Origin of the sequence: Bradyrhizobium sp. SZCCT0153 (assembly GCF_018129995.1) — a bacterium.
Taxonomy (GTDB): Bacteria; Pseudomonadota; Alphaproteobacteria; order Rhizobiales; family Xanthobacteraceae; genus Bradyrhizobium; species Bradyrhizobium japonicum_G.
Map to the genome: position 1 here is coordinate 339,803 of NZ_JAFCKS010000005.1, position 56,090 is coordinate 395,892.

Sequence of the window (56,090 nt, forward strand, 5' to 3'; positions counted from 1 at the left end):
GCAACTCAAAAGCTCCCTGCGCAATGTGGTCCCAACAAGAAACGGGGGCCGCAATGTTGGACTTCAGGGGACAGGGGAAGGGCTTGGCGCTGGCCGTCATGCTCTTCGGGATCGGCGCGACGGCGCAGGCCGGTGAGAACCGGCTGCTCTACGCGAGCCTCGGCGACACCACGCGCGCGCCGATCGGCTGGGTCGAGTTCTGTGCGGAGAATTCTGCCCAGTGCCAGGGCGCACCGACGCAGGCGCGCGACATCGTGATGTCGCAGGCCGCATGGCGCGACCTCGTCAAGGTCAATCGCTGGGTCAACGAGACCGTCAAGCCTTTGACCGATCAGGAGCACTGGGGCGTGATCGAGAAGTGGTCGCTGCCGACCGATGGTTACGGCGACTGTGAAGACTACGTATTGCTGAAGCGCAAGATGCTGATTGATGCCGGTTGGCCGCGCCAGGCCCTGCTCATCACCGTCGTGCGCGACAAGAAGGGCGAAGGACACGCGGTGCTGACGGTGAAGACCGACAAGGGCGAGTTCGTTCTCGACAATCAGAACGAGAACGTCGTTGCCTGGACGGAGACCGGCTACCGCTTCGTCAAGCGCCAGTCGCAGAGCGATCCCAACGTCTGGGTCTCGCTCGGCGATACCAAGCCGGCGGTCTCCACCGCCAGCGCAAGAGATCAGTAGCGACAAACGAAAGAGATACGCGACCCGGTCACATCCCCACCCCTCCCCGTCCCAGGCCGGTTCGCGCGCGGCCAGCCATCCCCCAATGGCTGGCCGCAACTTTTTTTGAGGATGCGCGATCAGGCCTGCTGCGTTTGCCGCGACCACGGCACGCGCGCCGCGGTGAAGTCGCGCCAGGTGCCTTGCAAGGAAGGCTGCACGCCGGCCGATGCACGCGCCTGCCAGCCGGTGATCGCAGCAGCAGCAATGGCGCAGTCGGGCTCGGCGCCGAGCCCGTCGAGCAACGATGCCGTGACCGCCATGTCGTTGAAGGCGCCGAGTTCCTCCTGCAAGCCGGCGAGCCGGTGCGAGAATTTTCGCGCCGATTTGCCATCCGCGAACAGCCGCAGCAGGAACTCGCCGAGATAGCGCAGCCGCTTGGTCGCGAGCCGGACCCGGTGCAGCTGTTCGGCGGGAAGCGACTTGAAGCGGCGGCCGCGCTTGAGCACCTTCGCATATTGCGCCGACAGGATGCGCTGCGCGAAGTCGATCGCGGGCTCGGCGAGCTGGCCAAGATCCTCGGTGGCGACGTCGTTGCGCCAGCCGCGCGCCTCGATCCAGTTACCGAGACCGATCAGGAAGATGGCGCAGCGCCGATCGTCGAGCGCATCATGCGCCTTGCGATAGGCATCCGACTGGCGCCCGGCCGCAAGCCGGTCCAGCGCATCGAATCCGGCGATCGAAGGGCAGGCTTTTGCGATCGTCGGCAAGGTGTCGAGCCGGAACACATCCCAGTCGCGCGCGGCGGACAGATCCTGCGCCAGCCATTTGGCTTCCGTCCGCAACGTGTCGAGATTGCTCAGCGCCCCCGCCGATCGCATCAGATCCAGCACCGACCGGAGCCGGCGCAGCGAGACGCGCAGCTGATGGATTCCTTCCGGATTGCGGCCATCCTCGGCGGCCGGCAGCGACTGGAGCAGATGGAGGAAGCAGGAGCGCAGGATGGTGGCGAAAGCCTCGTCGAGCGTGACCGACGCATCGAGGCGAAGTTTTCGCGGGCGTCGCGCCGACGGCGGCTTGCCGGCGGCAAGATCGAAGCCGCGTGCCGACTTGGTCCGGATCGACGGCTTCACCGCCCCGTGCTCGGCAAGCCGCAGCGCGATCTCGTAGATCGTGCTCGCGCTACCGCTCTTCAGCTCAAGTTCGATCTCGCTCACGGGCAGCGAATTGTCGTCGGCCGTCAGCTCGCCCAAGTCGAAGGCGATCTCGACCGTGCCGGACGGCAGGTCGATCATCCGCGCATGGCGATGGATGTCGGCGGTGAAGACCGCTGCAAGGGGCTGCGCTTCCAGATGGCCGCGAAGCTTCTCCGGAATGAAGGGCATCGCCAGAGCAAGATCAGGCGCAAGCGACGGCACGCTCGCCTCCCACTCGCCGCGACGCAGCGGGTCGTCCGCCGCATCGGTCTTTACGGTCTGCACGAAGCGGGCGCCGCTCCGACCTACGCGCAGGCTCAATCCGTTGCGCCGAAGTGTCCGCTCCGGCGTGTCATAATAGACCGACTTGAGACGCTTGCGCGTGCCCTTGCTGCGCGCGTTCATCGCGATCACGGGCGCGGCGTTGAAATGCGCCATGCGGTCGGCATCGACGAGAAGCTTGAGCTCGATCTCGCCGGCGGCACGCGCGGCAGCGCTCGACTGGCGTGGTTCCTGTGCCGGCTCCGCGTCTCGCGGTGGCATCTGATCAACCACAGCGCCCTCGACGATCACAGGTTCCGCGGCGAGTTCGGCGGGTTCAAGCTGCCTGAGGAAGCCGGCGCCGATTTGCGTTCTCTTGTCGTCCTTAGGAACAGGATTCCGATCCGGCGCGCTCATGGTTTTGCGAGCCGGTGTAGCGTCTGATTTCAACATTTCCGGTGACATGACAGTTCAATGACAGAACGTCACCATATAGCCGGTACGGCCCGGGAGGAATAGTAACGTTACGTCGCAACGCCCTGTCATAATTCGGCGCGGCTGACGAATTAAATTGCCGACGCATACAGTAAGCGGTCGAATGACTAGCGAATCTCACGGTTCCCGAAACCAAGATGAACGCGTCAGCGAGCTTGACTGATTCGAGCCGGAGATCGCGTCCGGTTCACAGCGAAGAAAGTCGGGCGACGACGACCGGCGGTAAGAGCCGCCAAGCAATCGCGCGCTCACGCGCCCAGCACATCCGCGAGCCGCAGCTCGTCGGCGGCGGGATCCTTCAGGAACAGCTCGGCCTCGATCTCGTTCAGATGCGACAGCATCTGCGCGCACGCGGCCTGTCTGTCGCGCTTGCGGATCGCGGCGACGATGCCGGCGTGATGGTCAGTGCCGCAGGCCGGCGTGTCGTGGCGGCGGTAGAGCAGGATGATGAGCGAGGAGCGCGCAATCAACTCCTTCAGGAAGCCGAGATAGATGCTGTGGCCACTCATCTCGGCGACGAGACGGTGAAACTCTCCGGAGAGCCGGACCGAGGCGCGCGCGTCGCCGCGCAGTTCGGCTTCGCGTTCCTCGGTGAGATGTTGCTGGAGACGATCGACCCAGGCCGGCGACATCGCTTCAACGGCGTGATCGACGATCGTCGGCTCGATCAGGCGGCGCGCCTCGAACACCTCGCGGGCATCCGCGGGCGTCGGTCGCGCGACGAAGGCGCCGCGGTTCTTCTCGATGTTGACGATGCCCTCATGCGCGAGTTGCTGGAGCGCGGTGCGGACCAGCGTGCGGCTCGCGCCGTAGATCTCGCCGATCTCGTCCTCGCCGAGCTTGGTGCCGGGCAGCAGACGATGCTCGAGGATCGCCGCGGTCATGCCCTCCCGGATACGGCTGACGCGATCGCTCGCATCTGGCGCGTCGGATTTCGGGCGAATCTTGGCAGCCATCAGTTCGAGGGGTTGGGGTTGAGGGCTCGGCGACGTTCAGCCACGAATGTTAGTCGACGAGCTGTATCCAATCACAGGCGAAACTTTATACAATCTGCGCCCGTTTTGTGTGCAGACCGCGGTGCATGCGGCGGACGGCCCGGATCCGGCGGATTCGATCTAACGATTTGACTCCGCTGCACTGTTTCGGAATTCGGCCGGCCATGGGCGATTGGCATGGACCTTGCGGAGAGAGGCGAAGCATCGCCCTCGCCCCCGGACACGCCATGGCCACTCCCGCCGCCCTCGAACTGGTCTCCGTCACCAAGCGCTACGACACGACGCTGGCGGTCGACACCGTCAATTTGAAGATCCCGGCCGGCACCTATTGCTGCCTGCTCGGCCCGTCCGGCTGCGGCAAGACCTCGACGTTGCGCATGATCGCCGGTCACGAGGCGGTCAGCGAGGGCGACATCATCCTCGGCCCGCAGAACGTCACCGATCTCGAACCTGCCAAGCGCGGCACGGCGATGATGTTCCAGTCCTATGCCCTGTTTCCGCACCTCACCGTGCTCGATAACGTCGCGTTTGCCCTGAAGATGCGCGGCGTCGACCGGGCGACGCGGCACAAGCGCGCCGGCGAGTTGCTGGAGCTGGTGGCGATGACCCCTTATGCGGCAAGGCTTCCCGCCCAGCTCTCCGGCGGCCAGCAGCAGCGCGTCGCGCTGGCCCGCGCGCTGATCACCGAGCCGCAAATCCTCCTGCTCGACGAGCCGCTCTCGGCGCTCGATCCGTTCCTGCGGGTGAAGATGCGCGGCGAGTTGAAGCGACTGCAGCGCGAGCTCGGCATCAGCTTCATCCAGGTCACCCACGGCCAGGAAGAAGCGATGGCGCTCGCCGACCACATCGTCGTGATGAACCAGGGCAGGATCGAGCAGCAGGGCTCGGCCCGCGACATCTTCCACCATCCCCGCACCGAATTCGTGGCCCGCTTCATCGGCGGCCACAACGTCCTCAGCGACGCCGGCAAACTCATCGCAGTGCGCGCCGATCAGCTCGGCATCGTGCCGTTCACTGACGGCGCGTACGGTGCGCCCGCGCTGCTGACCCAGACCGAGTACCAGGGCTCCTACATCGCCGTCTCGCTCACGCTCGAGGACGGCACCGCCCTGTTCTGCCACCTCCCCGAGGCCGCCTTCGACGTCCACCCGTTCCGGCCGGGCGATCGCGTGCTGGCCACCTGGGATCCCGCCAAGGCGCAACGCCTGCAATAGCGCCGAACAATCAACGGAATGCGCAACAGAGGAGTGACTGACATGACCGAAACGACCAGGAAGAAGGGCTTCAGCCGCCGCACGCTGCTCAAGGGCACCGCGGGTCTCGCCGGCCTTGCCGCCGGCTCCGGCGCCATCACCGGCTTTCCCTATGTAAAGTCGGCCGAAACGAAGGTGCTGCGCTATCTCGGCACCGCCGTGAACGAGGGCGACGACATCTCCAAGCAGTGCCTGAAGGACACCGGCATCAAGATCGAATACATCACCGCAACCACCGACGACGTCACCAAGCGCGTGATGACCCAGCCGAACTCCTTCGACGTGCTGGACACCGAATATTTCTCGCTCAAAAAGCTGGTGCCGTCGGGCAACATCCTTGCCCTCGACGCCAAGAAGATCAAGGAATTCGACAACATCACGCCCGTCTTCACCAAGGGCCAGACCCCCGGCGGCAAGAAGATCGGCAACCAGGGCACCGCGCCCTGGAAAGTGCTCTATCTCGAAGGCAAGGACTCCAAGAAGTTCGCGACGTCGGCGACCGAATTCGTCACGTTGATCCCGACGGTCTACAACGCAGACACGCTCGGCATCCGCCCCGACCTGATCAAGCGCCCGATCAGCTCCTGGTCGGAGCTGCTCAATCCCGAATTCAAGGGCAAGGCCTCGATCCTCAACATCCCCTCGATCGGCATCATGGACGCCGCGATGGTCGTGGAAGCCACCGGCAAGTACAAATATGCCGACAAGGGCAACATGACCAAGGAGGAGATCGATCTCACCATGAAGGTGATGACCGAAGCCAAGAAGGCCGGCCAGTTCCGCGCCTTCTGGAAAGACTTCAACGAGAGCGTCAACCTGATGGCATCAGGCGAAACCGTGATCCAGTCGATGTGGTCGCCGGCGGTGACGAAGGTGCGCTCCATGGGCATCGCCTGCACGTTCCAGCCGTTGAAGGAAGGCTACCGCTCCTGGGCGTCGGGCTTCTGCGTCTCCAAGGGCGTCTCGGGCGCCAAGCTCGAATGGGCCTATGAGTTCGTCAACTGGTTCCTGTCCGGCTATGCCGGCGCCTATCTCAACCGCCAGGGCTACTACTCTGCCGTGCTCTCCACCGCCAAGGCGCATATGGAGCCCTACGAGTGGGCGTACTGGATGGAAGGCAAGCCGGCCGAGAAGGACATCAAGGCGCCCGACGGCTCGCTGCTGGAAAAGGCCGGCGCGGTGCGCGACGGCGGCTCCTACGAAGACCGCATGGGCGGCGTGGCCTGCTGGAACGCCGTGATGGACGAGAACGACTACATGGTCCGCAAGTGGAACGAGTTCATCGCGGCGTAATTTGATGGACACGTCGGAAGACATCCTGCAACAGGCCCCCCCGGGATTGATCCCGGGGTCGGGCACAGCGCGCGCCGCAAAGCCGACGCGCCTGTCGCCGTCCTTCATCTCCTGGCTTCAGGCCGGGCCGATGATGCTGGTGTTTCTCGCCTTCTTCCTGATCCCGCTCGTCTTCGTCGTCATCGTCTCGTTCTGGGACTACAATGAATACCAGTTGCTGCCGGCCTTCTCCGGCCGCGGCTACACCGACACGTTCGAAGGCTGCATCGCGCAGCTTCCCGATCTCTGCACCATCGCCAGGACCTATCTGATGACCTTGAAGCTGTGCTTCCTGGTGTGGGTCATCACGCTCTTCATCGGCTTCTGGGTCGCCTATTTCCTCGCCTTCCACGTCAAATCCAAGACCTGGCAGATGGGATTGTCGCTGCTCTGCACGATCCCGTTCTGGACCTCCAACGTGATCCGCATGATCGCCTGGATTCCGCTGCTCGGCCGCAACGGCCTCGTCAATTCCGGCCTCGTCAAAACAGGGCTGATCAACCAGCCGCTGGAATGGCTGCTGTTCTCCGAATTCTCCGTGGTGCTGGCGCTGGTGCACCTGTTCACCTTCTTCATGGTGGTGCCGATCTTCAACTCGATGGTGCGCATCGACAAGTCGCTCATCGAAGCCGCCTATGACGCCGGCGCGACCGGCTTCCAGACGCTGGTCAACGTCATCATCCCGCTTGCCAAGCCCGGCATCGTGATCGGCTCGATCTTCGTCATCACCATCGTGATGGGCGACTTCATCACCATCGGCGTGATGGGCGGCCAGCAGATCGCCGCGGCCGGCAAGATCATCGAGACACGGGTGAACGCGCTGCAGTTCCCGGCCGCTGCCGCCAATGCCGTGATCCTGCTCGTGATCACCTTCCTGATCATCACCATGATGTCGCGCATCGTCGACATCAAGAAGGAGCTCTAGAGCATGAAGGAAGGACGCCCGCGCTCTTTCTACGTGCTCGCGATCTTCTTCGCGGCCTACACGTTGTTTCTCTATGGCCCGATGATCGCGATCTACGTCCTGTCGTTCCAGGGCCCCCAGGGCGGCCTGACCTTCCCGATGAACGGCGTGTCGACCTTCTGGATCGCAAAACTGTTCCAGGGCACCGGCATCGTCGATCTCGGCGCCGCCTTCCGCCGCTCGCTGCTGCTCGGCATCATCGTGATGATCGTCACCGTCGTGCTGTCGGTCGCCGCCGGCATGGCCTTTCGCCGCAAGTTCAAGGCGCAAAGCATCCTGTTCTACTCGGCGATCGCGAGCCTCATCGTTCCCTCGATCATCACCTCGCTCGGCATCTCGCTTGAATTCCGCATCATCGACGACCTGATCAAGGCCCACTGGAACGAGAACTTCGAGACCTCGATGGGTCTGCTGACGTCAGGACTCGGCGCGCATCTGACCTGGACGCTGCCATTCGGCCTGCTCATCATGTTCGCGATCTTCAACCGCTTCGATCCCCGGCTCGAGGAAGCCGCGCGCGATCTCGGGGCGACGCCGTGGCAGGCCTTCCGCCATGTCGTGCTGCCGATCATCCTGCCCTCCGTGATCGGCATCGGCCTGTTCGGCTTCACGCTGTCCTGGGACGAACTCGCCCGCTCCAGCCAGGCGATCGGGGCGGTGAATACATTGCCGCTCGATCTGCAGGGCCTCACCACCACCGTGACGAACCCCGACATCTATGCGCTCGGCACCGTGATCTCAGCCGTTTCGTTCACGGTGATCACGCTTGCGCTCGGCACCATTCACGTGCTGAACAAGCGGCAGGCGGCCAAGGGCTCGGACGCCGGCAAAGGGCTTGTCTGATCTGATGCGACTTCACGTCGTCAATCCCAACACCACCGCGTCGATGACGGCGAAGATCGCGGCCGCGGCGCGCGCGGTCGCCCTGCCGGGCACCGTGATCGACGCGCGCCAGCCGGCAATGGGCCCGGTTTCGATCGAGGGATTTTACGACGAGGCCTTTGCCGTGCCCGGCATGCTCGGCTGCATCCGCGAGGCCGACCGTGACGGCGCGGATGCGCACATCATAGCCTGCTTCGACGACACCGGGCTCGACGCCGCGCGGGCCGCAGCCAGGGTGCCGGTGATCGGCATCGGCGAAGCCGGCTTCCACATGGCAAGCCTGATCGCGGCGCGCTTCGCCGTGGTGACGACGCTCAATGTCTCCATCGTGCCGATCGAACATAATTTGCGGAATTACGGCCTCGCTGAGCGCTGCGCCCGCGTCCGCGCCGCCGAGGTGCCGGTGCTCGCGCTCGAAGAGCGCAACGCCGATGCCATCGGCAAGATCTCCGCGGAGATCACGGCTGCAATCCGCGACGACCGCGCAGAGGCCATCGTGCTCGGCTGCGCCGGCATGTCCGATCTCGCCGCCGAACTCGCCGACACGCACGGCCTGCCCGTGGTCGACGGCGTCGCGGCGGCGGTCACGCTGGCGGAATCGCTGGTGCGGCTGGGACTGACGACGTCGCGGCTCGGGCCCTACGCGGCGCCACGGTCGAAGCCCTATTCCGGACCGTTTTCGCCGTTTCAGCCGTGATCGCTGCCCTGGCCGGGTATTCGGAAGCCTTAAGGCCTCCTGATTGCTGGTTTTTTCGCGCTTAGCCTCTTTTTGGTCCCATTCCTTGCCGAAACGTAGCGCTTTCGGGACGCCCCGGCCGCCCAAGGGTTGCCGGTCTTCGCAACGCACCAAGTTTCAATTTGGGTTTTGTCAGCGATGATCGATCTCGCAGAGGACACACGGTCCAACCCCCTTCTTCGCCTCGGCGCCCAGCCCATCGCGCTGACCGCCGCCGCCCTCCTCCTGCTCATCACCGGCGTGACCTCGATCGCGATCTGGCGGGCCTATACCGGCGCAATCCCCGAGACCGACCGGGTGGTGGCGTCGCGGCAGCTCCAGGCCCGCACCGCCCAGGCCTCCGAGCAACTGGTCGAGAAGACCAAGGGGCTGGAGGCGACCCAGCAGGAATCGATCGACCAGCTTCAGGTCGTGCAGGATCAGCTCACGACGATGAAGCGGCTGATGGCGGCGCAGCAGGCCGACAACAAGCGCCTGTCCGAGCAGGTCGCCTCGCTGAACGAGTCGATCGACAGTCTGCGGCAGTCCTTTGCCAGCGCCCGGGCGACCGAGACGGAGGCCCCCTCGGTTACCCGCAGGAAACCGGTGCGGCACCGCGTCCAGGCCAGCACGCGCAAGCGTTCGCGCGGCTGAGAGGCTCGCGACGCGACTTTAAATTCTTCGACTTGTGAACTGGATCACATTCGCCCATATGATTCCGCGCGATGCTTGCCGTTACCGGATGGCGTGAGCCGATTTCAATGTCCGGGGCTGGCAAGGTCGTTGACGGTATACTGCGTCAACGACCTTGTTTTTTAACGGGTCATTCGCAGACGTCGACGCGACGGAATCGCCATCCCGCAGGCGTCATCACCCGCCTCCGGGCGACGTAGCAGCCGCCATAACCATCGTCGTAGCCGGTACCATAATAGTAGGGGCTGCCGTAATAGGGGTAGCCGTAGCCGTAATAGCCGCCGTAGTAGCCGGCGCCGGCAAGACCCGCTCCGATCGCAACCCCGGGCCAGAAGCCGCCGCCGTGCCAGTGGCCGCCATGGCCCCAGCCCCCGCCGTGCCCGAAACCCCGCGCCTGTGCCGCCTGCGGTGCCGACAGTCCGACCGCCGCGACGGCCAGCGCCGCCAAGATCATCTTGCGTAACATCACTTGATCCTCTGCGTGGATACGCTCCACCGCTCCAAAGCAGGACCAAGCTAATCACCTTGGGGCGTTCCGGACAGCCTCGCTGTCTCACTTCCCCGCGAGCATCAGCAGCCTCGACAGATGCTCTTGAGCTTCTTGTCGAGCGTGCGGTTCTCGGCATTGACGGCGGCGTCGGTGGATCCGCCTGCACCGGTACCGGTGGTGGCTCCGGGGGCGGCATTCGTTCCGGATGATTGCGCCGTACCCAGGCTGTTGGTCCCGGGCGGAGGTGCCGCAGAATTGGCGACACCCCCGGCCGATCCCGCAGAGCCGCCGGTCGCTTGCGCGAACGATACGGCCGGCATCGCCGCAAGGCCGAAGATGACGATCATGATCTTGATTGAACGGGCTGCGGACGATGGTGCCATTCGGATTCTCCTTTCCCGATCAACCGCCGCAGCGATCACCGGTTCCGGAACAATTGCCGTCGGTTCAGCTTGAACAGGGAGAGTCACGATCATGCGAAAGCCGATCGTGTTCGACGCGGCAAACCGGAAAGGCGAAATCAGGATGACGGATCGCGATCCTTTTGCAGAGGGCGAACGCGCCGCGCAGGAAAACATTCCGGCAGAAGCCAATCCCTACTCGGACGGCAGCGACGAACACGCGTTGTGGGCCGCCGGTCACGAGAAGGTCGCGGGCGCAATCGAAGCGCGCGAATCCGAGCGAAGCTGACACGTTGCTCCGGATGGCGCGCGCCGGTGGCTATGCGGCCGCCACCATCGTCTCGGTCCGGTCCTCGACCATGGTCACGAACATGTGGGACTCTTCACCGGCGCCGCCGATCTGGACACGGCGGGCGGAGATCACGCGCCGCCCTCGCGTGGGATTGTCGATGGTGTCGATGATCGGCTCGAGCTGCTGCTTCTGCGCCAGAAGCTGCCGGTCGCGCCGCTCGATCAATTCGGCCGCTTCGGCGGAAAACAGCTCCCGCGCGGTCTTGCCGATGATCTCGCCACGCGACATGCCGATCATCTTCTCGGCGGCCTTGTTGACGAAGACATAGCGCAAATTGCGTGCATCCTTGGCGATGATGCCTTCGGCCACGTTCTCGATGATGGTGGCGAGGAAACGCTCCATTCGCTCCAGGATGCGCTGGCGCTGACGTTGTTCGGTGACGTCCTCCTGCACCGAGACCCAGCCGCCACCGTCCATCGGACGCTCGTAGATCTTGATGATGCGGCCATCGTTCAGGGCGACCTCGTAGGCCGCGGGCTCGCGCTTGGCGATCCGGTCGACAACCGCCGCGACATATTTCACGACGTCGCCGGTGAACAACCCGCTCTTGACCCGGTGCTGGAGAATCTCCTCGAGCGTCGATCCCGACTGGATTGTCTCGGGCAGATTGTAGATCCGCCGGTAGTTGGCGTTCATCGCGACCACATTGGCCTTGCCGTCGAGCATGATCAGGCCCTGCGGCATGCTGTTGATCGCGGCCGACATCTGCCACTTCTTGGCCTGGTACTTGTCGTTGAACTTGTCGCGCTCGGTCATCGCCGCATCGCGCGCCTGCGCGGTGCCGAGCTCGATCTCCTCGAGCTCGAAGATGCGCGCCACCGCGTCGCGGAAGTTCTGCACGGCGCGCGCAAGATGCCCGATCTCGTCGTGACGGCGCAGATGCGGCACCTCGCTCTTGACGTCGCCTTGCGCGACCCGGTCGGTCGCCTGGGTGATCTCGGCCAGCGCTCCCACCACCGAGCCTCGCATCACGACGACGTTCAGCCCCGCGAGCAGCAGGGCCGCCAGACCGAGCGCGAACAGATAGGCCGCGGCATATCTGTTCTCGTTGGCGAGATCGTCCGCCTCGCGGGCACGTTGCCCGTAAATTCTCTCGAGCGTCTCGAGATCGCTGTTGAGCTTGTTGCGCAACGTCCGGTTGGCGTCGTTGTCGCCCCATTCGCGCGCCGCCGCCGGACTGATCTCCAGGCCGCGCCGTACCAGCTCCTGGCGAAACTCGACGAATTGCGAGATGCGCTGGCGGAAGGCGGCAATCTGTTCGGCGTCGTCGTCACCGACTGTCCGCTCCATGTTCTTCACCGCCGCAGCGAGCTCGCGGTTGCGCCTGAGCAGCCCGTCGGCGAACTGCTTCATCGCGGCCCGATCGGCGGACATGTAGATGCCGCGCGATTCCATCACGATGGCGTAGATCAGCGCGTTGATGCGGCCGACGTTGATGGCCGCCTCGGCGGAGGTGGCGTGCATGTGGCGATAGGTCGTCTGCAGGCGGACCGACTGGATCGACATCACGAGCAGGAAGGTGGTGACGATCGCCAGGAAGCCGGCGATGCTGTAGACCTTTTCCGCCACGCTCAGCGTGTCCGTGCCGCGCGCGAAACGAACGAATTTCTTCAATAGTCTGGTTCCGGCGTCGAGGCCGGATCCCACCGCCGCAGCGTCCATAGCGCCGCTCCTCTTGATTGAGAACGCACCACGATACCAGTCGTGGCGCTAGCGGAGCCTTAAAGTTCTCGGCGGTATTGTTACGGTATGGAACCGCGGCATCTCACCCGATCCGCTTCAGGCCCTTCGTGAATCGCGGGCCATTGGCGACGTAGAACCTGGCCGCGCTCCCCATCTTCTGCACCTGGGCGTCGTCGAGCGTGCGGATGACGCGCGCGGGCGAGCCGATGATCAGCGAGCGTTCGGGGAACTCCTTGCCCTCGGTGATGACGGAGCCGGCGCCGACGATGCTGTTGCGCCCGATCCTGGCGCCGTTCATCACGATCGAGCCCATGCCGACGAGCGCGCCCTCCTCGATGGTGCAGCCGTGCAGGATGACGTTGTGGCCGACGGTGCAGTTCCTGCCGATGTGAAGCGGAAAGCCGAGATCGGTGTGGCAGGTCGAGCCGTCCTGCACGTTGGCGCCCTCGCCGATCTCGATCCACTCATTGTCGCCGCGCAGCACCGCGCCGAACCAGACGCTCGCCCCCGGCTTCAGGCGCACGCGGCCGATCACGGTGGCGGTCTCCGCGATGAAATAATTGCCGTCGGCGGGAAGATCGGGCGCCTGCCCGTCGAGCTCGTAGATCGCCATGGAGGTCTCCTGTCACGTCGAGACTGGCATAGCGAAACGGCGGCCTGGACGCAAAGGGCGGCCGGGCCGGGCGGCCCTTCAGGTCAGAACGCCGGCCGCGCGCAGCGTCATCAGGAAGAAGGTGCCGCTCATCATGCTCCAGAAGCCGGCGATGACGGTCGCCATCATCACGAATTCGACGCGACGGCTTTCCACGCGCATGCCGCGCAGCGTATTGCGCATGATGATGAAGGGCGCCGCGAACACCAGGAACGGCACCGCGGCGAAGGTCTTCGGCGCCACGCCGTCCTGCAACAGGCCGAAGCCGGCGGGCCGCTGCGCGACCGCCTGGTATCCGCTCACGAGCGCGCCCGCGAGCGCGAAACCGATGCAAATCGAGAAGAAGGTATTGAGAGCCTCAGGTGTCATCGGAACGGTCCGCCCTTACGCAACGCCGGAGTCTTCCTGTGACAAATGGCGCTGGTTAACGCTACATTATCCTTAAGGGAAGGTTAACGCCGCCGACCATCTGGCGCAGGTCCCCCTCCCTTCTCCGCGGCCCCCCGGTGCTGCGCGAAATCGCCGCCGCGTGGCATATTCGCAGCTGATTCGTCGGCCACCGGCCGACTGCTTCTCCGGTCGCGCGGCTCATGACGGTGTTTTCGGCAACCTCCCCTCAGTCTTCCCGGATGCGCACAAGGGCGCATGTCGTCCCGATCGTGCTCGGCGGCATGGCCGCATTGTGCGCTGTCGCTCTCGTCGCGTACCTGCTGTGGCCGACCTGGGGCACGAGCGGCGCGAACGGCCCCGACAAATTGCCGGTGAGCGTCGGCGGCACGCTGTTCAACCTGCCGCCGACGGCGATCCGCATGAAGATCCAGCGCCACTCCGGGCCGCAGGAGCGCATCGATCTCGACTTCCTCTATCCCTCGCTGGAACCACCGGGCGCACCGAAGCACGTCACCGCCGACACGGTGGAGGCGGCGATGCAGCCGATCGACCGCATCTTCCTGTCGATCGCGGCGCATCACGATGCACTCGCCCCCGAACAGCGAACGGCCACGATCTATCCGCGCTATCTCGACCAGGCCGCGACGATGCCCGAGGACGGACTGACGATGCGGATGTTCCGCGCCGACACGCCTTACGGCAACGAGGACTTCTATTCCGCTGCGAGCCCCGCGCTGGCCGCGCGCTGCACGCGCGATGCGGCAACGCCGGGCATGTGCCTCTCCGAGCGCCGCGTCGGCGGCGCCGACCTCACCTTCCGCTTCCCCCGGAGCTGGCTGTCGCAATGGCACGATGCGGCGGAGGCGATGGACCGGCTGACGGCGCAGCTGCGCGGGCCGAGGAGCTGAGCCTCCCTGCCCTGCCGCGAGACCAACTTGCCGAACGGGCTGAAGGGACCAACGAAAAAAACATCGAAACAACCCCATGCACAGTAGCCAAGTCACGGGGGCTTCGTATTTTTCGAATTCAACTTGACCCGTCGGGCAAAACGGGAGCATCATGTCGTCAGGGACAAATCAATTGAACGACACGGTCGCACATCTGTCGCCCGGCGCCCAGTTGTCTGGACGGCCGCAGGGATGTGTGACTGATATCACTGATAGAAAATTGCGTTTGGCCATTCTGCAAATAATCTGACGCTCTTGCATTCGGGGGCTGGAATGCGGCTTCGGCTGTTTGGTTTGTTGATTGTTGCGAGTTGCTTGGCGACCTGGCTTGGGACCGGCTCTGCGCTGGCCGAGAAGCGCGTCGCGCTCGTCATCGGCAACTCGGCCTACAAGAACGTGGCGAAGCTCACGAACCCTGCGAACGATGCCGCGCTGGTCGGCGGCATGTTCAGGAAGGCCGGCTTCGATACGGTCGACGTCAAACTCGACCTGAACGTGGTCGACATGCGCAAGGCGCTGCGCGAATTCGGCAGCAAGGCGCGCGAGGCCGATGTCGCAATCATCTACTACGCCGGCCACGGCATCGAGCTTGACGGCACCAACTATCTGATCCCGACCGATGCCGCCCTGGAGACCGATACCGATGTTCTCGACGAGGCGTTCCCGCTCGACAGGGTGCTGTTCGCGATCGAGCCGGCCAGGCAACTGCGCCTCGTCATCCTGGACGCCTGCCGCGACAACCCGTTTGCCAAGACCATGAAGCGCACGGTTGCCTCGCGCGCCATCGGCCGCGGCCTTGCCAAGGTCGAGCCGAGCAGCCCGAACACCATGATTGCCTTTGCGGCGAAGGCCGGCTCGACCGCATCGGACGGCGATGCGAAGAACAGCCCGTTTGCCACGGCGCTGGTCGAACGTCTGCCGATGCCGGGCCTCGACCTGCGCAAGGCGTTCGGCTTCGTGCGCGACGATGTGCTCAAGACCACCGGCTACAAGCAGGAGCCATATGTCTACGGCTCGCTCGGCGGCGATGACGTTTCGCTCGTCCCGGCCAAGCCGGCAGCAGCGCCGGGCCCGCAAGCCAATCCCCATGACAGCGTGCGCCGGGACTATGAGCTGGCGCTCCAGGCGGGAAACCGGGACGCATGGGAAGCATTCCTGCAGGCTTATCCTGATGGGTTCTATGCGGGCCTCGCCCGCGCGCAACTGAAGAACGTGGCGGCGGAGGAAGCACGCGCGGCTGCGGCCGCGAAGGCACGCCAGGCCGAAGACGAAAAGGCAAGGCTCGCAGCCGAGCGGGCGAACAAGGCCGAGCAGGAGAAGGCGGCTGCCGCCGCCAAGGCCGCAGAGAACGCCCGGCTTGTCGCCGAAAAGGCCAAGCAGATCGAGGAGGCCAAGGCGGCCGCCGCCGAGCAGCGCCGCAAGGACGCCGAGGCCGCAGCGGCGAAGGCTGTGGCCGACAAGCAAGCCGCCGAGAAGCCGCAAGTTGCGGACAGCGCACAGAAGCTTGCAGCCGTTGCTCCGACCTCATCGCAGCCGGGCCTGTCTCCACAAGAGACTGCGAAGCTGGTTCAGTCCGAACTGCGCCGCGTCGGCTGCCTGGCGACATCGGCGGACGGCGACTGGAATGCGTCATCGCAACGCTCGCTGACGCTGTTCAACAGATATGCCGGGACGACGCTCGACGCCAAGCAGGCGAGCTTCGACGCGCTCGACGCCATCAAGGCCAAACCCGGCCGGGTCTGCCCGCTGGTGTGCGACCACGGCTTCAAGGCCGACGGCGATGCCTGCGTGAAGATCGCATGCCGCACCGGCTATCGCGTCAACGACGATAACGAGTGCGAGAAGGTGCAGGACAGGAAGCCGGTTGCGACCCGCGAGGACGCCAAGAAGCGGGATACGGAGCGGAAGCAGATCGAAGCTGCACCCGCAAAGCCGTCAGCATCCGGTCAAATGCTTTGTAACAATGCTGGCTGTCGGCCGGTGAGGCCCGGCTGTCGGATTGGAACCCCGAAGATCGGCCCTCATGTCGCCCCTGTAGCAGGGGCACAAGTGGAGGTGTGCGACTGAGCTGCGGCCGAGACGCAATCATTCCCTTGCAGGCCAGATCTCAACGCATCGCTTTGACTGCGGAGATGTGTGACTGATATCACTGATCGCAGATTGCATTTGGCCATTCTGCGAATACTCTGACGCTATTGCATTCGGGGGCTGGAATGCGGCTTCGGTTGTTTGGTTTGTTGATTGTTGCGAGCTGCGTGGCGACCTGGCTTGGGACCGGCTCGGCGCTGGCCGAGAAGCGCGTCGCGCTCGTCATGGGCAATTCGGCCTACAAGAACGTGGCGAAGCTGGCGAATCCCGCGAACGATGCCGCGCTGGTCGGCGGCATGTTCAGGAAGGCCGGCTTCGATACGGTCGACGTCAAGCTCGACCTGAACGTGGCCGAGATGCGCAAGGCGCTGCGCGATTTTGGCGGCAAGGCGCGCGAGGCCGACGTTGCGGTGATCTACTATGCCGGTCACGGCATCGAGCTCGATGGGACCAATTACCTGATCCCGACCGACGCGACGCTCGAGACCGACAGCGACGTCCTCGACGAAACGCTGCCGCTGGATCGCGCGCTGTTCGCCGTCGAGCCGGCCAAGCGGCTCCGGCTCGTCATTCTCGACGCCTGCCGCGACAATCCTTTCGCCAAGACCATGAAGCGCACGGTTGCCGCCCGCGCCATCGGCCGCGGCCTCGCCAAGGTCGAGCCGACCAGCCCGAACACCATGATCGCCTTCGCGGCGAAGGCCGGCTCGACCGCCTCGGACGGCGATGCGAAGAACAGCCCGTTTGCCACGGCGCTGGTCGAACGCCTGCCGATGCCGGGCCTCGACCTGCGCAAGGCGTTCGGCTTCGTCCGCGACGATGTGCTCAAAACCACCGGCTACAAGCAGGAGCCATATGTCTACGGCTCGCTCGGCGGCGATGACGTTTCGCTGGTTGCCGCGAAGCCGGCAGCAGCGCAGGGCCCGCAAGCCGATCCCCAGGACAGCGTGCGACGGGACTACGAGCTTGCGCTCCAGCTTGGCACGCGCGACGGATGGGCTGCCTTCCTGAATCGCTTTCCCGGCGGCTTCTACAGCGATCTCGCCAAGGGGCAATTGAACAAGATCGCCGCCGAAGAAACCCGCGCTGCCGCTGTGGAAAAGGCCAGGCAGGCCGAGGACGAGAAGGCGCGGCTGACGGCCGACCGGGCCAAGAAAGCCGAACAGGAGAAAGCGGCTACAGCCGCCAAGGCCGCCGAGGACGCGCGTATCGCGGCGGAGAAGGCCAAGCAGGTCGAGGAGGCCAAGGCGGCCGCCGCCGAGCAGCGGCGGAAGGAGGCCGAGGCCGCAGCGGCAAAGGCCGTGGCCGACAAGCAAGCCGCCGAGAAGCAAGCTGCCGAGAAGCAGCAAGTTGCGGACGGCGCACCGAAAGTTGCAGCCGTCGCCCCGACCTCGTCACAGCCCACCCTGTCCGCCGCAGAGACGGCAAAGCTGGTTCAGTCAGAGCTGCGCCGCGTCGGCTGCCTGGCGACATCGTCAGACGGCGACTGGAATGCGTCATCACAACGCTCGCTGACGCTGTTCAACAAATATGCCGGGACGAAGCTCGACGCCAAGCAGGCGAGCTTCGACGCGCTCGACGCCATCAAGGCCAGGCCGGGCCGGGTCTGCCCGCTGGTGTGCGATCACGGCTTCAGGGCCGATGGCGATACTTGCTCAAAGATCGCCTGCCGCTCCGGCTATCGCGTGAATGACGACAATGAATGCGAGAAGGTCCAGGACAAGAAGCCTGTCGCGACCCGCGAGGATGCCAAGAAGCGAGATACGGAGCGGAAGCAGGGCGAAGCTGCTCCATCGAAGCCGCAGGCATCTGGTCAAGTATTTTGTAACACTGGAGGCTGTCGGCCGGTAAGGTCCGGCTGTCGGCTTGTTGATCGTCCGAAGCTTGGCCCCGTCGGAATTGGGGGAGGAGTGCAAGCCGAAGTATGCGACTGAGTGGCGGTCCGATCCTGCGCAGTTGGCCTGGGCGGTCGCAGAGATGTGTGACTGGCGATCATTGATCGCAGATTGCGTTGGCCATTCTGCGAATAATCTGACGCTCTTGCATTCGGGGGCTGGAATGCGGTTTCGGCTGTTTGGTTTGTTGATTGTTGCGAGTTGCTTGGCGACCTGGCTTGGGACCGGCTCTGCGCTGGCCGAGAAGCGCGTCGCGCTCGTCATAGGCAATTCGGCCTACAAGAACGTGGGGAGGCTGGCGAACCCCGCGAACGATGCCGCCCTGGTCGGCGGCATGTTCAGGAAGGCCGGGTTCGACGCGGTCGACGTCAAGCTCGACCTGAACGTGGTCGACATGCGCAAGGCGCTGCGCGAATTCGGCAGCAAGGCGCGCGACGCCGATGTCGCGGTCATCTACTACGCCGGCCACGGCATCGAGCTTGACGGCACCAACTATCTGATCCCGACCGATGCTGCCCTGGAGACCGATACCGATGTTCTCGACGAGGCGTTCCCGCTCGACAGGGTGCTGTTCGCGATCGAGCCGGCCAAGCAACTGCGCCTCGTCATCCTGGACGCCTGCCGCGACAATCCGTTCGCCAAGACCATGAAGCGCACGGTTGCCTCGCGTGCCATCGGCCGCGGCCTTGCCAAGGTCGAGCCGAGCAGCCCGAACACCATGATCGCCTTCGCGGCGAAGGCCGGCTCGACCGCCTCGGACGGCGATGCGAGGAACAGCCCCTTTGCCACGGCGCTCGTCGAACGTCTGCCGATGCCGGGCCTCGACCTGCGCAAGGCGTTCGGCTTCGTGCGCGACGATGTGCTCAAAAACACCGGCTACAAGCAGGAGCCGTATGTGTACGGCTCGCTCGGCGGCGATGACGTGCCGCTGGTTGCTGCGAAGCCGGTCGTGGCCGGGCCGCAGGCCAACCCGGACAGCGAAATCCGGCGCGACTATGAACTGGCGCTTCAGCTTGGCACGCGTGACGGATGGGCTGCCTTCCTGGATCGCTTTCCCAGCGGCTTCTACACCAATCTCGCCAAGGGGCAATTGAACAAGATCGCCGCCGAAGAAACCCGCGCTGCCGCTGTGGAAAAGGCCAGGCAGGCCGAGGACGAGAAGACCCGGCTGGCAATCGATCGCGCCAAGAAAACCGAACAGGAGAAGGCCGCTGCGGCCGCCAAGGCCGCGGAAGACGCCCGTATCGCGGCGGAGAAGATCAAGCAGGTCGAGGAGGCCAAGGCGGCCGCCGCCGAGCAGCGCCGCAAGGAGGCCGAGGCCGCAGCGGCAAAGGCCGTGGCCGACAAGCAAGCCGCCGAGAAGGCGCTCGCCGACAAGCTGGCAAATGACACCAAGCAGGTCGCCGAACAGCGGACGACCGAGAAGTCGCAAGTTGCCGATACCGCGCAGAAGGTCGCGGCTGTCGCACCAACCGCATCACCGCCGAGCCTGTCGCCGCAAGAGACGGCGAAGCTCGTGCAGTCCGAACTGCGCCGCGTCGGCTGCCTGGCGACATCGGCGGACGGCGACTGGAATGCGTCCTCGCAACGCTCACTGACGCTGTTCAACAAATATGCCGGGACGAAGCTCGACGCCAAGCAGGCGAGCTTCGACGCGCTCGACGCCATCAAGGCCAGGCCGGGCCGGGTCTGCCCGCTGGTGTGCGATCACGGCTTCAGGGCCGACGGCGACGCTTGCGCGAAGATCGCCTGCCGCGCCGGCTATCGCGTCAACGACGATAACGAGTGCGAGAAGGTGCAGGAGAAGAAGCCTGTCGCAACACGCGAGGACGCCAAAAAGCGGGATACGGAGCGGAAGCAGGTCGAATCTAAACCAGCGAAGCCTCAGGCGAGCGGGCAAATATTTTGCGCCGCCACAGTGGGTTGTCGCCCCGTGCGCCCCGGCTGCCGGCTTGAGCAGAAGGGCTCGAGCAACGTAGAGGTCTGCAATTGAGCTTCATCATAACGCTGTTTGGTTCTGCTCCGCTGCGGCACACCGGGTGAGTACGGCCGCTTCCACCCCTCGGTTTGCGAAGGTCAATACCGTCACGCGGCATCCCATTCCGAACCATTCGCGCTCCTCGACCAGTCGGCGCGCGGCTACGGATTTTCGCAAGGAAAGTAGAGCTGCGGGACTGCAGATCTAACGTGGTCACTGCGGGCGGAGCGAAGCAATCCAGCATCCCTTCGCTGAAAGAGTCCGTGCTTCGCCTTGCTCGCAATGACGGCTGACGAACTATTCCTGGTCGACGAGGTCGTCCTCGAGGATCGCCATCTGGAACTGGAACGAGCGATCATCGTCCTCGTCGTCGACGAACAGCACGCCGATGAACTCCTCGCCGATATAGACTTCGGCGGAATCATCCTTCTTCGGCCGCGGCACGACGCGGATCTTGGGATTGCCGAACACGCGCTTCAGATAGGCGTCGAGCTTCCTTACTTCCTTGACGTCCACGGCAAGTCTCCAATCGAAATCCGGGTTGGCGGGGTTTTAGGACGAGACGCGACGAACCGCCAGCATGAATTGCCAAAGAATTTGGGGACGAAAAGGGCCGGAGAATCCGGCCCTCAACTCACGCGCTCAAAGTCCCATGGCGTTGATCATCTGGTCCATGGTGCGCGACGGCTCGGCGCAGCCGGCTTCGCCGACGATCTTGGCGGGCACGCCCGCGACCGTGACGTTGTGCGGCACGGGCTTGACCACGACCGAGCCGGCCGCGATGCGCGCGCAATGGCCGATCTCGATGTTGCCGAGGATCTTTGCGCCGGCGCCGATCAGGACGCCGTGACGGATTTTCGGATGGCGGTCCTCGTTCTCCTTGCCGGTGCCGCCGAGCGTGACGCCGTGCAGGATCGAGACGTCGTCCTCGATGAGCGCCGTCTCGCCGCAGACGAAGCCGGTGGCGTGGTCGAGGAAGATGCCGCGGCCGATGCGCGCGGCGGGATTGATGTCGGTCTGGAACACCGCCGACGCGCGGCTCTGGAGATAGTACGCGAAATCCTTGCGGCCCTTCAGATAGAGCCAATGCGCCAGGCGATGGGTCTGGAGGGCGTGAAAGCCCTTGAAGTAGAGCAAGGGATCGATGAAGCGCGAGGTCGCGGGATCGCGGTCGTAGACGGCGACGAGATCGGCGCGAAAGGCGTTGCCGAGATCGGGGTCGTCGCGCAGCGCCTCGTCATAGGTCTGGCGCACGAGATCTCCGGACAGCGCGGAATGATCCAGCCGGTCGGCGACGCGATGGATCACCGAATCTTCCAGCCGGCTGTGATGCAGCACCGTCGAATAGATGAAGGTCGCAAGCTCCGGCTCGCGGTGGACGATGTCCTCGGCTTCGCCGCGAATCCGATCCCAGATGGGATCGAGCGTGGCAAGCTTTCCTCCCGGATTGACCTGATGCACTGCCATGGGGTCTGCTCTTTCGAATTGGCTCGTTTTGCCGGCTCTATAGCACAATCTAGGCGACAAAGTCCTGACGGGCTTGCCTGAGAGTGAACAGCGCCTTGCCCCGCGAAAGCGTTCCAACACGTTGAAACACAACACTTTCTTCTGGCGCCCCCGGGCGGCAAGGTCGGCTCAAGGTGGTCAGGTTTTTGCCAAATTCAAGCCGGGCGGCGTCAAACTATTGGTGAATTCTCTCCCAACCCTTATTGCAGGCATGGTCCGAGCGAGGACGGAACGGCTTTGAGCATCACAACCGATCAATTGCGCGCACGCGCCGCGGCCTCGTTCTGGCTGCGGCTGGCCGCGCTGGCCCTGCCCCTCCTGATGATCGCGCCGGCGTTCTGGAACGGCTATCCGCTGCTGCAATGGGATACCGGCGGCTATCTGGCACGCTGGTACGAGGGTTATCTCGTTCCGAGCCGCTCCACCGTGTTCGGGCTCTATCTGCACTATGGCGAGCATTTCGGTTTCTGGATCAACCTCGCGGTCCAGTCGCTGGCGACGCTGTGGCTGTTGCAGCTCACCTTGCGCGTGCTCGGCCTGATGCAGACGTTCCGCTTCGTCGCGATCAGCCTGGCCCTGATCCTGTCGACCGCGCTGCCCTGGCTCGCGAGCATGCTGCTCACCGATATTTTTGCAGGGCTGTCGGTGCTGTCGCTGTTCCTGCTGGTCGTCGGCGGGCAGCGCACTTCGCTGATCGAAAAAATCTCGCTGTTCGTCTTCACCGCCTTTGCCGCCGCAACCCACAGCGCCACTTTTGGCGTGCTGCTCGGGCTCTGCATCGCCGGCTGGATGGTACGGCCGTTGCTGGGCGCACGCCTGCCGGTTGCCGGGCTGGCGCAGGCGAGCCTCACCATCCTCGCGGGCGCCCTGATGCTGGTGTCGGCAAATCATGCGCTGTCCGGCAAATGGGCCTGGACGCCCGGCGGCTACGGCGTCGCATTCGGCCGCATGATGCAGGACGGCATCGTCGCCCGTTATCTGAACGACCACTGCCCGCGCGAAACCTACAAGCTCTGCCCCTATCGCAATGAACTGCCGGCGACCGCGGACGAGTTCCTGTGGGGCAAGAGCATGTTCAACACGCTCGGCCGCTTCGAAGGCATGGACGACGAGATGGGCTACATCGTCGTGCACGCGCTCGCCGACTATCCGGCCTGGCAGGCCGGCGCGGCGCTGCGGGCGATGGGCCAGCAATTGCTGCATGTGGCGACCGGCGAAGGCGCCAGTGTCTGGATCCCGCACACTTACGGCATCATCGAGCGCTACATCCCGGCGCAGGTCGCGCCGATGCGCGCGGCGCGGCAGCAGAACTGGGGCGTCAATTTCGACTACGTCAATTGGCTGCACGTTCCCGTTGCGCTGGCCTCGACGCTGGCGCTGGTCGGGTTGCTCGCGCATGCGCTGGCGCGCCGTCGGCTCGACGATCTGACGCTGCTGGCGGCAACGGTCACGCTGGCACTGCTCGGCAACGCCTTCATCTGCGCCGTCATCTCCGGTCCGCACGACCGCTACGGCGCACGCATGGTGTGGGTCGCGACCTTCGTGGTGCTGACGGCGCTGGCGCGCCGTTTTGGCGACGACGAACCGGCAGACGAGCCCTCAGTTGCGGCGTGACAGGAAATCCAGCACGCCGGTCTTGTAGACCTTGTCGCCGACCGCGCGCATGTGGTCGCGGCCGGGAATGTCCAGCACTTCCGAACCCGGAATGAGCGCGCCGAGCGCGCTGGCGGAGCCCGCGACGTCGTCGGTAGAACCGACCGCGATCAGCACGGGCACCTCGATGCGCGCGGCTTGCTCTTTCGTCATCAGCTCGCGCGTGCCGCGCAGGCAGGCGGCGAGCGCCTTGCGGTCGGAACGGGTCTGATCGGCAAACGCTCGAAACGTGCGCCCGACGGGATCGGTGACGTCGTCGAGCGAGGGCGCTTCCAGCGCCGTCGCCACGTTCTCGCCGGGTCCGGTGCCCTCGATCAGGCCGCCGATGCCGATGCCGCCGAGGATCGCCGAGCGCAGGCGCTGCGGCTCGTTGAGCCCCAGCCAGGCCGTCATCCGCCCGCCCATCGAATAACCCATGAGATCGGCCTGCGGGATGGCGAGATGGTCCATCAGCGCGAGCACATCGCCGGCCATGGTCGGGATCGAGTACTGCGCCGGCTCGTAGAGCTTTTCGCTTTCGCCATGGCCGCGATTGTCGAGCGCAATGACGCGGCGGCCGTTCTTGCGCAGTTCCGAGACCCAGGTCGGATAGACCCAGTTCACGTTCTTGCTGGAGGCAAAGCCGTGCACGAGGATGATCGGATCGCCCTCGCCTTCGTCGAGATAGGCAATTTCAACTGCGCCGTTGTGGAAGCTCGGCATCATCAGGTCCGCAGGTCTTGAGGGGAAAGGTTGATTTTAGAGCATGATCCGGAAAAGTGTGCAGCGGTTTTCCGGCAAGATCATGCTCAAAACGACGGCCTGAAGCGCTTCGCGCTTCAGGCGGTGACGGCCGTGTTCGCCAGAGCGGCTTCCGCGGCGGTCTGCGCCCGGCGCATCCGCCGCGCGCGTCTGCGATCGCACCAGGCCTGGGTCAGCCGCTCGGTGGTCGCCTTGATCGAGGACAGCAAGCCGAACAGCGTCAATGCCGCGCCGAACAGCCACAATGCGAGATCGAATGCGCCGCCGATCAGCAGCAGCGCACCGCGGCCGAACAGCTTCATGATCGCGCGGGTCTTGCCGCCCTGCGCTTCCGCGAGCCGTGCCGCGCGCGCAACGTCCTTGGGGCCTTCGGCGATGCGCAGCGTGTCCATGGCGCCGCGCGTGCCGGTCTTTTCGGCGACCCGCGTGACATCCTTGCCGAGCCGGACCAGCGCGCCCGCCTTCTCGGCGCGGAACGCGGCCTTGATCGCGCTCACGGTCTCGCCCGGGCGGAACACCGACCCCCTGGCGACGGCGTTCTGAAGCATCGGCGCATCGACGACCTCGCGCGCCGACCGGCCGGCCCAAGCCGCGAGCCCCTCGCCGAGCCGCCCCACCTTGCGCGCGTCCTTCACTAACGTCAGCCCGGCGCGCGCCGGCGCGGCGCCGCCGACGGAGACAAAGGTCACGGCCGTGACCGCAAGACCGGCGGCCGCAAGGCCGAGCACCAGACGATCGGTGTCCTCGCCCATGGCAAGGTGCTTGCCCTCGCGAACGACGTCCCTGACGTCACCGAACACGAAGAGATCGCCGGCCACGGTTCCCGACAGGCTCGCAACATCGTCGGCGTTGCCGGTGACGAGCCCCGTGGCGAACCGCTTTGCGAAATGCGAGGTGGAGTTTTCGGCTTTGACCGCGTCGCTGACGCGGCTCAGGAGGTCGTTGGACAGCGCGATGTCGCGGTCGCGCGCCAGCGCAACGAAACTGTCGGCGAGATCGGCATCGCCCGATGCGAGCGCGGCCTCGATGTTGTCCTGAACCAGGCGATCGTCATTCCGCAGCAGCGCGTCGAGCTTGAGTTCGGAGAGCGCGGCGGGATCGTCCTGGGCGGTGAAGATCGCCCCGGCCTCGCGGGCATGCGGCGCTACCTGCGCGAGCATGAAGCTGCATGCCGCGATACCGGTCAACGCTGTGCTGATTCGCAGCCATTTCATGCGGAAAAACCCGGACGGTCCTGAGATCGTTGACGCCTGACGTTTCGTCTTTCGTCGCAATTGCGCTCGTCCACAGACATAGTATGCCAAAATTGCGACACAACGTCCCCGACGAAAGAAGGGCTTCTCTCAGGCCGCAGGATTGTGTCGAATTTGCATGAGCAAATGAGCATGGGGCGATTGCGGACCTTTCGGTTCCGCCGGACTAGCAATCAGCTGCACCCGCCAGTATGGTCCGCGGCGCCTCAAAGATGCCGCGCCAGTCGTTGATTGTGTCTGCCGCCATTGCCACTCCAGGATGAACTACGATGTCCGACCATGTCGTCCCGCACTTCCACAACGATGCCGGTGTCCCCGTCATCGAGATCGGCTCGCAAGAGTTCATGTGCGTGGGCGCCAACCCTCCGTTCGACCATCCGCACGTCTTCCTCGACCTCGGCAACGACAACGAGATCATCTGCCCCTATTGCTCGACACTGTACCGTTTCGCGGCCGATCTGAAGGCGGGCGAAGCCCGTCCGCCGGAATGCGTCCTGAAGGACAAGGTGGCCTGACCGCTTCCGTCGGTCAGGCGTGGCGCTCTCCCGAACGATTGTCATCGCCGGTGCAGGAATCGGCGGGCTGACGGCCGCGCTCGCGCTCGCGGCCCGCGGTTTCCGCATCGTCGTGCTGGAAAAGGCAGAGCGGCTCGAGGAAGTCGGCGCCGGCCTGCAACTCTCCCCCAATGCCAGCCGCGTGCTGGTCGAGCTTGGCCTCAGCGAGCGCCTCAAGCCGCGTGCCGTGATCCCCGAGGCGGTCTCGATCATGAGCGCGCGGGCCGGCGGCGAACTTTTGCGCATGCCGCTGGGCGAAGCCGCCGCCGCGCGCGCCGGCGCCCCCTATTGGGTGGTGCACCGCGCCGACCTGCAAGCCGCGCTCGCGGGCGCAATCTCGGACCATCCCGATATCGACCTGAAGCTGGGCGCGACCTACGAGGACGTGGCGCCTCACGCCAAGGGGCTGACGGTCGTCCATCGCAGCGGCACGATCCGCCGCAGCGATCTCGCCAGTGCGCTGATCGGCGCCGACGGCATCTGGTCGACGGTCCGCCAGCAGCTGTTTCCCGAGGTGCAGCCGCGCTTCTCCGGGCTGATCGCCTGGCGCGGCACGCTCGATGCCACGCAACTGCCGAAGGATTACACCGCGCGCCGGGTGCAGCTCTGGATGGGCCCGAACGCCCATCTCGTCGCCTATCCGATCGCCGGCGGACGCCAGATCAACGTGGTCGCGGTGCTGCCGGGCACCTGGAGCCGGCCGGGCTGGAGCACGCCCGGCGATCCCCTCGAGGTGATGGACGCCTTCGCCGCGCCGCGCTGGCCGCCGGCCGCGCGCATGATGCTCGCCACCGTCGACAGCTGGCGGAAATGGGCGCTGTTCGGCGTGCCCGACGACTGCCCCTGGAGCAAGGGTCCGGTCGCGCTGCTCGGCGATGCCGTGCATGCGATGCTGCCGTTTGCGGCCCAGGGCGCCGGCATGGCGATCGAGGACGCCGCGGTGCTCGCGCAGCATTTGAGCCTCGAGGCCGCCGGGAGTGCCGCGGGCATCTCGGCTGCGCTGAGCCGATACGGCCGCGCGCGCCAGGCGCGCGTGCGGCGGGTGCAGCGGACCGCACGACAGCAGGGCCGCATCTATCATCTCAGCGGGCCGCTAGCGTTCGCGCGCGATGCCGCGGTCCGTGCGCTCGGCCCGGAGCGGATGCTGGCGCGGCAGGACTGGATCTACGGCTGGCGGCCCTGATGATGCGAGGCGCCGCCGGCAGGATGTCTCAGTGCCCTGCTCTGTTGGATTTCGGGGCAGGCTTGGCTAAAGGCTTGGCTACAGGCTTGGCTTCTGGCGCCGGCGCAGCGGCCGGCGTCGCCTCGGGCGGCGACTCCCGGCACCTGTTGCGACGCCAGGCATCTTCGGCCAACTGCGCCTGCCCGCGCACGGCGATGTACTCGTTGCGATAGGCGAGCTCGGACACGACAGCGCCGCCGGCGCCGGTCTGCGCCTTGTCCATCAGCTTCTGCAAGTCCGCGGTGCGGCTGGCGAGCGACTTGCGCTCGGCCTCGAGCTGCTTGCAGTCGTACAATTCGTACTTGGCGGGATCGGCAAAGGCCGGAGCGATCGTCTCGCTCATGCCGGCGCAGCCGGACAACGCGAAGCCGGCGCCAAGCAGCGCGACGGCCCCGCAGCACATGCGCAGGCGATATCGGATCAAAGCAGCCATTTGAATCAAAGCAGGCATGCCGGATGAATAGCCCCCGTGGATTGAGAATGCCTAAAGCAACAACAGGTGTCCGGATTGAGGCTTTGCCTTGTGCCGCCGGCTCGCTTAAGGAAGAACCGCCCCTCCGGCCTGCAAAGCGCCAATTCCAGATCACCGGACAAGGGCTTAAGTGTTTGATCTCGTTGGATCAAGCGGGCATGGCGGAATTGGTAGACGCAAGGGACTTAAAATCCCTCGGTGCGCAAGCGCTGTGCCGGTTCGACCCCGGCTGCCCGCACCACGAGAGCTGACGCCGCGAACCGTGCAGCAGCACGATCCGGAACATTCCCCCATGACGACCTCCCGCATTCAATCCCTCAATGCGTAGGCGATGACGTAATCACCGCGCTTGGTACCGAACGAGCCATGGCCGCCGGCAGCGGTGACGACATATTGCTTGCCGTCGGCCTCGTAGCTCATCGGCGTCGACTGGGCGCCGGCCGGCAAACGGTCCTCCCAGAGTACGTTGCCGTTGCGCACGTCGTAAGCCCGGATCGTGTACTCGTAGGTGCCGGTGTAGAATGCGACCCCGCCTGCGGTCGTGATCGGTCCACCCAGCATCGGCACACCCATCTTGAAGGGAAGAGGCAGCGGCGTGGTGTCCCTGATGGTGCCGTTGGGATGCTGCCAGACGACCTTCATCGTCCTGAGATCGATTGCGGCCATCGAGCCCCACGGCGGCCGGTAGCACGGCACGGACAACGGCGAGAGAAAGCTCGATATATCGACCCCGAACGGGGTGCCATACATCGGCTGCGTCCCAACCTCGCTGCCGACCGGCTTCTCGGCTGTCGGCGCCGGAGGGTTGAGAGGGCCGCGCGGAATGAGTCTCGAGACGAAGGGCAACGACATCGGGTTGGCGATGGCGATCTGTCTCACGGGATCGACCGCGATGCCGCCCCATTCGAACATGCCGAGATTGCCTGGGAACACCAGCGTGCCCTGCAACGACGGCGGCGTGAACGTGCCCTCGTAGCGCAGTCGATGGAACGCGATCCGGCACAACAGCTGATCGAAGATCGTGCCGCCCCACATATCGGCGCCGGTCAGTTTCGCCTCCGGGCGGAATGTCAGGTCGGAAAACGGCTGCGTCGGCGCAGTACGATCGCCGGGCGCGGCTCCTTGCGGGACCGGGCGTTCCGGCGCGGGCACGATCAGTTCGCCGTTCCTGCGGTCGAGCACGAACAGGTTGCCCACCTTGGTAGGCTGGATGATCGCGGGCACGATGCCCCTGGCCGTCAACACATCGACCAGGCTCGGTTGCGACGGAACGTCCATGTCCCAGAGGTCGTGATGCACGGTCTGATACGACCAGACGCGCTTGCCGGTGTTGATGTCCAGCGCAACGATGGAGCTGGAATAGCGCTCGACGAGCTCGTTGCGATTGCCGCCCCAGATATCGGGACCGTTGTTGCCGGTGGGGATAAAGACGAGGTTGAGCTTCGGGTCGAACGCGGCGGAGATCCACGAATTCGGCGATCCATTGGTATAGTGGCGTGTCGGCGACGGAAGCGCGTTCTCCTCCGCCGCGCCTGAGTCCCATGCCCAGACCAGCCTGCCCGTGTAAACATCGAAGCCGCGGACGACGCCCGACGGCACTTCGACCCCATAATTGTCGATGACCGCGGCGGCAACGAGCAGGATCTTGTCGCTGACAACCGGCGGCGAGGTCGGCTCGAAAAAGCCCGACGTCGTGATCCCCATCCCTTCCTGCAGGTTGAGGCTGCCGTGATCGCCGAAACTGTCGCAGAGCTTGCCGCTGTCGGCATCGAGCGCGATCATGCGCCCGTCATTGACCGGCAGGAATATCCGCCGGGGACATTCGGCGGGCGCAGCACGACCGCTGCTGTCGACGGCGCCGGCGGCCGCTTCGTGATAGGAGACCCCGCGACACGTCATATGCTGGAACGTCTTGTTGAACATGAGCTTGGGATCGTACCTCCAGCGCTCGGTACCGGTCCTTGCATCGAGCGCAAACAGGACCTGGTGCTGCGAGCAGAGATAGAGCGTATCGCGAACCTTGATCGGAGTGACCTCGAAGGTCGTCTCGCCGGAATCGTTGGGTGTTGCCACGTCGCCGGTGCGGAAGGTCCAGGCGACCTTGAGCTTGCCGACATTGTCAGGCGTGATCTGCTTCAGCGGCGAGTAGCGCTGTCCGAATTGGGTGCGTCCATACGCCCGCCAATCGCCATCCGGCTGCGGGTCGGCTTCACCTTGCTGAACCGCAGAACCGGCCTCCGCGATCGTGCCGTTGATGTCGTGATAGCTCGAGAACAGCCCGATCACGAGCACGACCGAGGCCAGCACAAGGGCGGCCCAGAGCGGCGCCGTCGCACTTCCGTAGGAGACCCGCTGGCCTTGCCCCAGCCCACGGACGATCACCGGCGTGAGAAGCCAAAGCGCCATCGGGAAGACGACGTCGCCACGCGCCGCGAGCGGCCACCAATCGAATCGCACCTCGGAGACGGCCCATACCAGCGTGCCGGCCAGGACGATGGCAAACAGGCCCAGCGCAGATCGGCGCCGCGCCATGAGCAGCGCAGCCGTGAGCAGAATGCCGGCACCGAGAATGATGTAGAAGATCGAACCGCCCAACGCGGCGAGCCAGATGCCGCCGGCCGCGAGGACCAGGCCGATCAAGGCATAGATGATACCCGTGACGAAGACCGCACTGGATCGCTGCATGATCGCTCCCGGCACGAACGAGGGACCGGACCTGTCCCGCGCACCGGCAACGGACGTCCGCTCCCGAGGACTCTCGTCCAATCAACGGTGACTAACAACCATTAGATGCCGGGTGGACAAATGACATTCGAACCGTTCGGGCAAGCCCGTCGCGCCGGCTGAGCGTCCCCCCCGTAAATGTCAGAGCTCCAACGGCGGCTTCTTCACCAATTGTTGTCCGTTCCGGCTTCGCCTGCCAGCCATCTCGAAACATGGCTTGTGCATCGCAGCATGGACGATACATAAAGCCTCTGAATTTCAGAGGTGAGCTTCTTGTCCGACGTCAATGCCGACGATTGGGTGTCCTCGGGACACCGGCCCATGGGTTTTCCAGAATTCGTCATCGTGATCGCGTCCATCATGGCGCTGAACCCGCTTGCGATGGACATGATGCTGCCGGCGCTGCCCAATATCGGGTCGGCATTCAAGATTCCCAACGCCAACCATCTTCAGCTGGTGCTGTCGACCTTCCTGATCGGCTTCGGCGCGGGCCAGTTCATCATGGGTCCATTGTCGGACCGTTTCGGCCGGCGGCCCGTGCTGCTCGGCGGCATGGCGGTCTATGCGGTCGCGAGCGTGCTCGCGGTCGCCGCCCCCTCGTTCGAGACGCTGCTGCTGGCGCGCGCACTGCAGGGCTTCGGCACCTCGGCGACGCGCGTGATCGCCACCTCGATCGTCCGCGACTGCTATGTCGGCCGCCGCATGGCCAGCGTGATGTCGCTGGCGATGATGATCTTCATCGCGGTACCCGTGATCGCGCCCTCGTTCGGGCAGGCGGTGCTGCTGGTCACGCAATGGCGCGGCATCTTCGTCGTGCTGATGCTCTACGGGCTGCTCGCGCTGGCGTGGAGCGTGCTGCGCCTGCCTGAAACTCTCCCCCCGTCTGAACGCAGGTCCCTCGCCCCCAGCGACGTGTTCGCAGCTTATTGGCAGACCGTGTCCAATCGCCAGACTATCGGCTACGCACTCGCGGCCGGCAGCGTCATGGGCGCGTTGTTTGCTTATGTCTTCTCGGCCCAGCAGGTCTTCACCGGCATCTATCACCTCGGCCATTACTTCCCGCTCGCCTTCGCCGCGATCGCGGCCGGCACCGCCATTGCCGGCTTCCTCAACGCCAGGTTTGTCGGGACCCTCGGCATGCGCGTGATCTCGCATGGCGCATTGACGCTCTACACCGCGGTGGCGGGCGTGATGCTGCTGACGGAAAGCCTCGGCGCGCTGCCGCTTCCGCTGTTCATGGTGCTCTCGGCGCTGATGATGTTCTCGTTCGGCATGATGGTCGCCAACTTCACCGCGCTTGCCATGGAGCCGCAGGGCCACATCGCCGGCACCGCGTCCTCGCTTTACGGCTCGATCACGACCTTGATCGGCATCGTCGTCGGCATGGCGATCGGGCAAAGCTTCGACGGCACATTGCTGCCGTTCTCGGTCGGCTTCTTCCTGTCGACGCTGGCTGCGCTCGCGATCGTGCTGGTGGTGGAGAAGGGACGGCTGTTCAAGCCGCATCATCGTCCCATCGCGTGAGGAACTTCGCCGCGGCCTCGATGTTGTCGTGCAGCAATTCGAGAGGCGAGCCCAATGGAACTGGAACAGCGCGAAGACCCGACTGCCTCGGATCGGGCAGCGACGCAGCGATCGCCGTCGAACACCGAGCGGGAGGCGTTCACAGTGCCTTTCGCAAGCGAAGGCCTCGAGGGCGTGCGCGACAGTCATTGTTGAGCGCGAACCTTATTCCGGCGCGCGCGCTGCGCTGAAATCATTCGCGGCGCTTTCGACCGCACATTCCTGAGCTGACGCGGAACTGACAAACGAAACGAAAGCGGCGCCGCTGATGACAGCGGCGCCGCGCAACGATCGGAACGAAGGGCGCCAGGCGCGCCCTCGCGCTACTCGGTCTTGTCGACGTTCCAGAACAGCGGCGTTGCGGGGCCGTCGAGCACGCCGGTGAGCGACTTCCGCCACGCGCTCGGTGCCTGATACTGGCCGAGCGGGATGTAGATCACCTGGTCGTAGGCTTCCTTCTGGATCTCGGTCGCGATCTTCTTCTGCTCGTCGAGCGAGGCCGCGCGGACGAAGTCGTCCTTGAGCTTCTCGATCTTGGCGTCCTCCGCCCAGCCGAACCAGCCGCCCTTCTTGCCCTGGCCGCCGATCGAGAGGTTGGAGATCGGGTTGGAGACGTCGGCGCTGACCCAGTTGGTGAAGAACATGTTCCAGCCGCCCTCCTTCGGAGGCTTCTGGCTGGCGCGGCGGCTCACCACGGTCTGCCAGTCGGTGGCCTGGAGATCGACCTTGAAGCCAGCTTCACGCAGCGCCTGCGCGGCAACGATGGGCTGGGCCTTGAGCGTGGTGACGTCGCCCGGCGCCATGATCACGACGGGCGTACCGTCATAGCCGGACTCGGCGAGCAGCTTCTTGGCCTCGGCCATGCCGTTGCCCTTGACCAGAGATTCGGAACCGACGTCGGTCGCAAACGGCGTGTCGCAGATGAAGAAGGCGCCGCAGATCTTGTAGTACTTGGGATTGCCGATCAGCGCGTCAAGCACGTCCTTCTGTTTCATTGCCAGGAGCGCGGCGCGGCGGATCTTCGGATTATCGAACGGCGGATAGAGGAAGTTCATGCGTCCAAGCGTCTGGAAGCCGAACTTGTTCAGCACCTCGACCTTGAGATCCGCATTGCCCTCGAGCACCGGAACGAGATCGAACGACGGGTTCTCGAGGAAGTCGATGTCACCCGATTGCAGCGCGTTCACCGCTGTCTGCGGGTCAGGCATGGTGAGCCATTCGACGCGGTCGACCTTCACGACCTTGCCGCCCGCGGTCCAGCTCGCCGGCTCCTTGCGCGGCACGTAGTCGGTGTTCTTGACGTAGACAGCCTTCACGCCCGGCTGGAATTCGCCCTGGACGAACTTGAACGGGCCGGAGCCGATCTGCTCGGGAATCGGCTTGTCCGGCGGCGTCTCGGCGAGCCGCTTCGGCATCATGAAGGCGACGCGCGAGGACGGCTTGCCGATCGAATCGAGGACCAGGCTGTAGGGCTCCTTGAGCTTCAGCGTGATGGTCTTGGGATCGGTCGCCTCGATGCTCGCAGTGAACTGCATCAACTGCTGGCCCATGCCATCGACGGCGGCCCAGCGCTTGAGCGAAGCGACGCAGTCTTCCGCCGTCACCGGCGCGCCGTCATGCCACTTCAGGCCGTCGCGCAGCGTGAATGTGTAGGTGAGCTTGTCGTCGGAGATTTTCCAGTCCGCCATCTGCGGCTGAATCTTGAAGTTCGAGTCGGTCGAGATCAGCGTGTCGTAGACCATGTAGCCATGGTCACGCGTGATGTAGGCGGTGGTGAAGATCGGATCGATGATGCGCAGATCCGAATGCATCACCGCGGTGATGGTCTTGCCGGCCGCGAGCACCGGCGAGGCCAGGGCGGTCGAAAGCGCGACGACCGACAGCGCAAGTTTGGAGGCGAACGCGCGAGGCCTCCGGCGCATTAACTGGAACATGGAAAGTTCTCCTGACGTGAAACTGTTCAAAGGCAGATTATTGGTTGAGCATCCGGCTCGTTCGTTGGGCGAACTAACCTCATGCAATGCCTTTATCTTTTCGAGACTTGCAGACAGCGCCGAGCGCGTCAATCCGGTTTCGCTGCAAGCCCAGGCGGCGCGCGCGCGGGCTCCACAAGGATCGGTTTGGCACTACAACACTCTCCCGCCTGTCCTGCCCGGCACCAATGCAATGCGCGTTCCATCTTCCGAAGCTCGAGAGACATTGAGATGAATCCAGCCAATCTTCCCTTCGATTCCGAAGCGATGCTCCAGGGCCTGCGCGGTTGGGTGGAATGCGAAAGCCCGACCTGGGACGCGAGTGCCGTGAACCGCATGCTCGATCTTGCCGCGCGCCAGATGGCAATCATGGGTGCGACGATCGAGCGCATCGCCGGCCGCGACGGCTTTGGCGGAGTGGTTCGCGCCCGCTTTCCGCATCCCAAGCAGGGCGAGCCGGGCATCCTGATTGCCGGACACATGGACACCGTCCATCCCACCGGCACCATCGAGAAGCTGAAATGGCGGCGCGAGGGCAACAGGTGCTACGGCCCCGGCATCTACGACATGAAAGGCGGCAATTATCTCTCGCTGGAAGCGATCCGGCAGCTGGCAAGTGCTTCGTTCACGACGCCGCTGCCGATCACCGTGCTGTTCACGCCCGACGAGGAGGTCGGCACGCCGTCGACGCGCGACATCATCGAGGCGGAGGCCGCGCGCAACAAATACGTGCTGGTGCCCGAGCCCGGCCGCGCCGACAACGGCGTCACGACTGGACGTTACGCCATCGCGCGGTTCAACCTCGAGGCGACGGGACGGCCGAGCCACGCCGGCGCAACGCTGTCGGCGGGCCGCTCGGCGATCCGCGAGATGGCGCGGCAGATCCTTGCGATCGACGCGATGACGACGGAGGACTGCACTTTCTCGGTCGGCGTTGTGCATGGCGGACAATGGGTCAATTGCGTTGCAACGACCGCTACCGGCGAAGCGCTGTCGATGGCCAAGCGGCAGGCTGATCTCGATCGCGGCGTCGAGAGGATGCTGGCTCTGTCAGGCACGACCAATGATGTCGCCTTCAAGGTGACGCGCGGCGTGACCCGGCCCGTGTGGGAGCCGGATGCGGGCACGATGGCGCTGTATGAAAAAGCACGCGGCATCGCTAAATCGCTCGGCGCCGAGCTGCCGCATGCGAGCTCGGGCGGCGGCTCGGACGGCAACTTTACCGGCGCGATGGGCATCCCGACGCTCGACGGACTCGGCGTGCGCGGCGGCAATGGCCACACGCTGGAAGAGTTCATCGAGGTCGAGAGCCTGGTCGAACGCGGCCGGCTGATGGCGGGTTTGCTGGCGACCCTGGAGTAATAGGTTGAATCAACTTCGCACTGCACAATGCGTTGGCAGTCGCGGTTGAAATTTAGCCTTGTCTATAAATAAGGCGCATCGTACTGCTCGATTGTCCACGCGACGATGCGGGAGAGATCGCAATGAAGGTTTCGGCCTTCTTTGCGGCGCCGACGGAGCAACCGCCCCGGAAACTCTCAGGCAAAAGGACTGTATCGTCAGGACGATCTGGAGAGAGACGGCACGGCCAAGATTGGTCGTTACGTCCACCGAAGGGGATAGTCCGGAGCAAGACCTCGCCTGAGGTCCGCAAAGGATCAAGCTCTCAGGTAACCGTGACAGATGGGGCGCCGCCAACGGCCTTGTGGCCGGCGGTTAGCCGACTCTAACTCACGGGAGCCCCGAACCTGCCATGACTCATATCGCCATCATCGGCGCCGGCATCACCGGCGTAACGACCGCCTATGCCCTGCTCGAACGCGGCTACAAGGTGACGGTGCTCGACAAGCACCGCTACGCCGCGATGGAGACCTCCTTCGCCAACGGCGGACAGCTCTCCGCCAGCAATGCCGAAGTGTGGAATAGCACCGCGACGATCCTCAAAGGCCTGCGCTGGATGTTTCGGCGCGACGCACCGCTGCTGATGAATCCGCGGCCGAACTGGCACAAATATTCGTGGATGAGCGAGTTCGTCGCCAACATCGGCAACTACCGCGCTAACACCATCGAGACCACGCGGCTCGCGATCGAAGCCCGCAAGCATCTGTACGAGATCGCCACGCGTGAAGGCATCGACTTCGACCTCGAACGTCGCGGCATTCTCCACATCTATCACGACAAGAAGGGTTTTGAATCCGGCCTGCGCGTCAACGCGCTGTTGCAGGAAGGCGGCCTCGATCGCCGCCCGGTCACGCCGGAAGAAATCCGCGCGATCGAGCCGACGCTGCGCAAGGAGTATTATGGCGGCTTCTACACGCCGTCGGACGCGACCGGCGATATCCACAAGTTTACCCGCGGGCTTGCCGAGGCCTGCAAGCGTCGCGGCGCGACCTTCATCCACGAAGCCAATATCGATTCCATCGCCCAGGCCGGCGGAGGCTTTGTCGTCGGCTGGGCAGATCTCTCTGCAAGCGATGCTGCCGCATCCGCACGCGGCATGCTGAACGTGGATGGGGTCGTGGTCTGCGCCGGTGTGGCGAGCCGCCACTTCGCCGCCCTCCTCGACGAGCGCGTCAACGTCTATCCGGTAAAGGGCTACTCGATCACCGTGCAGCTCGACACCGCCGAGAGCCGCAACGCGACGCCGACCGTGAGCCTGCTCGACGAGGCCGCCAAGATCGTTACCAGCCGGCTCGGCGCCGATCGCTTCCGCGTTGCCGGCACCGCCGAATTCAACGACTTCAACCGCGACATTCGCGCCGATCGCGTGCAGCCGCTGGTCGATTGGGTGCGCAGCAACTTCCCCGCCGTCGAAACGTCGCGAGTCATCCCATGGGCCGGGCTGCGCCCGATGATGCCGAACATGATGCCGGTGGTGCGCGCAGGGCGGATGCCGGGTGTGTTCTTCAACACCGGCCACGGCCATCTCGGCTGGACGCTGTCGGCAGCGACCGCGCAGATGATTGCCGGAACCATCGACGGCTGGCGCGGGCTCAACGCGCCGCCCACCATGCCCTCACTTGGGGTTGAGCGCGAGCTGCGTCATGCATCCTGAGTGGTCTCCATCAGGAGCAGGCGGCCCCTTGCGACCGCCCTGCCCTTGGCACACAATTTGCCCCGAAAGGTCGGCATCTCCGGCCGGCTTTCCCAGCCCGAATGACAGGCACGCATGATAGACACGAACGAATCCACGGGCACCTCGGCGCCCCACAAGTTCCTCAGCCGGAGATAGGTGCATGTTAGGTTACCTCATTCGCCGAATCTTCGCCGCCGTCCCCGTCATGGGCGTGGTCGCACTGTTCGTGTTTCTCCTGCTCCGCCTCACCCCCGGCGATCCCGCGGCGATTCTCGCCGGCGACAACGCGACACCGGAACGGCTGGAGCGCATCCGTACCTCGCTCGGCCTCAACGAGCCCCTGATCGTGCAGTTCATCACCTGGGTGAACAAGCTGCTGCACGGCGATCTCGGAACCTCGCTGATCTCCAACCTGCCGGTGGTGAAGATGATCGGCCAGCGTGTCGAGCCGTCGATCTCGATCGCGCTGTCGACCATCATCCTCGCCGTCATCGTCGCCGTTCCCTTAGGTGTGATCGCGGCGTGGAAGCACGGCACCTGGATCGACCGTTTCGTGATGGGTCTCTCGGTGCTCGGCTTCTCGGTCCCGGTGTTCGTGGTCGGCTACGTCCTGATCCAGGTCTTCGCCATCGACCTGCGCTGGGTGCCGGTCCAAGGTTTCAAGAGCATCAGCACGGGCTTTGGTCCGTTCTTCGAGCGCATGATCCTGCCGACCTGCGCGCTCTCCTTCATCTACATCGCGCTGATCGCGCGCATGACGCGCGCGGCGATGCTCGACGTGCTCGGCGAGGACTACGTCCGCACCGCGCGCGCCAAGGGCATCAACGAAGTTGCCGTGATGATGCGCCATGCGCTGCGCAACGCCGCCGTACCCGTGATCACAGTGATCGGCACCGGCTTTGCGCTTCTGATCTCGGGCGTCGTCGTCACCGAGAGCGTGTTCAACATCCCCGGCATCGGCCGCCTCACCGTGGATGCGGTGCTGGCGCGCGACTATCCGGTGATCCAGGCGATGATCCTGCTGACGTCGCTGATCTATGTCGTCGTCAATCTTCTGATCGACGTCGCCTACACCCTGCTCGATCCGCGGATCCGGTACTGAGGCAAGGATAAGCACAAAAATGTCGGTCGATACCCTTCCCCAGCCGTCCATACCGATCACGTCGCCGCTGCGGCCGCGCTTCGGATTCCTCACCTCGACGCCCATCATCGCCACGGCGACGGTCTTGCTCGCGCTGATCGTGCTGGTCTCGATTCTGGCGCCGCTGATCGCGCCGCACGATCCGATCCAGCTCGCGCCGTCGCAACGGCTCAAGCCATCCTCGGCGCAGTTTCTGCTCGGCACCGACGCCTATGGCCGCGACCTGTTGTCCCGTGTCATCTACGGCGGCCGCATCTCGCTGCTGATTGGCGTCGGCTCGGCGATCCTGTCGATCGTCATCGGGCTCGTGATCGGCCTCGTCTCCGGCTTCTTCAAGCTGGTCGATTCCGTCCTGATGCGGATCATGGACGGCCTGATGGCGATGCCGAGCATCCTGCTCGCGATTGCCGTGGTGTCGCTGTCCGGTGCCAGCCTCTGGACCGTGCTGATCGCGATCACGATCCCCGAAGTCCCGCGCGTGGCCCGCCTGGTGCGCTCGGTCGTGCTGTCGGCGCGCGAGGAACCCTATGTCGAAGCGGCGATCTCGGTCGGCTCGTCCCTGCCGAAGATCATGTGGCGGCATTTGATGCCGAACACGATCGCGCCTCTGATCGTGCAGGGCAGTTACGTCTGCGCGTCCGCGATCCTCACGGAGGCCATTCTCTCCTTCCTCGGCGCCGGCATCTCGCCGGAGACGCCGACCTGGGGCAACATCATGGCCGAGGGTCGCCAGTACTTCCAGCTCAAGCCGACGCTGATCTTCTGGCCGGGCCTGCTGCTCTCGATCGCCATCCTCAGCATCAATCTGATCGGCGACGCAGCCCGCGACGCACTCGATCCCCGCATGAAGCAGCGGGAGGGCAAGTGATGACCAATCAAGTGATGACCAACCCCATCCTCGACATCAACAATCTCGTCGTCTCCGTCGGCAAGAAGCCGAAGGGCGCGAACATCATCGACGGCATCTCGATCCAGGTGCACGAGCGCGAGACGTTGTGTCTCGTCGGCGAAAGCGGCTCGGGCAAGTCGGTGACCTCGCTCACCACGATGGGACTGCTGCCGAAGGGCACCCTGGTTCCCACCGGCGGCAGCATCAAGCTGGTCGGCGAAGAGTTGCTCACCGCGACCGACCGCCGCCTGCGCCAGCTTCGCGCCACGCAGATGGCGATGATCTTCCAGGAGCCGATGACGGCGCTCAATCCCGTGGTGCCCGTCGGCCGCCAGATCGACGAGGTCCTGCGCGCGCATACCGACCTCGATGCAAGAGCGCGGAAGAAGCGCATCCTCGACATGATGGACCAGGTCCGCCTGCCCGAGGTCGAGCGCATCTTCGCCTCCTACCCGCACCGTCTCTCCGGCGGCCAGCGCCAGCGCATCATGATCGCGATGGCGCTCGTGCTGGAGCCGAAGCTTCTCATCGCCGACGAGCCGACCACCGCGCTCGACGTCACCACGCAGAAGCAGATCCTGACCCTGATCCGCGACCTCCAGCGCGATCACGGCACCGCCGTGCTGTTCATCACCCACGACATGGGCGTGGTCGCCGAGATCGCCGACCGCGTCGCGGTGATGCGGCAGGGCCGCCTGGTCGAGACCGGTCCGCTGGAGACCGTGCTGCGCAATCCGACCATGGAATATACCCGTAACCTGCTCTCTGCGGTGCCGAGCCTGGTGCCGCGCGTGGCGCGGCCCGAGACCAAGGAGCCGGTCGTGCTGGAGGCCAACGAGCTCAGCAAGGTCTACAAGGAGCGCGCGTTCTTCGGCAAAGGCCGCGAGGTCGTCGCCGCCGACAAGGTCACGCTGACGCTGCGCAAGGGCCGCACGCTCGGCATCGTCGGCGAAAGCGGCTCGGGCAAGTCGACCGTGGCGCGCTGCATCGTCCGCCTGATCGACCCGACCTCCGGCGGCGTGCGCCTGGCCGGCCGCGAGATCGCGGACATCTCGCGCCGCCTGCTCCAGCCGCACCGGCAGAAGATCCAGATCGTGTTCCAGGACCCCTATCGCTCGCTCAACCCGCGCGTCACCGTCGGCGAAAGCATCGCGGAAGGCCCGATCAATTACGGCACCTCGCATGCCGACGCGATGAAGCGCGCCCGCGAGCTGCTCGAGCTCGTCGGCCTGCCCGCGGACGCCGTGGCGCGCTATCCGCACCAGTTCTCCGGCGGCCAGCGCCAGCGCATCGCGATTGCCCGCGCGCTCGCGCTCGATCCGGACGTGCTGGTCGCGGACGAAGCGGTCTCGGCGCTCGACGTCTCCGTGCAGGCACAGGTGCTGGAACTGCTCGACGAGATCCAGACGCGTCTCGGCATCGCCATCCTGTTCATCACCCACGATCTGCGTGTCGCAGCCCAGATCTGCGATGAAGTCGTGGTGATGCAGCACGGCCGCGTCGTCGAGCAGGGCCCGGCCGCCGAAGTGCTGACGCATCCGAAGGAGGCCTACACCAGGGCCCTGCTCGAGGCAGCGCCCGGCCGCAACTGGGACTTTGCGAATTTCCGGCCCGTCGCGGAAGGCGTGGCTGCGACAGCCTAGATCCATCCCTCGTCATTGCGAGCGTAGCGACGCAATCCAGTATCCCTCTGCGGAGACGGTCTGGATTGCCTCGCTACGCTCGCTATGACGGTGATCGCGGCAAGTATTCCCAAAACGGCTTAAGGCCATGCACGGCGCGAGTGCGTCCCACCTTGCTCTCGCCGCAGAGCCAAGGCTAACGTCGCCCGCTTTCAATCGCCTGGACTTGAATTGATGACACGTATCGCCGTCGGCGGCTTCCTGCACGAGACCAACACCTTCGCTCCGACGAAGGCGACTTTCGCGGACTTCCAGCATGGCGGCGGCTGGCCGGCGATGACTGAGGGCGCCGACGTGCTGAAGGTGATGCGGGCCATCAATGTCGGCCTCGCCGGTTTCGTCGACAGTGCCGAAGCCGATGGCTGGGAACTCATCCCGACGATCGCCTGCGGGGCCAGCCCGTCGGCGCATGTCACCAGGGACGCCTTCGAGCGCATCGTCAAGGTCATGGTCGACGGGATCGCCGCCGCCGGCCCGATCGACGCCGTCTATCTCGACCTGCACGGCGCCATGGTCACCGAGCATCTCGACGACGGCGAAGGCGAGATCCTGGCGCGCGTGCGCCGCGTCATCGGCAAGGATGTTCCGCTGGTCGCAAGCCTCGACCTGCACGCCAACGTCACGCCCGAGATGATGGAGCATGCGGACGCGCTGATCGCCTACCGCACCTATCCCCATGTCGACATGGCCGAGACCGGCCGCGCCTCCGCGCGACATCTCGCATTGCTCCTGAAGACAAGGCAGCGCTTTGCAAAAACGTTCCGGCAACTGCCGTTCCTGATCCCGATCAGCTGGCAATGCACCAACGACCACCCCACCAAGGGCATCTACCAGAAGCTCGCCGCACTGGAGGGCGATGCGGTTCCGACGCTCTCCTTCGCGCCCGGCTTCCCCGCGGCCGACTTCCGCGACTGCGGGCCGAGTGTGTTCGCCTATGGCAGGACCCAAGCCGACGCCGACCGCGCGGCGGATGCGATCGTCAAGCTGATCGAAAGCCACGAGGACGATTTCGACGGCAAGATCTGGTCGCCCGACGAAGGCGTGCGCCACGCCATGGAGCTTTGCAAGAGCGCGAGTAAGCCGATCATCATCGCCGACACCCAGGACAATCCCGGCGCCGGCGGCGATTCCGACACCACCGGCATGCTGCGCGCGCTCGTGCGCAACAAGGCCAGCGCCGCGACCGGCGTGATCTACGATCCCGCCTCGGCCAAGGCCGCACACGCGGCCGGCGTCGGCGCCACCGTGACGCTGTCGCTCGGCGGCAAGTCCGGCATTCCCGGCGATGAGCCCTATCGCGAGACCTTCGTCGTCGAAAAGCTGTCCGACGGCCGCTTCGTCGCGCCCGGCCCTTACTACGGCGGCCGCGAGATGGAGATGGGTCCGTCCGCGGCCTTGCGCATCGGCGATGTCCGCGTCGTCGTGAGTTCGCACAAGGCGCAGCTCGCCGACCAGGCGATGTACCGCTATGTCGGCATCGAGCCGACGCAACAGAAGATTTTGGTCAACAAGAGCTCGGTGCACTTCCGCGCCGATTTCGAGCCGATCGCGGAAAAGCTGATGATCTGCGCTGCGCCCGGCGCGATGCCGGCCGACACCGCCACGCTGCCCTGGACGCGGCTGCGTCCGGGCATCCGCATCAAGCCGAACGGCCCCGTTTTCAATCCCCCTTCACGCTAACCGGACAGGAACACATGCCCACGATCGAGCGTATCGACGGCTATGCCGACGAACTCACCGCCATTCGCCGCGACATCCACGCCCATCCCGAGATCGGCTTCGAGGAAGTGCGCACCTCCGGCATCGTCGCCGACAAGCTGAAGAGCTGGGGCATCGAGGTGCATCGCGGTCTCGGCGGCACCGGCGTGATCGGCGTCATCAAAGGCAAAGGTTCGGGCGGCAAGCGCATCGGCCTTCGCGCCGACATGGACGCGCTGCCGATGGAAGAGAACACCAATCTGAAATGGAGCTCGAAAATCCCCGGCCGCTTCCACGGCTGCGGCCATGACGGCCACACCACCATGCTGCTCGGCACCGCGCGCTACCTCGCCGAGACCAGGAACTTCGACGGCACCGTGCACCTGATCTTCCAGCCGGCCGAGGAAGGCCTCGGCGGCGCCCGCGCCATGATCAAGGACGGCCTGTTCGAGAAATTTCCCTGCGACGAGCTCTACGGCCTGCACAACGCGCCCGACCTCAACCACGGCGAGATCGCGATCCTGCCCGGCCCCGCGATGGCCAGCGCCGACTTCTTCGACCTCCGCATCACCGGCTATGGCGCGCATGGCGCGATGCCCGAGCGCTCCAAGGACGCTGTGATCATCGCGACGACGCTGGCGCAGGCGATCCAGACCATCGTCAGCCGCAACGTCGAGCCGCTGCAGGCCGCCGTCGTCTCGATCACGCAGATTCACGCCGGTTCCGCCTACAACGTCATTCCCGGCGACGCGCATCTTTGCGGCACCATCCGCACCTTCTCGAAGGAAGTCCGCACCCTGATCAGCGAGCGCATTCGCACGATCAGCGCCGGCATTGCGAGCGCCTATCAGTGCGTGATCGACGTCGACATCCGCGACACTTTCGATGTGCTGGTCAACCAGGTCGAGCAGTCCAAGGTGGTCGAGGAGGTCGCGCGCACGATCGTCAACCCCGCCAACGTGATCACCCGCGCCCAGCCGAAGATGGGCAGCGAGGATTTCGCCGACATGCTGCAGACCATTCCCGGCGCCTATTTCTGGGTCGGCCATGACGGCTCGGTGCCCGTGCACAACCCCGGTTTCGTGCTCGACGACAAGATCCTGCCGATCGGCGCCAGCATGTTCGCCCGGATCATCGAGACCCGGATGCCGGTGGGTGCCAATGCATAAAAAGGGCGTCGAAGAGGCGGTCACCTCGCTGCATGATCTGTCAGCGGTCGATCTGATCGCGGGCTATCGCGCCAAGCAGTTCTCGCCGAGCGAGGTGCTGGAGGACGTGCTCGCCCACGTCGCTGCGTGGGAGCCGCACCTGAAAGCGCTCTATGCATTCGATCCCGACGGCGCGCGCGAGGCCGCAATGGCCTCGACGGCGCGCTGGTCCGGGGGCGAGCCCTCCGGCGCGCTCGACGGCGTGCCTGTCACGGTGAAGGACAACATCGCGACCAAGGGCGTGCCGGTGCCGCTCGGCGCCGCCAGCGTCAAGCTGGTCCCGGCCGAGAAGGATGCTCCGCCTGCCGCGCGGCTGCGTGAGGCCGGTGCGGTCATCTTCGCAAAAACCACCATGCCCGATTACGGCATGCTGTCCTCGGGCCTCTCTTCGTTCCATGCGCTCGCGCGTAATCCCTGGGACCTCTCCAAGAATCCCGGCGGCTCCAGCGCAGGCGCGGGCGCCGCGGCGGCGGCCGGCTACGGCCCGCTGCATCTCGGCACCGATATCGGCGGCTCGGTTCGCCTGCCCGCGGGCTGGTGCGGCCTCGTCGGATTGAAGCCGAGCTTTGGCCGCGTGCCGATCGACCCCGCTTATGTCGGCCGCGTCGCCGGCCCGATGACCCGCACGGTCGACGATTGCGCGCTGATGATGAGCGTGATCGCAAAGCCCGACCGGCGCGACGGCACCAGCCTGCCCGCAGAGCCGCTCAACTGGAAGGGGCTGGAGAAGTCCCCGCGCAAACTTCGCATCGGTCTGATGCTCGATCCCGGCGTCGGCCTGGCGCTGGAGAAGCCGGTGCGCGAGGTCGCGGTGAAGGCTGCGAAAGCGTTCGAATCCGCCGGCGCGGTCGTGACCGAAGTCGACGGCATCCTCACGCGCGAAATGCTCGACGGCCTCGACAATTTCTGGCGCGCGCGGATGTGGGATGATCTCTCCAAGCTGACGCCGGAAGATCAAGCGAAGGTGCTGCCCTACATCTTCAAATGGGGCGAGTCCGGCGCCAGGCTCTCCGGCATCGACGTCATCCGCGGCTTCAACCAGACGATGGCGATCCGCGCCGCCGCAGGAAAGCTGTTCTGCGAGCTCGACTATGTGATCTCGCCGACCGCGCCGAACGTGAACTACCCGGCCGATTGGGCTTCGCCCACCAATGACCCCATGAAGCCGTTCGAGCACATCGCCTATACCGTGCCGTGGAATATGTCCGAGAACCCTGCCCTGTCCATCAACGGCGGCTTCGACGCCAAGGGCTTTCCCATCGGCGTGCAGATCGTCGGCCGCCGCTTCGACGATATCGGCGTGCTCGGCATGGCCAAGGCCTTTGAGGGCTTGCGCGGTCCGCAGCGGCCCTGGCCGCGCCCGCCGGCGAAGTAGCGACTAAGCACAAGTCGTCATGCGCGGGCTCGACTCGCGCATCCATCCCTCGTCAAAAAAGATGGATTGCCGGGTCAAGCCCGGCAATACACAATCGATTCAAGAATGACAGGGAAGGAAATCACCATGGCGTATGAGACGATCAAATACGAGGTCGCCGAACAGATCCTCACCATCACCCTGAACCGACCCGACAAGCTCAACGCCTTCAACGCGCAGATGCAAGCAGAGCTGATCGACGCGTTCGACGCCGCCGATAAGGACGACAACGTCCGCGCCATCATCGTCACCGGCGCCGGCCGCGGTTTTTGCGCGGGCGCGGACCTCTCCTCCGGCGCCGACACGTTCGATCGCGACGCGCGGCGCGGGCCGGTCAAGCGCTTCGCCGACGGCAAGGTCGACTACAGCGATCCGCAGGTGCGCGACGGCGGCGGCCAGGTGACGCTGCGTATCTTCAAATGCCTCAAGCCGGTGATTGCCGCAGTGAATGGTCCCGCCGTCGGCATCGGCGTCACCATGCAGCTCGCGATGGACATCCGCATCGCGTCGGACGCCGCACGCTTCGGCTTCGTGTTCTCCCAGCGCGGCATCGTGCCTGAGGCGGCATCGAGCTGGTTCCTGCCGCGCATCGTCGGCATCTCGCAGGCCCTGGAATGGTGTTATTCGGGCCGCGTCTTCCCGGCGCAGGAAGCGCTCGCGGGCCGTCTCGTCAGCAAGGTCGTGGCCCCGGATGATCTGCTGCCGACCGCGCGCGCGCTTGCCAAGGAGTTTGCGGCGAAGACAGCGCCGGTGTCAGTGGCGCTGATCCGACAGATGATGTGGCGCATGATGGGCGCCGACGATCCGATGGAAGCCCACAAGGTCGACAGCCGCGGCATCTACGCCCGCGGTCGCTCCGACGATGTGAAGGAAGGCGTGGTTTCGTTCCTGGAGAAGCGGCCGGCGCAGTTCAAGAACAAGGTGTCGAGCGACATGCCGGATTATTTCCCGTGGTGGACGGAGCGGGAGTACAAGTGATGCGAAGCGAAATTCCGGGTCTTGCGCAGCTCTCGTAGGGTGGGCAAAGCGCAGCGTGCCCACCATATCGACATCAGTTGCCGATAGCTGGTGGGCACGGCGCAAGGGCGCCTTTGCCCACCCTACGGCACCGTCACTACGGAACCGTCAATCCATCACCAGCGCGACACGCCCGATCGCCTTGCGGTCGAGCAACAGCCGCATCGCCTTGGCATAATCCTCCAGCGGCAGGCGGTGTGAGACGTTGGGGCGCAGCTTGCCCTCCTCCGCCCATTGCAGCAACGCCTCCAGGCGAACCTCGCCGAGTGCAGGATTTTTCCGGACAGCCTCACCAGCGCGCACGCCGAGCACGCTCGCACCCTTGATCAGCAACAGATTGGTCTTGGCCGAGCCGATGCCGCCGGTAAAACCGATCACCAGCAGCCGCGCGCCCCAGGCGATGCAACGCATCGAGTCTTCAAAAACCTGGCCGCCGACCGGATCGAACACGACGTCCGCGCCGCGGCCGTCGGTGAGGCGCTTGACGGCGTCGCGAAACGGTTCGCGATCGTAGCGCACGAGATGATCGGCGCCGCGCGATTTCGCAACGGCGAGCTTCCCGTCGCTGGAGGCGGTCGCGATCACGGTCGCGCCCAGCATCTTGCCGATCTCGACGGCAGCAAGTCCGACGCCGCCGCCGGCGCCGTGCACCAGCAGCACCTCGCCCGGCTCGACCCGGCCGCGATCGATCAGGGCGTGATAGGCGGTGCCGTGGCCGGCGAGATAGGTCGCGGCCTCCGCGTAGTCGAAAGTCGACGGCATCGGCGTGAGCTGCGACGGCGCGACGATGGCTTCGTCGGTGAAGGCACCATGGCGCATCTTGACGATGACCTTGTCGCCGACGGCAACGCCCCCCACCTCCGCGCCCACTTCGGTGACGTCGCCCGCCGCCTCCATGCCCGGCGTGAACGGCAGCTCCGGCTTGAGCTGGTACTCGCCGGCGGCCATCAGCACGTCAGGAAAATTCAGCCCGGCAGCCCGGATCGCAACGCGCACCTCGCCCGGCTTCAGCGCGCGCGACGGAAACGCTTCCAGCCGCAACGTCTCGGGCGCGCCGAGCGCGCGGCAGACGACTGCCCGCACCATCAGGCCGCGCTCGCTTTGCGGCGCAGGATCGCCTCGCGGATCAGCGGCAGACGATCATTGCCGAAATACATGTCGGTCTTGCCGACGAAGATCGTCGGCGAGCCGAAGCCGCCGCGCGCGACGACCTCCTCGGTGTTGGCCTTGAGCTGATCCTTGATCCCCTGCTCCGAGATGCCGGCAAAGAATTTTGGCTCGTCGACGCCGACCTTCCGGCAAATCCCGGCGAGCACTGCGTCCTGCGAGATGTCTTGATCGTCACCCCAATAGGCCTCGAACAATGCGGTCGCGAACGGCACCATGTCCTTGCCGAGCCAGATGCAGCCGCGCATCGCCTTCACGCTGTTCACCGGAAACACCGTCGGCGGCATCTTGATCGACAGGCCGGCCGATCGCGACCAATCGGCGAGGTCCTTCTTCATGTAGCGCGCCTTCAGCGGCACCGGCGTCTCCCGCTGCGCGTAGACGCTCGGGTTGACCGTGTTGAAGATGCCGCCGACCAGGATCGGCCGCCAAGTGATTTCGGCGCCGAGCTCCCTGGCCAGCGGCTGGATGTTGTGGAAGGCGAGATAGGTCCAGGGGCTGGAACAGTCGAAGAAGAATTCGATCATGGTGTCTCCCTTGTTTGTTTTGCTCTCTCTGTCATTGCGAGCGAAGCGAAGCAATCCGGACTGTCACCGCGGAAAGACCCTGGATTGCTTCGCTTCGCTCGCAATGACGGAGGAGCGATCAGTACCTATTTCTTTCCCAACAGCTCCTTAGCCTTCTGGCCGAACATGATCTTGCGTGATTCCTCGTCGAACGGCTCTTTCACGAACTTGCCGATTGCAAGCCCCGCCTGCACCTGCGGCCTCGCGCGCACCTCGGCATACCAGCGCTTCACGTTCGGATAGTCGTCCAGCGTAAAGCCCTGCGCCTTGTGGGTCATGGTCCAGGGGAAGCAGGCGATGTCGGCGATGGAATAGTCTCCGGCGACAAAGGCGCCGGTCCTGGCCAACTGACGGTCGAGCACGCCATAAAGCCGCGCGGCCTCGTCGCGGTAGCGATCGATCGCGTAAGGAATCTTCTCCGCCGCATAGAGCGCGAAATGGCCGTGCTGGCCGAGCATGGGCCCGAGGCCGGCCATCTGCCACATCACCCATTGAATGGTGGTGGAGCGGCCGCGCAGTTCCGTGGGCAGGAAGCGGCCGGTCTTCTCCGCGAGATAAATCAGGATCGCGCCGGTCTCGAACGCGGAGAACGGTGCGCCGCCATCGGCAGGATCGTGATCGACGAGAGCTGGAATGCGGTTGTTCGGGGAGATCGCGAGAAACTCAGGGGCGAACTGCTCGCCGGCGCGGATGTTGACGGGCTTCACCGTGTAGGGCAGCCCGAGTTCCTCCAGCATGATCGAGATTTTCCAGCCGTTCGGCGTCGGCGCGTAATAGAGGTCGATCATGACCTTTCCTTTTGGCCCTTCCTTTGGCCTTCCCTGTCATCGCCGCTGGAATAGAGAGCGACTTTTGTTGTTCTGTACCTCGACGTTAAGACATGGCAGACAGTGGCGCAACACAACCTGCCGGGAGGGCCGCCATGCTGTTTCCAACCACGATCGCCGGCTCCTTGCCGAAGCCGGAATGGCTCGCCGAGCCCAACATGCTGTGGGCGCCCTGGAAGTCGCAGGGAGCGGAGCTTCTTCGCGCCAAGCGTGACGCGACCATGCTCGCCGTCAAGGTGCAGGAGGACGCCGGCATCGACATCGTCACCGAGGGCGAGCAGGCCCGCCAGCATTTCGTGCATGGCTTCCTGGAGAAGATCGAGGGCATCGACTTCGCCCACAAGGTCGAGATGGGCATCCGCAAGGATCGCTACAAGGCGATGGTGCCGCAGGTAGTCGCCCCGCTGCGGCTGAAAGGCCGCGTTCATGCCGACGAGGCTCGCGTCGCGCGCGCGCATACCAGGAAGAAGCTCAAGTTCACCCTGCCCGGCCCGATGACAATCATCGACACCATCGCGGATCGCTACTATGGCGATCGCGTCAAGATGGCCTTTGCCTTCGCCGAGCTGTTGAACGAGGAGGCCAAGGCGCTCCAGGCCGACGGCGTCGACCTCGTGCAGTTCGACGAGCCCGCCTTCAACGTCTACATGGACGAGGTCAACGACTGGGGCATCAAGGCGCTCGAGCGTGCCGCGCAGGGCCTGACCTGCGCCACTGCCGTGCACATCTGCTACGGCTACGGCATCAAGGCCAATACCGACTGGAAGGAGACGCTCGGCGCGCAGTGGCGGCAGTACGAGCAGATCTTTCCGGCGATCGACGCCAGCCCGATCCAGCAGGTCGCGATCGAGTGCCGCAATTCGAAGGTGCCGCTCGACCTGCTCGCGCTGCTCAAGACCAAGATCGTGCAGGCCGGCGTGATCGACGTCGCCAGCGACACGGTCGAGACCGCCGATGACGTTGTCAAGGTGATCGACGCGGTGTCGAAATTCGTCCCCAAGAGCAACATCATCGCCACCACCAATTGCGGCATGGCGCCGATGCGGCGGGAGATCGCCGAAGCCAAGCTGATGGCGCTCGGTGCCGGCGCCGCGCTTGCGCGCGAGAAGCTAGGATGATCACGACGCGCTTGTTTTAGTCCAACGCCGTCGGATGCAGCACGGGACGGTAGCCGGCGTGGAGCGCGCGCAGCGTTGAGGGCGGCGTCAGCAGCTGGACGTCGCCGAGTTGACGCGCGCCCTTGATATAACCCGCCGGCGACCACGGCAGGGCGCTCCCCTGCATCACCAGAAAGCTCGCCTCGCCCTGCTGCACCATTGCGCCGTCGGGCAATTCTGCGAGGGGCGCCGGCAGTGGGTGCAGCCGCTTGCGACCGCGATCGAGACGCTCCCGGTGCAGCTGAGCATCCATCGCCTTCGCGCTGATGCCGCTTGCACCATTTCCTGCCTCCCAAGCCGCACGAAATCGTTTGGCATCGTCGCGGCGGCAGAAGAAGCAGGGACGGTGGCCTGCGGCAAAGGCGGTGGCCTCGTCGAGAAAGAACAGCTCGGTCCAGCTCCGCCGCGCCATCACCGGCCGCCGCCAGCCGCGGAATTCGCAAAGGCACGTGATCCAGGCCGGCGACGACCAGCGCTTCTTCAGCAGCGTCCTGGTCGCGGGATCATGAATGATGCCGCGATTGCCGGTGAACAGGCCGCGGTGCGGCGTTGAGATGATGTCGCCGGTCGGCGTGACGCGGTTTTGCAGGGGCATGGCTGCCTCCACCCGTCATTGCGAGGAGCGAAGCGACGAGGCAATCCAGACTATGTCCGCGGATACATTTCTGGATTGATTCGCTTCGCTCGCAATGACGGTGATCGTCACGCCGCGCCGTCGCGAAGCGGCGGGTGGTAGGACAGCGCGGTGTCCCAGGGGAAGAATATCCAGGTGTCCTGCGAGACTTCCGTGATGAAGGTGTCGACCAGCGGGCGTCCCTTCGGCTTGGCGTAGACGGTGGCGAAATGCGCATCCGGCAGCATCTGGCGCACCAGCCTGCCGGTCTTGCCGGTGTCAACGAGATCGTCGACGATCAGCAGCCCCTTGCCGGTGCCGCCGCCGAGCTTCATCGCCGATTCGGAAATACCCTTGAGGACCTGCAGCTCGCCCTGCTTGTCATGATCGTAGCTGGCGATGCAGACGGTGTCGATCACGCGGACGCCCAGCTCGCGCGCCACGATCGCGGCCGGCACCAGGCCGCCGCGCGTGATCGCGATCACCGCGTGGAACGGGCCGACCTCGTTGAGCCGCCAGGTCAGCGCGCGGCAATCCCGGTGGAACTGATCCCACGAAACCGGGAAAGCCTTGCCGGCCCGCTCCTGTGCACTCAGTTCCGGTGCTTCACCAGCCATTGTCTTCTCTCCTGCTTCGTCTGCCGGCAAGCCGGGGGCTCTAGCGGGTGATGTTCAATCCCGCCAGCATTTCCTTCACCGCGGCCATCGCTGCCGCCAGCTTGCCCGCATCGCGCGAACGCACAACAAGGTTGGTGTTCGGCTTCTGCTCCTCGTCCATGAAGGGATAGCTGCCGATGATGGTGTCGGGATGTTCGGCGGCGATCGCCCGCAGCGGGCTGCCGATGTCGCCTTCCCGCGCGTTGGCCCGGACCGATTCGGAGAGCATGCGCACGCCCGATTTCAGCTTGGGCGAGACGATGTCCATCATCGCCTGCATGATCGAGGGCACGCCGGCCATGACGATGACGTTGCCGATCTTGAAGCCGGGCGCGAGGATGGTGGCGCTCTGGATCAGCTCGGCACCGTCGGGGATGCGGGCCATGCGCAGACGGGCCTCGTTGAGGTCCTGCTCGCTCCAGCGCTCGCGGAAGCGGGCGACCACCTCCGGGTGATGGTCGATGCCGACGCCGAACGCCTTGGCGACGCTGTCGGCGGTGATGTCGTCATGGGTCGGCCCGATGCCGCCGGTGGTGAAGACATAGGTGTAGCGATGCCGCAGTGCATCCAACGCAGCGATGATGTCCGCCTCATCGTCGGAGACGACCCGGACTTCCTTCAGGTCGATGCCGATATTGGTCAGGTATTCGGCGATGAAGCCGATATTCTTGTCCTTGGTGCGGCCGGACAGGATTTCATCCCCGATGACCAGAATGCCCGCCGTGACGATCTCGCTCATGCCTTAAGTCCCTCGCCTATCGCACCGAATTTGCCGGGGTAACGCGTTGAAGTCACGCGGTTTTGCTGCCGAAATAAGCAGTCCTCAGCCATTTTTTCAGGCAAGCCGCCGGCCATCCCCGGCAAATGCTGCCCGTCTATGCTTATCGCGCTGGCCCGGCCCTTGCTACCACATGAAAGTCATGCACTCTTGCCGCATGGCCAGGACGTTGCGGTCTTCACCAAGGCCTGGCGACCTGTCGAATGGCGCAACGCCTTGCGGAGACAAGTCGGGATCTATGGCAGTCGCGTTTGACGAAATGAACATTCCCGGCGGGGACCTTCGCCCCGCCTATCAGGAGCTGGCGCGCTGGCTCAAGGAGACGCCTCCCGAGGCGCTCGAATACCGTCGCCAGGAGGCCGAGCTCCTGTTTCGCCGCATCGGCATCACCTTTGCCGTCTATGGCGATTCCGAATCCACCGAGCGCCTGATTCCGTTCGACGTGATCCCCCGGATCATGTCCGGCAAGGAATGGGCGCTGCTGGAGAAGGGCCTGAAGCAGCGCGTGCGCGCGCTCAACATGTTCCTGCGCGACATCTATCATGGCCGCGACATCCTGCGCGCCGAGATCGTCCCCGACGATCTGATCTTCCAGAACCCGGTCTTCCGCCCCGAGATGAACGGCCAGCAGGTGCCGCACGACGTCTACGTGCACATCGCCGGCATCGACATCGTCCGGGTCGATGCCGAGGACTTCATCGTGCTGGAGGACAATGCGCGCACGCCGTCGGGCGTGTCCTACATGCTGGAAAACCGCGAAATCATGATGCGGCTGTTTCCGGACCTGTTCGCCCGCCACAGGGTGGCGCCGGTCGAGCGCTATCCGGACGAGCTGCTGTCCGCCTTGCGCTCGGTCGCGCCGCAGGGTGCCTCGGGCGAGCCGACTGTCGCCCTGCTCACGCCGGGCGTCTACAACTCGGCCTATTACGAGCACTCATTCCTCGCCGACAAGCTCGGCATCGAGCTGGTCGAGGGCCGCGACCTCATCGTCAAGAACAACGAAGTGTTCATGCGGACGACCGAGGGGGTGAAACGGGTCGACGTGATCTACCGCCGCGTCGACGACGACTATCTCGATCCCCTCACCTTCCGCCCCGATTCCGCGCTCGGCGTGCCCGGACTGATGTCGGCCTATGCGGCCGGCAACATCACGCTCGCCAACGCGGTCGGCACCGGCATCGCCGACGACAAGGCGATCTACTCCTACATGCCGGACATCGTGAAATTCTACCTCGGCGAGGAGCCTATCCTGAAGAACGTGCCGACCTGGCGCTGCCGCGAGCCGAAGGACCTCGCCTACGTGCTGGATCATTTGAGCGAACTCGTCGTGAAGGAAGTGCACGGCTCCGGCGGCTACGGCATGCTGATCGGCCCTGCCGCGACCAAAGCGACGATCGAAGCCTTTCGCGAGAAGCTCAAGCGCGAGCCGGAAGGCTTTATCGCGCAGCCGACGCTGGCGCTCTCGACCTGCCCGACCTGCACCGCAAGCGGCCTCGCCCCGCGCCACGTCGATTTGCGGCCCTTCGTTCTGACCGGCAGCAAGCACACCACCATCGTGCCGGGCGGACTGACACGCGTCGCGCTGAAGGAAGGCTCCCTGGTGGTGAATTCGAGCCAGGGCGGCGGCACCAAAGACACCTGGATCCTGGACGAGTAGTCAGATGCTGTCGCGTACCGCCGAAAACCTGTACTGGCTCGCCCGCTACGTCGAACGGGCCGAGTATCTCGCGCGCACCATCGATGCGACGCTGCGCGTCACCGCGCTTCCCGCCGCCTATATCGGCAAGACCAACGAATGGGACTCGGCGCTGCTCACCGCCGGCGTCGCCGCCAGCTTCTATCAGACCTACGAGGAAGCCAACGAGCACAACGTCGTCGAATACCTGTCGTTCTCGCCGAACAACCCGTCCTCGATCCGCAATTGCATCGAGGCGGCGCGGCTGAACTCGCGCTCGGTGCGCACCGCACTCACCAGCGAGATGTGGGACACCATCAACTCGGCCTGGATCGAGCTCCAGGAGGTCTGGAACAAGGGCACCTCGACGCGCGAGGACCTCGCCAAATTCCTGCGCTTCGTGCAGGAGACATCGCTGCGCTTCGACGGCTCGGCCTACCGGACCATGCTGCGCAACGACGCCTACTGGTTCTCGCGGATGGGCGTGCACCTGGAGCGTGCCGACAACACCGCGCGCATTCTCGATGTGAAGTATCACGTGCTGCTGCCCGAGGAGGAGCATGTCGGCGGTCCGCTCGACTTCTACCAGTGGACCTCGATCCTGCGCTCGGTCTCGGCGCTGACGGCCTATCACTGGGTCTATCGCGAGACGCTGAAACCCTGGCTGATCGCGGACCTGCTCATCCTCAACGACACGCTGCCGCGCTCGCTGGCGAGCTGCTACGGCAATCTCGTGCGCAATCTCGACCAGATCGGCGTCGCCTATGGCCGCCAGGGCCCGGCCCAGCGCCATGCCCGCGGCATCCGCAACCGGCTGGAACACAGCAATATGAACGACATTTTCCAGCATGGCGTGCATGAATTCATTCAGGAATTCATCTCGGACAATTCCAGGCTGGGCGAAATCATCACGAAGCAGTATTTGATCTGATACTGCGTCATCCGGGGCGCCCGCAGGGCCAGCCCGGAAGCGACGACGCAAGAACAACGGTCCCCCCATGCGCCTGCGAATCCTGCACACCACGACCTATCGCTACGAGCCGCCGGCCACCAGCGTGATCCAGATCCTGCGCATGACGCCCGGCAGCCATGACGGGCAATATGTGGCGGAGTGGCAGATCGACGTCTCGACCGACACCAAGCTCGACACCCACGAGGACGCGTTCGGCAACGTCACCCACGTGCTGTCCTGCGGACCGGTCGGCGACATCCAGATCACCGCCGAGGGCCTGATCGAGACCCACGACACCGGCGGCGTCCTGCGCGGCGCCGATGAACGCTTTCCGCCCGGCATGTTCTTGCGCGCCACCGACCTCACCACGGTCAATCCGGCGATGCATGCGGTTGCGCGCCAGTTGCGCAGCGAGGCCGAAAGCGACACGCTCGGCTTCCTGCACACGCTGATGACGCAAATCAGCGATCACATGACCTTCGACGAGGACCCGACCAACAGCGGCACCTCGGCGGCCGAGGCGTTCACGCTCAAGCGCGGCGTCTGCCAGGACTACGCGCATATCTTCATCGCCTGCGCCCGCAGCGGCGGCGTGCCGGCGCGCTTCGTCTCCGGCCACTTCCTGCGCTCGGACGGCACTGTGCATCAGGACGCCGGCCATGCCTGGGCCGAGGCTTACGTCGACGGTCTCGGCTGGGTCGGCTTCGATCCCGCCAACAGCATCTGCGCCACCGACGCCCATGTCCGCGTCGCGATCGGGCTCGATTATCTCGGCGCAGCCCCCGTGCGCGGCACCCGCTATGGCGGCGGCTCGGAGACGCTGTCGGTCGCGGTCAAGGTCGAGCAGGCCGGCCGCGGCGGCCAGTCGCAATCGCAGTCCCAGCGGCAGAGCTGAGCCGAAGCCGCACGCGTGCTATGCTCGCAGGGTCAGACCAGACCTGCGAGGCACCCAATGGCGACCGTGAAGCTGCTTTCGGACGATGAACTATCCAGCGAGGCCCGCGCCGTCTTCGACGATATCCGAAAAGTGCGGAAGTCGGATTTCGTCAACAATTTCTGGCGCGCGCTGGCGCATGATCCGAAGACGCTGCGGCGGACCTGGGAGAGCATCAAGGAGGTGATGGGTCCGGGCGCGCTCGATCCCAAGGTCAAGGAGATGGTCTATGTCGCGGTATCGATCGCGCATGGCTGCAGTTACTGCATCCACTCCCACACCGCCGGCGCACGGGCCAAGGGCATGACCGAGGCCGAATACGGCGAGTTGCTCGCCATCGTCGGCATGGCCGCGGAGACCAACCGGCTGGTCACGGCGCTCGGCGTCCCCGTCGATGCGGCGTTTCTCGTCGATGCCGCCGACTGAGGGGAATGACGGCCTGGCCCCAGCGGGATTCGGGGTTGGAGTGGCCCCTGAAATTGGCTAGTAATTCCGCGCAAACGCGTTCGGGGACTGGAAATGACCTATTGTTGCGGAATTCTGGTTCGGGACGGTCTGGTGATGATCGCCGACACCCGCACCAATGCCGGCCTCGACAACGTCTCGACCTTCCGCAAGCTGCACATCTTCACCAAGCCCGGCGACCGCATCATGGCGA

51 protein-coding genes, 1 tRNA gene and 2 riboswitches (1 of these 54 cut by a window edge) are annotated in these 56,090 nt (G+C 64.9%); of the genes, 32 read left to right on the plus strand and 20 right to left on the minus strand.

Going from position 1 to position 56,090, the window contains the following annotated elements:
- The first annotated feature begins 53 nt into the window (after positions 1-53).
- Positions 54-680, plus strand: a complete 627-nt coding sequence (locus JQ572_RS23015) for a transglutaminase-like cysteine peptidase (protein WP_211385108.1) — start codon at positions 54-56, stop codon at positions 678-680.
- A 119-nt stretch (positions 681-799) separates the two neighbouring features.
- On the opposite strand, the gene JQ572_RS23020 is transcribed toward JQ572_RS23015, so the two are convergent.
- On the minus strand, positions 800-2,569 hold the full coding sequence (locus JQ572_RS23020; protein WP_211385109.1) for a CYTH and CHAD domain-containing protein: 1,770 nt from the start codon (positions 2,567-2,569) through the stop codon (positions 800-802).
- Positions 2,570-2,859: 290 nt separating this feature from the next.
- Complete coding sequence (locus tag JQ572_RS23025; RefSeq protein ID WP_211385110.1) at positions 2,860-3,567, minus strand: GntR family transcriptional regulator; 708 nt, start codon at positions 3,565-3,567, stop codon at positions 2,860-2,862.
- A 266-nt stretch (positions 3,568-3,833) separates the two neighbouring features.
- Between JQ572_RS23025 and JQ572_RS23030 the strand changes: the two genes are divergently transcribed.
- The 6 genes from JQ572_RS23030 (at position 3,834) to JQ572_RS23055 (ending at position 9,406) form a co-directional block, all read left to right on the plus strand.
- Positions 3,834-4,820, plus strand: a complete 987-nt coding sequence (locus JQ572_RS23030) for an ABC transporter ATP-binding protein (RefSeq protein ID WP_211385111.1) — start codon at positions 3,834-3,836, stop codon at positions 4,818-4,820.
- 42 nt (positions 4,821-4,862) lie between these two features.
- Positions 4,863-6,152, plus strand: a complete 1,290-nt coding sequence (locus JQ572_RS23035) for an ABC transporter substrate-binding protein (RefSeq protein ID WP_211385112.1) — start codon at positions 4,863-4,865, stop codon at positions 6,150-6,152.
- Positions 6,153-6,156: 4 nt separating this feature from the next.
- Complete coding sequence (locus JQ572_RS23040) at positions 6,157-7,116, plus strand: ABC transporter permease (RefSeq protein WP_211385113.1); 960 nt, start codon at positions 6,157-6,159, stop codon at positions 7,114-7,116.
- A 3-nt stretch (positions 7,117-7,119) separates the two neighbouring features.
- Entirely contained in the window at positions 7,120-7,998 is an 879-nt protein-coding gene (locus tag JQ572_RS23045) for an ABC transporter permease (RefSeq protein ID WP_211385114.1), read from the plus strand.
- Between the two features lie 4 nt (positions 7,999-8,002).
- Positions 8,003-8,734 carry an aspartate/glutamate racemase family protein gene (locus JQ572_RS23050; RefSeq protein ID WP_211385381.1) on the plus strand — a complete coding sequence of 244 codons (732 nt, stop codon included), beginning with the start codon at positions 8,003-8,005 and terminating at the stop codon, positions 8,732-8,734.
- A gap of 177 nt (positions 8,735-8,911) precedes the next feature.
- Positions 8,912-9,406, plus strand: coding sequence for a hypothetical protein (locus tag JQ572_RS23055; RefSeq protein WP_211385115.1), 495 nt, complete (start codon positions 8,912-8,914; stop codon positions 9,404-9,406).
- Between the two features lie 169 nt (positions 9,407-9,575).
- Here the strand turns inward: JQ572_RS23055 and JQ572_RS23060 are convergent, their stop codons facing one another.
- Both JQ572_RS23060 and JQ572_RS23065 read right to left on the minus strand, forming a co-directional pair.
- A complete protein-coding gene (locus JQ572_RS23060; RefSeq protein ID WP_211385116.1) occupies positions 9,576-9,911 on the minus strand; it encodes a hypothetical protein in 336 nt (111 codons plus the stop codon).
- A 104-nt stretch (positions 9,912-10,015) separates the two neighbouring features.
- The gene (locus tag JQ572_RS23065; protein WP_211385382.1) at positions 10,016-10,318 is read right to left on the minus strand and encodes a hypothetical protein; all 303 of its coding nucleotides are present in this window, start codon (positions 10,316-10,318) and stop codon (positions 10,016-10,018) included.
- Positions 10,319-10,409: 91 nt separating this feature from the next.
- Here JQ572_RS23065 and JQ572_RS23070 point away from each other — a divergent pair, with 91 nt between their 5' ends.
- The gene (locus JQ572_RS23070) at positions 10,410-10,625 is read left to right on the plus strand and encodes a hypothetical protein (RefSeq protein ID WP_211385392.1); all 216 of its coding nucleotides are present in this window, start codon (positions 10,410-10,412) and stop codon (positions 10,623-10,625) included.
- Between the two features lie 30 nt (positions 10,626-10,655).
- On the opposite strand, the gene JQ572_RS23075 is transcribed toward JQ572_RS23070, so the two are convergent.
- The 3 genes from JQ572_RS23075 to JQ572_RS23085 all read right to left on the minus strand — a co-directional run bounded on the left by JQ572_RS23075 (position 10,656) and on the right by JQ572_RS23085 (position 13,392).
- Complete coding sequence (locus JQ572_RS23075; protein WP_211385117.1) at positions 10,656-12,350, minus strand: PAS-domain containing protein; 1,695 nt, start codon at positions 12,348-12,350, stop codon at positions 10,656-10,658.
- Between the two features lie 103 nt (positions 12,351-12,453).
- Positions 12,454-12,984, minus strand: coding sequence for a gamma carbonic anhydrase family protein (locus JQ572_RS23080; RefSeq protein WP_211385118.1), 531 nt, complete (start codon positions 12,982-12,984; stop codon positions 12,454-12,456).
- 78 nt (positions 12,985-13,062) lie between these two features.
- On the minus strand, positions 13,063-13,392 hold the full coding sequence (locus JQ572_RS23085; RefSeq protein WP_211385119.1) for a DUF6949 family protein: 330 nt from the start codon (positions 13,390-13,392) through the stop codon (positions 13,063-13,065).
- A gap of 221 nt (positions 13,393-13,613) precedes the next feature.
- On the opposite strand from JQ572_RS23085, the gene JQ572_RS23090 reads away from it, so the two are divergent.
- From JQ572_RS23090 to JQ572_RS23105, 4 genes are all read left to right on the plus strand, one after another.
- Positions 13,614-14,321, plus strand: coding sequence for a hypothetical protein (locus tag JQ572_RS23090; RefSeq protein ID WP_211385120.1), 708 nt, complete (start codon positions 13,614-13,616; stop codon positions 14,319-14,321).
- Between the two features lie 312 nt (positions 14,322-14,633).
- Entirely contained in the window at positions 14,634-16,427 is a 1,794-nt protein-coding gene (locus JQ572_RS23095) for a caspase family protein (protein WP_211385121.1), read from the plus strand.
- 146 nt (positions 16,428-16,573) lie between these two features.
- Entirely contained in the window at positions 16,574-18,382 is a 1,809-nt protein-coding gene (locus JQ572_RS23100) for a caspase family protein (RefSeq protein WP_211385122.1), read from the plus strand.
- A gap of 124 nt (positions 18,383-18,506) precedes the next feature.
- Complete coding sequence (locus tag JQ572_RS23105; protein WP_211385123.1) at positions 18,507-20,336, plus strand: caspase family protein; 1,830 nt, start codon at positions 18,507-18,509, stop codon at positions 20,334-20,336.
- Positions 20,337-20,618: 282 nt separating this feature from the next.
- Here JQ572_RS23105 and JQ572_RS23110 read toward each other — a convergent pair whose 3' ends face one another.
- Together JQ572_RS23110 and cysE are read right to left on the minus strand one after the other, a co-directional pair.
- Positions 20,619-20,837: a DUF3126 family protein gene (locus tag JQ572_RS23110; protein WP_007602550.1), complete on the minus strand. Its 219-nt coding sequence runs from the start codon at positions 20,835-20,837 to the stop codon at positions 20,619-20,621.
- Positions 20,838-20,963: 126 nt separating this feature from the next.
- A complete protein-coding gene (cysE, locus tag JQ572_RS23115; protein WP_211385124.1) occupies positions 20,964-21,788 on the minus strand; it encodes a serine O-acetyltransferase in 825 nt (274 codons plus the stop codon).
- Positions 21,789-22,064: 276 nt separating this feature from the next.
- On the opposite strand from cysE, the gene JQ572_RS23120 reads away from it, so the two are divergent.
- Complete coding sequence (locus JQ572_RS23120; protein WP_211385125.1) at positions 22,065-23,441, plus strand: hypothetical protein; 1,377 nt, start codon at positions 22,065-22,067, stop codon at positions 23,439-23,441.
- Here the strand turns inward: JQ572_RS23120 and JQ572_RS23125 are convergent.
- Complete coding sequence (locus tag JQ572_RS23125; protein ID WP_211385126.1) at positions 23,427-24,182, minus strand: alpha/beta fold hydrolase; 756 nt, start codon at positions 24,180-24,182, stop codon at positions 23,427-23,429. The two genes, JQ572_RS23120 and JQ572_RS23125, sit on opposite strands and share 15 nt — an antisense overlap.
- A 116-nt stretch (positions 24,183-24,298) precedes the next feature.
- Positions 24,299-25,435 carry a hypothetical protein gene (locus JQ572_RS23130; RefSeq protein WP_211385127.1) on the minus strand — a complete coding sequence of 379 codons (1,137 nt, stop codon included), beginning with the start codon at positions 25,433-25,435 and terminating at the stop codon, positions 24,299-24,301.
- A 308-nt stretch (positions 25,436-25,743) separates the two neighbouring features.
- On the opposite strand from JQ572_RS23130, the gene JQ572_RS23135 reads away from it, so the two are divergent.
- Both JQ572_RS23135 and JQ572_RS23140 read left to right on the plus strand, forming a co-directional pair.
- Positions 25,744-25,989: a zinc-finger domain-containing protein gene (locus JQ572_RS23135; RefSeq protein ID WP_007602543.1), complete on the plus strand. Its 246-nt coding sequence runs from the start codon at positions 25,744-25,746 to the stop codon at positions 25,987-25,989.
- 19 nt (positions 25,990-26,008) lie between these two features.
- Positions 26,009-27,211, plus strand: a complete 1,203-nt coding sequence (locus JQ572_RS23140) for an FAD-dependent monooxygenase (RefSeq protein WP_211385128.1) — start codon at positions 26,009-26,011, stop codon at positions 27,209-27,211.
- A gap of 28 nt (positions 27,212-27,239) precedes the next feature.
- Here JQ572_RS23140 and JQ572_RS23145 read toward each other — a convergent pair whose 3' ends face one another.
- Entirely contained in the window at positions 27,240-27,683 is a 444-nt protein-coding gene (locus JQ572_RS23145; RefSeq protein WP_211385129.1) for a twin-arginine translocation pathway signal, read from the minus strand.
- A 191-nt stretch (positions 27,684-27,874) separates the two neighbouring features.
- On the opposite strand from JQ572_RS23145, the gene JQ572_RS23150 reads away from it, so the two are divergent.
- Positions 27,875-27,963, plus strand: a tRNA-Leu gene (locus JQ572_RS23150).
- 68 nt (positions 27,964-28,031) lie between these two features.
- On the opposite strand, the gene JQ572_RS23155 is transcribed toward JQ572_RS23150, so the two are convergent.
- Positions 28,032-30,407: a glucose/quinate/shikimate family membrane-bound PQQ-dependent dehydrogenase gene (locus JQ572_RS23155; protein ID WP_211385130.1), complete on the minus strand. Its 2,376-nt coding sequence runs from the start codon at positions 30,405-30,407 to the stop codon at positions 28,032-28,034.
- A gap of 312 nt (positions 30,408-30,719) precedes the next feature.
- On the opposite strand from JQ572_RS23155, the gene JQ572_RS23160 reads away from it, so the two are divergent.
- The gene (locus JQ572_RS23160) at positions 30,720-31,970 is read left to right on the plus strand and encodes a multidrug effflux MFS transporter (RefSeq protein ID WP_211385131.1); all 1,251 of its coding nucleotides are present in this window, start codon (positions 30,720-30,722) and stop codon (positions 31,968-31,970) included.
- Between the two features lie 362 nt (positions 31,971-32,332).
- On the opposite strand, the gene JQ572_RS23165 is transcribed toward JQ572_RS23160, so the two are convergent.
- On the minus strand, positions 32,333-33,943 hold the full coding sequence (locus tag JQ572_RS23165) for an ABC transporter substrate-binding protein (protein ID WP_211385132.1): 1,611 nt from the start codon (positions 33,941-33,943) through the stop codon (positions 32,333-32,335).
- Positions 33,944-34,213: 270 nt separating this feature from the next.
- Here JQ572_RS23165 and JQ572_RS23170 point away from each other — a divergent pair, with 270 nt between their 5' ends.
- The 9 genes from JQ572_RS23170 to JQ572_RS23210 all read left to right on the plus strand — a co-directional run bounded on the left by JQ572_RS23170 (position 34,214) and on the right by JQ572_RS23210 (position 46,068).
- Positions 34,214-35,344 (plus strand): M20/M25/M40 family metallo-hydrolase, encoded by a 1,131-nt coding sequence (locus JQ572_RS23170; RefSeq protein ID WP_211385133.1) that lies wholly within the window; start codon positions 34,214-34,216, stop codon positions 35,342-35,344.
- Between the two features lie 98 nt (positions 35,345-35,442).
- Positions 35,443-35,546: riboswitch (glycine riboswitch) on the plus strand.
- Between the two features lie 3 nt (positions 35,547-35,549).
- Positions 35,550-35,667, plus strand: a riboswitch (glycine riboswitch).
- Positions 35,668-35,735: 68 nt separating this feature from the next.
- On the plus strand, positions 35,736-37,037 hold the full coding sequence (locus JQ572_RS23175; protein WP_211385134.1) for a D-amino acid dehydrogenase: 1,302 nt from the start codon (positions 35,736-35,738) through the stop codon (positions 37,035-37,037).
- A 181-nt stretch (positions 37,038-37,218) separates the two neighbouring features.
- The gene (locus tag JQ572_RS23180; RefSeq protein WP_211385135.1) at positions 37,219-38,160 is read left to right on the plus strand and encodes an ABC transporter permease; all 942 of its coding nucleotides are present in this window, start codon (positions 37,219-37,221) and stop codon (positions 38,158-38,160) included.
- Between the two features lie 19 nt (positions 38,161-38,179).
- Positions 38,180-39,067, plus strand: a complete 888-nt coding sequence (locus JQ572_RS23185; RefSeq protein ID WP_211385136.1) for an ABC transporter permease — start codon at positions 38,180-38,182, stop codon at positions 39,065-39,067.
- 14 nt (positions 39,068-39,081) lie between these two features.
- Positions 39,082-40,731 carry an ABC transporter ATP-binding protein gene (locus JQ572_RS23190; protein ID WP_211385383.1) on the plus strand — a complete coding sequence of 550 codons (1,650 nt, stop codon included), beginning with the start codon at positions 39,082-39,084 and terminating at the stop codon, positions 40,729-40,731.
- Between the two features lie 213 nt (positions 40,732-40,944).
- A complete protein-coding gene (locus JQ572_RS23195; protein ID WP_211385137.1) occupies positions 40,945-42,450 on the plus strand; it encodes a M81 family metallopeptidase in 1,506 nt (501 codons plus the stop codon).
- A gap of 14 nt (positions 42,451-42,464) precedes the next feature.
- Positions 42,465-43,637 carry a M20 aminoacylase family protein gene (locus JQ572_RS23200; protein ID WP_211385138.1) on the plus strand — a complete coding sequence of 391 codons (1,173 nt, stop codon included), beginning with the start codon at positions 42,465-42,467 and terminating at the stop codon, positions 43,635-43,637.
- Positions 43,630-45,051, plus strand: a complete 1,422-nt coding sequence (locus tag JQ572_RS23205; RefSeq protein WP_211385384.1) for an amidase — start codon at positions 43,630-43,632, stop codon at positions 45,049-45,051. Before JQ572_RS23200 ends, JQ572_RS23205 begins: the two co-directional genes overlap by 8 nt.
- 126 nt (positions 45,052-45,177) lie before the next feature.
- Positions 45,178-46,068, plus strand: coding sequence for a crotonase/enoyl-CoA hydratase family protein (locus JQ572_RS23210; protein ID WP_015685180.1), 891 nt, complete (start codon positions 45,178-45,180; stop codon positions 46,066-46,068).
- A gap of 147 nt (positions 46,069-46,215) precedes the next feature.
- Here the strand turns inward: JQ572_RS23210 and JQ572_RS23215 are convergent, their stop codons facing one another.
- The 3 genes from JQ572_RS23215 to JQ572_RS23225 all read right to left on the minus strand — a co-directional run bounded on the left by JQ572_RS23215 (position 46,216) and on the right by JQ572_RS23225 (position 48,628).
- Entirely contained in the window at positions 46,216-47,193 is a 978-nt protein-coding gene (locus tag JQ572_RS23215) for an NADPH:quinone oxidoreductase family protein (RefSeq protein WP_211385139.1), read from the minus strand.
- The gene (locus tag JQ572_RS23220) at positions 47,193-47,801 is read right to left on the minus strand and encodes a 2-hydroxychromene-2-carboxylate isomerase (RefSeq protein ID WP_211385140.1); all 609 of its coding nucleotides are present in this window, start codon (positions 47,799-47,801) and stop codon (positions 47,193-47,195) included. Before JQ572_RS23220 ends, JQ572_RS23215 begins: the two co-directional genes overlap by 1 nt.
- Positions 47,802-47,926: 125 nt before the next feature.
- Complete coding sequence (locus JQ572_RS23225) at positions 47,927-48,628, minus strand: glutathione S-transferase N-terminal domain-containing protein (protein WP_211385141.1); 702 nt, start codon at positions 48,626-48,628, stop codon at positions 47,927-47,929.
- Positions 48,629-48,762: 134 nt separating this feature from the next.
- Between JQ572_RS23225 and JQ572_RS23230 the strand changes: the two genes are divergently transcribed.
- Positions 48,763-49,785: a methionine synthase gene (locus JQ572_RS23230; protein ID WP_211385142.1), complete on the plus strand. Its 1,023-nt coding sequence runs from the start codon at positions 48,763-48,765 to the stop codon at positions 49,783-49,785.
- 16 nt (positions 49,786-49,801) lie between these two features.
- Here JQ572_RS23230 and JQ572_RS23235 read toward each other — a convergent pair whose 3' ends face one another.
- From JQ572_RS23235 to JQ572_RS23245, 3 genes are all read right to left on the minus strand, one after another.
- Positions 49,802-50,419: a hypothetical protein gene (locus JQ572_RS23235; protein ID WP_211385143.1), complete on the minus strand. Its 618-nt coding sequence runs from the start codon at positions 50,417-50,419 to the stop codon at positions 49,802-49,804.
- Positions 50,420-50,526: 107 nt separating this feature from the next.
- On the minus strand, positions 50,527-51,054 hold the full coding sequence (gpt, locus tag JQ572_RS23240; RefSeq protein WP_211385144.1) for a xanthine phosphoribosyltransferase: 528 nt from the start codon (positions 51,052-51,054) through the stop codon (positions 50,527-50,529).
- A gap of 40 nt (positions 51,055-51,094) precedes the next feature.
- Positions 51,095-51,832, minus strand: a complete 738-nt coding sequence (locus JQ572_RS23245) for a competence/damage-inducible protein A (RefSeq protein ID WP_211385145.1) — start codon at positions 51,830-51,832, stop codon at positions 51,095-51,097.
- A 277-nt stretch (positions 51,833-52,109) separates the two neighbouring features.
- On the opposite strand from JQ572_RS23245, the gene JQ572_RS23250 reads away from it, so the two are divergent.
- From JQ572_RS23250 to JQ572_RS23270, 5 genes are all read left to right on the plus strand, one after another.
- Positions 52,110-53,528, plus strand: a complete 1,419-nt coding sequence (locus JQ572_RS23250; protein WP_211385146.1) for a circularly permuted type 2 ATP-grasp protein — start codon at positions 52,110-52,112, stop codon at positions 53,526-53,528.
- A gap of 4 nt (positions 53,529-53,532) precedes the next feature.
- A complete protein-coding gene (locus tag JQ572_RS23255; protein WP_211385147.1) occupies positions 53,533-54,477 on the plus strand; it encodes an alpha-E domain-containing protein in 945 nt (314 codons plus the stop codon).
- Positions 54,478-54,544: 67 nt separating this feature from the next.
- Positions 54,545-55,393, plus strand: coding sequence for a transglutaminase family protein (locus JQ572_RS23260; protein ID WP_211385148.1), 849 nt, complete (start codon positions 54,545-54,547; stop codon positions 55,391-55,393).
- 57 nt (positions 55,394-55,450) lie between these two features.
- Complete coding sequence (locus tag JQ572_RS23265; RefSeq protein WP_211385149.1) at positions 55,451-55,858, plus strand: carboxymuconolactone decarboxylase family protein; 408 nt, start codon at positions 55,451-55,453, stop codon at positions 55,856-55,858.
- A 93-nt stretch (positions 55,859-55,951) separates the two neighbouring features.
- Positions 55,952-56,090 carry the 5' end (the start) of a proteasome-type protease gene (locus JQ572_RS23270; protein WP_211385150.1) on the plus strand. 620 nt of this gene lie beyond the right edge of the window, so 139 of the gene's 759 nt are visible here — the first part of the coding sequence; the start codon lies at positions 55,952-55,954; the stop codon falls past the right edge of the window.

What these genes read in the sequence shown, in the direction of transcription:
- JQ572_RS23220 (WP_211385140.1), bottom strand. Translation starts at nt 47,801, where the DNA reads ATGATCGAATTCTTCTTCGACTGTTCCAGCCCCTGGACCTATCTCGCC.
- JQ572_RS23065 (WP_211385382.1), bottom strand. Translation starts at nt 10,318, where the DNA reads ATGGCACCATCGTCCGCAGCCCGTTCAATCAAGATCATGATCGTCATC.
- JQ572_RS23200 (WP_211385138.1), top strand. Translation starts at nt 42,465, where the DNA reads ATGCCCACGATCGAGCGTATCGACGGCTATGCCGACGAACTCACCGCC.
- JQ572_RS23210 (WP_015685180.1), top strand. Translation starts at nt 45,178, where the DNA reads ATGGCGTATGAGACGATCAAATACGAGGTCGCCGAACAGATCCTCACC.
- JQ572_RS23045 (WP_211385114.1), top strand. Translation starts at nt 7,120, where the DNA reads ATGAAGGAAGGACGCCCGCGCTCTTTCTACGTGCTCGCGATCTTCTTC.
- JQ572_RS23175 (WP_211385134.1), top strand. Translation starts at nt 35,736, where the DNA reads ATGACTCATATCGCCATCATCGGCGCCGGCATCACCGGCGTAACGACC.
- JQ572_RS23205 (WP_211385384.1), top strand. Translation starts at nt 43,630, where the DNA reads ATGCATAAAAAGGGCGTCGAAGAGGCGGTCACCTCGCTGCATGATCTG.
- JQ572_RS23265 (WP_211385149.1), top strand. Translation starts at nt 55,451, where the DNA reads ATGGCGACCGTGAAGCTGCTTTCGGACGATGAACTATCCAGCGAGGCC.
- JQ572_RS23075 (WP_211385117.1), bottom strand. Translation starts at nt 12,350, where the DNA reads ATGGACGCTGCGGCGGTGGGATCCGGCCTCGACGCCGGAACCAGACTA.
- gpt (WP_211385144.1), bottom strand. Translation starts at nt 51,054, where the DNA reads ATGGCTGGTGAAGCACCGGAACTGAGTGCACAGGAGCGGGCCGGCAAG.
- JQ572_RS23105 (WP_211385123.1), top strand. Translation starts at nt 18,507, where the DNA reads ATGCGGTTTCGGCTGTTTGGTTTGTTGATTGTTGCGAGTTGCTTGGCG.
- JQ572_RS23055 (WP_211385115.1), top strand. Translation starts at nt 8,912, where the DNA reads ATGATCGATCTCGCAGAGGACACACGGTCCAACCCCCTTCTTCGCCTC.
- JQ572_RS23230 (WP_211385142.1), top strand. Translation starts at nt 48,763, where the DNA reads ATGCTGTTTCCAACCACGATCGCCGGCTCCTTGCCGAAGCCGGAATGG.
- JQ572_RS23125 (WP_211385126.1), bottom strand. Translation starts at nt 24,182, where the DNA reads ATGCCGAGCTTCCACAACGGCGCAGTTGAAATTGCCTATCTCGACGAA.
- JQ572_RS23090 (WP_211385120.1), top strand. Translation starts at nt 13,614, where the DNA reads ATGACGGTGTTTTCGGCAACCTCCCCTCAGTCTTCCCGGATGCGCACA.
- JQ572_RS23030 (WP_211385111.1), top strand. Translation starts at nt 3,834, where the DNA reads ATGGCCACTCCCGCCGCCCTCGAACTGGTCTCCGTCACCAAGCGCTAC.
- JQ572_RS23025 (WP_211385110.1), bottom strand. Translation starts at nt 3,567, where the DNA reads ATGGCTGCCAAGATTCGCCCGAAATCCGACGCGCCAGATGCGAGCGAT.
- JQ572_RS23060 (WP_211385116.1), bottom strand. Translation starts at nt 9,911, where the DNA reads ATGTTACGCAAGATGATCTTGGCGGCGCTGGCCGTCGCGGCGGTCGGA.
- JQ572_RS23050 (WP_211385381.1), top strand. Translation starts at nt 8,003, where the DNA reads ATGCGACTTCACGTCGTCAATCCCAACACCACCGCGTCGATGACGGCG.
- JQ572_RS23135 (WP_007602543.1), top strand. Translation starts at nt 25,744, where the DNA reads ATGTCCGACCATGTCGTCCCGCACTTCCACAACGATGCCGGTGTCCCC.
- JQ572_RS23015 (WP_211385108.1), top strand. Translation starts at nt 54, where the DNA reads ATGTTGGACTTCAGGGGACAGGGGAAGGGCTTGGCGCTGGCCGTCATG.
- JQ572_RS23165 (WP_211385132.1), bottom strand. Translation starts at nt 33,943, where the DNA reads ATGTTCCAGTTAATGCGCCGGAGGCCTCGCGCGTTCGCCTCCAAACTT.
- JQ572_RS23250 (WP_211385146.1), top strand. Translation starts at nt 52,110, where the DNA reads ATGGCAGTCGCGTTTGACGAAATGAACATTCCCGGCGGGGACCTTCGC.
- JQ572_RS23190 (WP_211385383.1), top strand. Translation starts at nt 39,082, where the DNA reads ATGACCAACCCCATCCTCGACATCAACAATCTCGTCGTCTCCGTCGGC.
- JQ572_RS23185 (WP_211385136.1), top strand. Translation starts at nt 38,180, where the DNA reads ATGTCGGTCGATACCCTTCCCCAGCCGTCCATACCGATCACGTCGCCG.
- JQ572_RS23020 (WP_211385109.1), bottom strand. Translation starts at nt 2,569, where the DNA reads ATGTTGAAATCAGACGCTACACCGGCTCGCAAAACCATGAGCGCGCCG.
- JQ572_RS23180 (WP_211385135.1), top strand. Translation starts at nt 37,219, where the DNA reads ATGTTAGGTTACCTCATTCGCCGAATCTTCGCCGCCGTCCCCGTCATG.
- JQ572_RS23260 (WP_211385148.1), top strand. Translation starts at nt 54,545, where the DNA reads ATGCGCCTGCGAATCCTGCACACCACGACCTATCGCTACGAGCCGCCG.
- JQ572_RS23040 (WP_211385113.1), top strand. Translation starts at nt 6,157, where the DNA reads ATGGACACGTCGGAAGACATCCTGCAACAGGCCCCCCCGGGATTGATC.
- JQ572_RS23195 (WP_211385137.1), top strand. Translation starts at nt 40,945, where the DNA reads ATGACACGTATCGCCGTCGGCGGCTTCCTGCACGAGACCAACACCTTC.
- JQ572_RS23155 (WP_211385130.1), bottom strand. Translation starts at nt 30,407, where the DNA reads ATGCAGCGATCCAGTGCGGTCTTCGTCACGGGTATCATCTATGCCTTG.
- JQ572_RS23070 (WP_211385392.1), top strand. Translation starts at nt 10,410, where the DNA reads ATGCGAAAGCCGATCGTGTTCGACGCGGCAAACCGGAAAGGCGAAATC.
- JQ572_RS23085 (WP_211385119.1), bottom strand. Translation starts at nt 13,392, where the DNA reads ATGACACCTGAGGCTCTCAATACCTTCTTCTCGATTTGCATCGGTTTC.
- JQ572_RS23245 (WP_211385145.1), bottom strand. Translation starts at nt 51,832, where the DNA reads ATGAGCGAGATCGTCACGGCGGGCATTCTGGTCATCGGGGATGAAATC.
- JQ572_RS23235 (WP_211385143.1), bottom strand. Translation starts at nt 50,419, where the DNA reads ATGCCCCTGCAAAACCGCGTCACGCCGACCGGCGACATCATCTCAACG.
- JQ572_RS23215 (WP_211385139.1), bottom strand. Translation starts at nt 47,193, where the DNA reads ATGGTGCGGGCAGTCGTCTGCCGCGCGCTCGGCGCGCCCGAGACGTTG.
- JQ572_RS23130 (WP_211385127.1), bottom strand. Translation starts at nt 25,435, where the DNA reads ATGAAATGGCTGCGAATCAGCACAGCGTTGACCGGTATCGCGGCATGC.
- JQ572_RS23100 (WP_211385122.1), top strand. Translation starts at nt 16,574, where the DNA reads ATGCGGCTTCGGTTGTTTGGTTTGTTGATTGTTGCGAGCTGCGTGGCG.
- JQ572_RS23225 (WP_211385141.1), bottom strand. Translation starts at nt 48,628, where the DNA reads ATGATCGACCTCTATTACGCGCCGACGCCGAACGGCTGGAAAATCTCG.
- JQ572_RS23095 (WP_211385121.1), top strand. Translation starts at nt 14,634, where the DNA reads ATGCGGCTTCGGCTGTTTGGTTTGTTGATTGTTGCGAGTTGCTTGGCG.
- JQ572_RS23035 (WP_211385112.1), top strand. Translation starts at nt 4,863, where the DNA reads ATGACCGAAACGACCAGGAAGAAGGGCTTCAGCCGCCGCACGCTGCTC.
- JQ572_RS23080 (WP_211385118.1), bottom strand. Translation starts at nt 12,984, where the DNA reads ATGGCGATCTACGAGCTCGACGGGCAGGCGCCCGATCTTCCCGCCGAC.
- JQ572_RS23145 (WP_211385129.1), bottom strand. Translation starts at nt 27,683, where the DNA reads ATGGCTGCTTTGATCCGATATCGCCTGCGCATGTGCTGCGGGGCCGTC.
- JQ572_RS23255 (WP_211385147.1), top strand. Translation starts at nt 53,533, where the DNA reads ATGCTGTCGCGTACCGCCGAAAACCTGTACTGGCTCGCCCGCTACGTC.
- cysE (WP_211385124.1), bottom strand. Translation starts at nt 21,788, where the DNA reads ATGGCAGTGCATCAGGTCAATCCGGGAGGAAAGCTTGCCACGCTCGAT.
- JQ572_RS23170 (WP_211385133.1), top strand. Translation starts at nt 34,214, where the DNA reads ATGAATCCAGCCAATCTTCCCTTCGATTCCGAAGCGATGCTCCAGGGC.